We start from the raw sequence: 47416 nt of genomic DNA on the forward strand, positions 1-47416 counted from the left end.
CATACAATAAGACAGTCACATTAGCAGGTCTAACACCATCCTGATTATCATTATCAGTCCAAACTTTAACAACAGTAACATTAACCAACTCAACAATATGAGTGTTATTAATGGTCCAATTACCATTACCATCAGAAATGATAACAGCAGTATAATTACGCACCTCAGTCTCATTTACACGATAAACGATCTCAGTACCATTACTGAACTTAGGTAAACCTACAAAAGTATGAGTCCAATTATTAGCATCATTCAAAACAATTCTAAAAATGTTCACATCATCAGCAAACAATAAGACAGTCACATTAGCAGGTCTGACACCATCCTGGTTATCATTATCAGTCCAAACTTTAACAACAGTAACATTAACCAGCTCAATATCATGAGTGTTATTAATTAAAAAGTTATTGTTATCTCTGGTAATGATAGCAGTATAATTACGCACCTCATTCTCATTAACACGATATTCAACTAAACTACCATCAGCTCTAAACTTAATTAGATCTTCGAAAGTGTGTGTCCAATTATTAGTTTCATTCAAAATTATTTCACCAACTTGTGAATCGTCAGCGAACAACATTACAGTCACATTACGAGGTCTGATACCATCTTGGTCTTCATTGTCTGTCCAAACTTTGACAACAGTTATATTAACTAATTCTGTGTTAGTAATAGTCCAATTATAAAGAGTGCTATTAGTTACAACACTAATATAACCAGTTACATTAATTTCTCTAATAGTATATTTAATTCTTTCAGTACCATTGAAGACAGTCAAGTTAGTGAATGAATAAGTCCAATTATTAGCAACATTCAAAGTAGCGTTAGCAACGCTTACGCCATCACCAAACAACTCAACAGTAATATATTCAGGTCTAGTATTATCAGCATTATTACCATCATTCCAAATTTTAGTAACATTCACACTAGTAACGTAAGTATTGTCAATCACGAAGTCAGTAATGTTAACTATGTAATTTTCAACAGTAACTTCGCTAATAGTATAATTAATCCTGTCATTACCATTGAAGACAGTCAAGTTAGTGAATGAATAAGTCCAATTATTAGCAGCATTCAAAGTACCGTTTGCGACACTTACGCCATCACCAAACAACTCAACAGTAATATATTCAGGTCTAGTATTATCAGCATTATTACCATCATGCCAGATTTTGGTAACGTTAATATCAGTAACCAAAGTATTCACAATAGTAAATATGCCAGCAGGACTTTCAGTAATGTTAACAATATAATTATCAACAGTTAACTCACCAATTGTATAAACAACCTTTTCAGTATCATTAAAGATTGTCAAATTAGTGAAAGACCAAGTCCAATTATTAGCAGCATTCAAAACAGCAGTATCGATAGCAGTACCATTAGCTAACAACACAACAGTAATATTATCAGGCCTGGTATTATCAGCATTATTGCCATCATTCCAAATTTTAGTAACATTCACACTAGTTAAAGGAATATGAATATTAGTAATAGTTAAATTAACGGAATGATCACCAGTTATATTGGTTATTACAGTTGCATAACCATCAATTGGCACTTCTTCAATGGTATAATTAATTAAATTAATACCATCTTCATCATAGATTAATAAACCTTCGAAGGAATATGTCCAATTATTCTCGTCGGATAAAACTGTTTGATTTATTAAACCTGTGTCATTATACAAGAGAACGGTTACATTAGACGGCCTAATACCATCAAAGTTGTCATTATCATCCCAAACCTTAGTAACATTGATTGAGGATACATCAATAATCCTAATCCATGTTTGGTTTAAGATTTCTGTATAATAAGTAGTTCTGTAATAAACTGCTTGAATCAGGTATCTTCCAACAGGCAAATCATTGCGGATAAAAGATATACTACCAGAAATATCAGTTATATCAGATGGGTCCGGATAATCTCCTGCACCGATTTTGGTTATGGTATAATATATCGGTTGATTATCTTCTAAATCATCAAGATATATTTTTTCACCGTCATCACTGTTTTCAAATCCGATAACAGGAATTTCATCAGTATTGCTTGTTGTTTTGATGGTACGATTTCCATGATTATAGAACTCATAAGTTATGTTATTTATTGTAACATTACTTTGAGCGTCCTTATTATGGATAGCATTAGCAATATTGTCCCCACCTATATGCCAAATAGTTACCTCAATAGGTTCACCTACCATGTAAGTTGTACCCTTTTCAGGAAGTATTGGCAATGCGTAAGAGAGCGCTAAGTTGTCAAAGAAGTTTGAGTCATGGACTCTTAACTTAGAGTCTTGCACATAGATTGCAGATCCGTTTCCGTATTCTGCAGTGTTGTTATAGAAATTACCATCAACAGTTGCATCTGCGATATTTGATATGAAGAAAGCACCACCCATACCATAACCGTCATTGATGTCTCCCAATGCATGGTTACTATCGAATGTTGAGTTTGAAACCACTAGATCAGGAGCGTCATTGATATCTGCAAAACCACCTTTTAGAGCGGTGTTATTGAATGCATAGATATGGTCTAGATATAAATCTTCATCTACACTATATATTCCACCACCCATATATTCAGCATGATTTGATGAAATGTTGTTGTAGGCGAAATAACTGATTTCATCGCCAGTTTCTCCACTTACATATATTGCTCCACCTAAAGAGTCAGCATGATTATATGTAATATTATTGTTGTCAAATAATGAATCTGATCCAGATACGGCGATTCCTCCACCGAAAACACCATCATTGTAGGATATATTGTTTTCTGAGAATTCACAATCGTTTCCGGTAACATAGATTCCACCACCCATATTTGCAGTGTTGGATAAAATGTCATTATTGGCGATGTAACCATCATCACCTGAAATATAGATAGCTCCACCACCAAACTCGGCTTCATTATCGATAAATTCAGAATTTTTAATAACAAAATCGTTACCATGAACAGATGTTGAACCACCGTAATAATCGGCGGTGTTATTTCTGGATGTAACCTTGTCGAATGATGAGAAATTTCCATTGATGAATACCGCACCACCTTCGTCACCAGATATACAGTTTGAAAGGTTTAAATTAGTGAAATTACAATTGTTACCTTCGACATATAATCCTCCACCATATACAGTAGCAATATTATTGTCCAAGTTACAATTCTCAACAACGGTATTGTTACCTGCAATATAAGAGGAACCACCAAAATCAGCAGTGTTGTGAATGGAAGTAACATTGTTGAAAGTATTATTATCACCTATAACGTAAACAGCACCACCAAAAGCAGAAGCATTACAATTGGAAAGAGCTATATTTTCAAAGGTACCATTGTGACCTGAAACGGCTAATCCACCACCATTTTCAGTAGCAAAGTTATTGTCCAAGTTACAATTCCTAACAGTTGTTTCGTTACCCTCAATATATGAGGAACCTCCTTCTTGAGCAGTGTTGTGAATGGAAGTAACATTATCGAATAATGCTTTATTACCATTAACGTAAACAGCACCACCTTTAGTGCCTGCTCTGTTGTTGGATGCACTTACATTGATTATTTGAGAGCCTTCACCCCCACCAATGTCTAAAGCTCCACCTCTTAATTCTGCGGAGTTGTTGTCCAGGTTGGAATTTTGAACGGTTACATTACTACCACGGATGAATGCGGCACCTCCAAGATAAGCAGTGTTATTATTAGAGATAACATCGTCGAAAAGGATATTGTTACCTACAATATCGAATGCACCACCTAAACCGGACTCATCAGGCCTACTTGCGTTGAAGATAGCCTTATTGTTGTTCAACTCTCCGCCTCTAACGGTGACACTAGTACCGTTAATGAATGCGGCACCACCACGTTCAGCAGCGTTATTATCAGCAGTAATATTAGTCAATGTAGTACCTTTGGAATTAACGTAAATACCACCACCCATAAGACCTGCCCTATTGTTGGACACGCTTACATTTTCGATATTACAGTCATCACCTGCAATGTTAATACCACCACCACGTAAGGTAGCAGAGTTATTATCAAGGTTACAGTTCATAACTGTTACATTATCACCACGGATAAATGAAGAACCTCCACGATAAGCGGAGTTGTTGTTAGTGTGAACACCATCTACAAGGATTTTGTCACCTACAATGTCGAATGCACCACCTAAACCAGAAGCATCAGGATTGCTTTCGTTGAAGATAGCTATATTATTGTTCAATTCACCGCCTCTAACGATAATGTTGGTACCGTTAATGAATGCGGCACCACCACGTTCAGCAGTGTTATTGTCCGCAATAATATTGGTCAATGTAGTACCATTTGAATTAACATAAATAGCACCACCCATAAGGCCCGCTTTATTGTTGGATACCTCAACATTTTCTATTTTACAATTGTCTCCTGCAACATTTATACCTCCACCACGGAGGGTAGCGGTGTTGTTGTCCAAGATACAATCTTGTACGAGGGTATTGTTACCACGTACAAATGTTGATCCTCCACGATATGCGGTGTTGTTTAGGGAAGTGACGTTGATGAATTTACAGTCATTACCGAATACATCGATTGCACCACCGATACCGGAATTGTCAGGGTCGCTTTCATTGAAAATAGCTTTGTTATTACTGAATGTTGAATTTGAAACAGTAATGTTATCTCCTTCAATGAATACTGATCCTCCACGGGCAGCGGTGTTGTTGACTGAGTCAATTTCGTAAATGTTTAAATCACTTGATTTGATGTATATTGCTCCACCTTCTCTGTCTGCATGGTTATTGGAAACTTCAAGGTCATATACTTTACATTCTTTTCCTGCGATGTCGATTCCACCACCTCTACCGGAACCTGCAGTTCCGTTATAGAGTGCTTGGTTGTTATCTAAAGTACAGTTGTGAACTTCAGCATTGTCCCCTATAATAAAGGTAGAACCTCCTCTGGAAGCGGTGTTGTTAATGGATGTTACATTTCTAAATGTTGCATCATTACCTCTAACGTATACAGCACCTCCTTCGGCACCTGCATAGTTATCGGATACTTCAACATTATAAACAGTACAATTTTCACCTAAAATGTTTAGACCTCCACCACGCAAAGTAGCGTTGTTTCCGTCAAAAGTACAATCGTGAACAACAATGTTGTCACCTTCAATAAAGGTTGATCCACCAAGATTTGCAGAGTTGTCAATAGAGATAATATCAAAAATATCTAAATCATCGGATTTGATATAAATTGCTCCACCTTCATTATCCGCATAGTTGTTGGATACATCAATATCATAAACATGACAATTAGTACCAGCAAGGTCTAATCCACCACCTCTACCGGAACCATCGGTTCCATTGGAAAGCGCTTTATTACCATCTAAAGTACAGTTGGTTACATAAATATTGTCACCTTTGATAAATGTGGAACCTCCTCTTCTAGCAGTGTTGTTAATGGATGTTACGCCAGTAAATGTAGCATCATTACCTACAACATATACAGCACCACCATCGGTACCTGCAAAGTTATCAGACACTTCTACATTGTCAACAGTACACTCGTCACCGTAAACATCCAATCCACCACCGCGTAAGGTAGCGGAGTTATCGTCAAAAGTGGAATTTCTGATAGTTGTACGGTAACCACGGATAAATCCGGCACCACCACAATTAGCAGTGTTGTTGTTACAGGTTACTGTTAAAAGAGTACAATAGTCACCAACAACATCTATAGCACCACCTAAACCTACATTAGGATCTGCAGTGTTATTAGTGAATTCTGAATTGGCAATGTAGGTATTTTCACCTATGACATAAATACCTGCACCATTGATTGCATCGTTGTTGGTAAAGGTTGAATTGATAACTCTTGTATTTGAACCTTCGATGTATACTGTACCATTGATTGCAGAGTTACTATCCAAGGTTGAATTTTCAAAATGAGTGCCCCAACCATGAATGAAAACAGCACCACCATCATTTGAAGCAGAATTGTCCTCAAAGACAGTATTGAAAATTTTGGTATTATTACCATACACATAAACTGCACCTGCATTACCTGTAGGACTAATCAAGCCAACATCGGTTTGAGAACTACTTTGACCATTAGTTCTTGCACGATTATTTTTAAAGGTACAATTATCAATAGTCATATTGTTCCCTTCAATATTGTAACCCAGGAATGCATCATGCAAATATCTGATTCCACCAACCATAATAGCGGCACCTTCCCCACCAGTGTTATTAATGAATTCACTGTTTCTTATAATAACATTGTTGTGGCTTATTCCAAGTGCACCACCATATTCGGCTGATGATGAACAATTAATAAACTTACAGTTATCAAGCACTTGAGGTTCTGTAATATGGCTATCCCCTTCGTATTGACTTCCTGTGTAATTTCCATGTATATAAACTGCAAACCATCGAGAAGTAACATTGATAAAATTACAATTAGTTAAACTACTTGCAACGCGTTCGCCACCACCGGTGTATTCGTCTGAAATACAGAAAGCACCACCGTGATTAGCAGAACTTGTACCAATAAAGTTACAATCAACCAGTTTAGCACCGAAGAGTACACCTAACTGACCATGACCGTCGTCCATATTATGGTCACCTGAACCAGTATAAGTCTGACGACAGTTAGTGAAATTAACATTAGTAAATGGTACTGGTGTACGACTTACATAACATCCATATACGAAGAAAAGGTGCTCATATGACTCCAGATTATTAAAAACAACATTTGTCAAAGATCCACTGTTGAAACGAAACATTCTTCCTGCTGACCTTATATTTTCAAAAACAACGTTTTGTAAAGCAATACCAGAACTATTAGTAAATCCGCTATGGCCATCAATAGGATCAGTAGCTCGGGAACCAGAGAAAGTAAGTGCAATACCAGTATCACTAAATGTAGCCATTTGATTTGGATTCTGCTCAGTTCCTCCAACAATCCTAATATTCGAAATAGTTCTAATTTGACCCGCAGGAGCAGTCAGAGTAGCCCCACCAGAATAGGTTCTACCATCAAGATAGATTACATCTCCAGAGCGAGCACTAGTGATTGCATTCATTACATCCTGCACAGTATTACCAGCCACGTGTATCGCATCACCCAGCACAGGCTCATCATTACTAGCAGCAAGAATGGTTAAATCATTTCCAGCACCAAGTATTTCTAAACCATTTTCATCATTACTGGCACCAAGAATATCTAAGGTATTCGCAGCGCCTAGTTTTTCTACACTTTTTTCGTTTTCTACATCATTACTAGAACGCAATAAATGACTTTCATTATTAACTAAATCATTATTTTCGTTTCCACTTGTCTGAACTAACAAATCATCATTAGCTTCGTCAATAAAATCTACATTCTCATTTACAGCATCGATTGGATTTAGATCTGACAGCGAACTAAGTTCACCAGCATTTTCATATGTTAGATTTTCATTTGCGCACACAAACGAAATCGAAAATATCGTTAAAAATAGCATTAAAGTTAAAAACATATATCGCTTAAAACGCATAACATTCTCCTTTTAAACAACTTAATGCTGTTTAACTTCAATTTAATGAAATGTATTTGCTTTAATAATATAAATATTGTTTAACTTTAAATAATGAAAACTTTTTGCCCTTAATAATACAAATATAGAAAAAAACTTGAAATTTTGATACAATAAAGCACTCAAATAAGAACTTTATGTACCAATTGATATTATGATTTTTTGCATATATAAATGTTTATATTACATCCTGAAAATGAGATTTGAATATATTGTAAATAGTTAAAAAAAAAAGTAAATAACTAAAATCAGCCATATGAAAACCAAAGCAGGTTGATTTAAAATAACTGATTTGACTGAAAGCCAATACTATTCGGATATATAGTAATTAGTTATTTATGATTACTTATCATAGGATAAGGCCTATAATTCTCCCTATTTGAATCCAATTAAATAGGAAGTATGTTGATCTTTTTTTAATAGGTATATGTCCTATAACTGAACCATAATTGCTCATGGTTAAGACATGTGTCGAAAGCCTTTCGATAGGTTCCTAAATCAATAGAAAACTATCTAATTTCTGTTTTTTCAAATATTTAATACTATTTTTAAACAAATTTTTCATTAACATACATGTCCTAATCATATCTTCTATAATCCAAACACATATGCATATTAATTTATGATATATTGTATAATATAAAGGTTACTATTTTTATTTTGTTTTTATATATTGAAACAAATTTTTATATGAATAAAAAAATAAAAATTAACTTTATAAATTAAACAATTAGATATATATTTAAAATTTTTTAATAATATCATGTAATTATTATATTACTTTTTTTGTTCAAAAAATTTGTAAAAAATATGTTACATATTAAACAATATGTAATATTTATATTACATATTCACTTGATGTAAATAATATATTACATCTAATGACATACTTTTATACCCAGGATATAATTTCAAAAAGAATTGTTATTTAATATAAAATATATAATTATTAACATGACCACATTGGAAAAGATGAAAATCTTAACAGATTCTGCACAGTATGACCTTTGCGATTATGTCAGTCATAACAAAAGTTCGCAGATTAATTTGCCTGGAATTTACGAAGCAACAGGCCATGATGGATGTAAGATTCCTCTTTTTAAGACTCTTTTAACAAACAAATGTAAAAATGACTGCAAATATTGCATAAACCAATCCAAAAGAAATTTCACACGATTGGAACTGTCACCCGAAGAGCTTGCAAAGGCATTTCTCGGATACTATAACAGGGGAATTGTCAACGGTCTGTTTTTAAGCTCAGGAATCACAGGCGATGTGGACTCAACAATGGAAAAGGAAATAGAAACCATCAGACTTTTGAGAAAAAAATATGGTTATGACGATTATATACACTTAAAAGTGGTTCCAGGCGCCAGCCGGGACTCAATCAAAAGGGCAATGGCCCTTGCAAATAGGGTTAGTATAAACATCGAAGCTGCAACACCATCAGGCCTTGCAGAACTATCCTCAACTAAGGACTACAACAAGGACATACTTAAAAGGTTATCATGGATCAACAGATACCAGCATAAAAGCACGACTTATCCCAATTCCACACATACAACCCAACTTATTGTCGGTGCGAATGATGAAAGTGACAGGGAAATACTCAGTAGAATGGAAAAAATCTACAAAAATTCGGAATTGAAACGAACTTATTTTTCAGCATTTACTCCAATTGAAGAAACAGAATTTGCAAATAAAGAGGCATGCTCAACTGACAGAACCTCAAAGTTATACAATGCCGACAGTCTGCTTAACGATTACCACTATAATGTCAAAGAGCTGGTATTTGACGATAATGACAATCTATTGTTGAATCAGGATCCTAAAATACTGGCCGCAAAAAATATGAATATATTTCCGGTAGAAATAAATTCAGCACCACTGATAGAATTGATACGGGTTCCAGGCATCGGTGTAAAATCTGCAAAGCAGATAATTTCTATTCGAAAAAAAACACCATTCTCAAATAAAGAACAGCTTAGGAAATTGGGTGTTGTAGTTGACAGAGCGGAACCATATATCAAAATAAGCGGTGAATATCAGACTACTTTTGATTTTTAAATTTTTTATAAGAGTAAATTATAATATAATGGATTATTGTTAAAATAAATATTCATGAAATCAATTAAAATAATAGAAAAAAATAGCATATCAAATATATATTGTAAAATATATTAAGTATAATTTCAAGTGAAAAATAGATTCTTGAGAACAATTTCAAGTGCAAAATAATATATTAAAAAAAGTGAATTATATTTGATAATATACTAGTCATCATCAAATAATGCCCAAATTTCAGGGTATTTTTTAGAAACGGCCTCATCAATCAAAATAGAAGCCTCTTTTGAAATACTGAATTCGGGTTCGGTTTTTCTTAAATATCTCAATACAGCTGAAGATCTTGAAGACCATAAAGTGATTCTTGGATTTTTGTCAACAATCTTTTTAACATCATCTATGTGTTCCTTCTGGATTTGGATTTCTGATGATGTTTGTACACTTTCTTCGCCACTTTCAACGCCAGATAACTCTTCGGATGAGTCATCAGTTTCCTCATTTTCCATGCCTTCTTCAACATCTGTATCATCACTTTCAGTTTCTTCTTCTGGAGTTAATTCATCTTCAACTTCAGTTTCCTCTTTAGAAGTTACATCATCAACAACGTCTTCAACAGTAGTCTCCTCTTCTTTTAACATATCCTCAAGGGACTGAGGGGAATTACTGTCAAAATCCTCATTATAAAAATCAGGCGGAATTAAAGAGTCTAACCCTTTTCCAAGACCTTTTCTAGGCATTATCTACCCCTCCCAGTCTTATTGGAATTTCTATTTAATTCAGCTTTAGCTTTAATATTTGTCTTGGCATCGCTCAAATTAACATTTTCATCCCTTTGGATAATTTCCTTTGCCAATTTAAGATAAGCTTTTGTTCCAGTACTTTCAGGATCATAAACAAGACAAGGCTTTCCATAACTAGGAGCCTCAGCCAATCTGATATTTCTTGGAATAACAGTTTTAAATAATAAGTTTGATTCGCCAAAGTAGCTTTTAAGCTCTTTGTAAACGTCTTTGCTAAGCCTAGTTCTCTTATCATATAGAGTGAGGAGAATTCCTTTAATTGGAGTGGGACTTCTAAGCCTTTGTTCGACTAACTTTATAGTATTAATCAAATCAGCTACGCCTTCTAGTGCATAATACTCAGCTTGGATAGGTATTAAAACGCTATCGGAAGCTACTAATGCATTGACTGTTATGACACCTAATGAAGGAGGTAAATCAATGAAAATGTAATCAAATAACGGTACGACATCCTTAAGAGTTTCCTTCAAGATAATATGGTAATTTTCTCTACTGGAAAGCTCCATACCGGCACCACTGAGGGATATATTACTTGGGATAATAAACAAATTTTTAATAAACGTAGGAATTGTTGCTTTTTTTACATTTATATCCCCAATGATGGCATCGTATATTGTATTTTCTATTTTAGTTTTATCAATGCCAAAGCTTGTAGTAGCATTGGCCTGAGGATCCATATCGACCACTAAAACAGACTTGCCCATTACCGCTAGAGATGTTGCAGTATTCACAACAGTTGTTGTTTTACCACAGCCCCCTTTTTGATTCATCACTGCAATTACTTCACTCATTAAAGAATTCTCCTATATCTGATAAGTTTTAAGTTACCAGTTATGAATTATAACTTAAAATTTCAAAGCTCTAAAGAATAACAATTAAGTTATCCAGTATAAGTTAAAAGGATTAAGTTATTCCTTTTAAATTAAAACTTAAAGGAAATAACTTATCAGTTCCAACTTCTAAGGGATAGGAAATAAGGTTTAAGTTAGAACTTCTAAATTATAAAAAATAAGTTTTAAGAAATAACTTATCATAACTAACTTTTAACAAATAAGTTATATTTTATAACTTCTTCCTTATAAAGTATTTGTTTTCACAAATAACTTATTAGTTATTTATTAACACTTATAACTTATAACTAATAATAAAAACATGATAAGTTATAACTTATAACTAAAAAAATTTAAAAAAAATAAGAAAGGATTATTTAGCATTTTGCATGGTTCCGTCAAAATAGCTAGCATATCCTTTTAAATCCAACATTCCATGACCAGAGAAGTTCAAGACAATAGTTTTCTCTTCGCCAGTCTGTTTACATTTCAATGCCTCATCTATTGCAGCCCTAATTGCATGAGTGGTCTCAGGAGCTGGAACAATACCCTGATTCCTAGCAAATGTGATACCAGCATCGAAACAGTCCTTCTGATGAACTGATCTAGGTTCAATATAACCTTCTTTGGTTAAAAGTGAAACAATAGGTGACATACCGTGGTATCTTAAGCCTCCTGCATGAACTGAAGGGGCAACAAAGTCATGTCCCAAGGTGAACATCTTAAGCATTGGAGTAAATCCGTTGGAATCTCCAAAATCATAATCGTAAGTTCCTTCTGTTAAGGTAGGACAAGCGCTAGGTTCAACTGCAATAAATTGGGTGTCTGAATTGCCGTCAATCTTGTCCTTGATGAATGGGAACAGTGATCCAGCAAAGTTACTTCCTCCACCTGCACAGGCAATCATTACATCCGGAGTCTCTTCAGCAATCTCAAGCTGTGTCTTCAATTCCTGACCGATGACGGTTTGGTGAAGCATAACATGATTCAGTACACTGCCTAAGGAATATTTCACTTCGTCATTTTGTAAAGCCTCTTCCATAGCTTCGGAAATTGCAACTCCCAATGAACCTGGATGGTCAGGATTGTCAGCAAGGACCTGGCGTCCGACTTCAGTATTTTCACTAGGGGAGGCAAATACATTAGAACCGTAAATGTCCATGATGTTTTTCCTGTCCGGCTTTTGGTTGAATGACACCTTAACCATATATACAGTACATTCGATGTCAAGCAAATTACATGCTAGGGACAATGCAGTACCCCATTGGCCTGCGCCGGTTTCGGTAGTCAATCTTTCAACACCTTCCTTTTTAGCAAAATAAGCTTGAGGAATAGCTGAATTCAACTTGTGTGAGCCGGTTGGTGAAGAGTCTTCCCTTTTGAAATAGATTTTTGCAGGAGTATTAAGATATTCCTCCAATTTATTGGCTCTGACCAATGGAGAAGGTCTTCCCATTTCCATATATAATTCTCTAACTTCTTTTGGTATAGTGACATAACGATCTGTTGCAAATTCCTGTTCAAGGCCAGCTTTGGTGAAAGCTAATTGTAAAGCTGAAATTTGGTCTTTTCCTTCACTGTTTTTAGGAGCAGGAAGTGGAACAGGCAAATCAGCAAGCATATTATACCATTGCTTTGGCACTTCATCTGATGATAATTCAATTTTGTAAGTCATAATAATACTTACATTAATGTACTATATAAAGCTTTGTTGTACAAAAATGTACACTTTAATTATTAATATCATAAAAAACAATTTAAAATCATGAGAATTTTAGCAATTGATGTCGGAACCGGAACACAGGACATAATGATATATGATACCGAAAAGGAACTGGAAAACTCAATCAAACTAGTTCTGCCCTCTCCACACCTATACATATCCCAACAGATAAGGGAAATCGAAAACGACCTTTACTTTACTGGAGAGATAATGGGCGGAGGAAAAATAAAGAAAAGCCTATTGGAACATATGGAAAAGGGATACAAGGTAGTGATGGAACCGACATGCGCAAAGACAATTCGAGACAATATCGAACAGGTCAAGTCCCTGGGTATAGAAATTGCAGATGAAAACAAAGACTACAAGGACTATACAAAAATAAAAATGGGCGACATCAATATAAAAAAGCTATCTGAATTTTTATTGGGTTATGACCTTGATTTTGATTTCGATGAAATAGCTATAGCGGTGCAGGATCACGGCTATAATGAAAACATGGGCGACAGGGACTTCAGATTTGAAAAGATAAGGGAAAAGGTGTCACACCCAATTTCTCCATTGGAATTCGGATTCAAGGAGGAGATGCCTGACTACTTTACAAGAATGCAGGCTGTCAGAAGGCAGATTAAGGATGAAGGCATAGAGAAGTTGCCGTTGGTAATGGATACCAAGTTCGCATCAATTGCAGGAATGTGCTATGACGAAGTGGCAAGCAAACTTAATAGCTTTATAGTAATTGATATCGGAAACGGCCACACAACAGCCGCATCAATAGAAAACGGAAAGATACAGGGAGTATTTGAACATCACACCTCAAGCCTCACCGGCGAATCACTTGAAAGATACATCAAAAGGTTGGCCTCCGGTGAGATTACCCATGAGGAAGTTCATGAAGACTTTGGACACGGAGCACATGTTCTAAACCCTATATCTGAAATAGAAAAGGTAATAGTCAGCGGCCCAAAAAGGGAACTGATTGAAAAGACCAATCTTGACTGGCATCATGCGGCTCCTGGAGGAGATGTGATGATGACAGGAACCATAGGATTAATCAAAACTATACAAGGATAGATAATATGCTTAAGATGGACTCCCACATTCACAGCGAATATTCCCCTGACTCACATTCAAAAATTGACGATATTTTAACAACAGCACAAAAAAGGGATATTGACATAATAGCCATAAGCGACCACAATACCGTAGACGGAACAACTGAAGTTTTAGCTAAAACAAGAAATACAGATATATTGGCAATACCATCTATAGAAATTTCATCAACACTTGGCCATATTCTTGGTTTTGGGTGTGAGGAAAATATACCTCGTGACCTTTCACCTCAAGATACTATCGACAGAATTCATGATTTAGGGGGTCTTGCAATTATACCTCACCCATTCTGTTTTTACCGCCACGGGCTCCTATGCAAAATTGATCCAAAGGAACTTAAAATCGATGCAATAGAGACAAAGAATGCAAGATTCATTATAGGATACTGTAACAATAAGGCAAAAAATTTAGCAAAAACTGAAAATATTCCCACATTAGGTGCAAGCGATGCACACTATTGGAAATTTGTTGGCGACTGCTTTAGTCTGATCGATTGTGAAAAGGATATTGACAGTATCCTAAAAGCAATACGCAAAGGAAAAGTAGAAGCAAAAGGAAAAGGAACATCAAATATATTGCTTTCCAAATACCTTTTTGATAAAAATGTTTTAAAGAAATTTGATTAAAAAGAGCTATTCACTCTTTTCAATTAAAATTTCTATAATAGAAACGTTTGTTTTTTCATTGTTGAAATTTTCAATTTCTTCAGTAGAAATTTGAATGTCAGTAACATCCGCTTCTGGAACAAACCTATTTCTTACAATTTCAGCAGCATCAACAGCACGACTGATAGCTTTTCCTCTAGCTCTTAAAAGAACGCTATCTGATCCCTCGTTAAATTGTGTAACAACTGCTAAAACATAATTCATAACAGGTTTGCTACCTACAAAAATTGTATTATTCTCCATGATAATTTCACCATATTAAACTTTAGATATTAATGTATATAAAATTTTACATAAAATTTGCATAATAAATATAAACAGTAAAATAAAAAAAATGGAATATATAAAAAATAAAAAAAGAAATAAATATAAAATATTGAACAATTAATATGCAAATAAAAAATAAATAAAAAAATAAATAATAAATAGAAAATCTACTAAACTTTTTCATAATATTTCAATTAATCTATAATAATAAAATAATAATTTGTAAAATAAAAATTACAAATAAACTAAAAAAATAAACAAAAAAGAAAATATTAAAAAAAATTTAATAATTTGTTCGATAAATTACCAACAATTTATTGATTGAATCCAAAACAGCCAATATACTTGCCATGACTATGTCCTGATTGATGGACCTTCCGGTAGATTTATTGCCATCAGGATCAGAACAAATCACAAATACGTCAGCCAGTGCATCGGTACCGCCGTTAATAGCCTCAAGATTATATTCTTCAAGCTCTATATGAAGAGTATCCTCAATCAAAGCACTAATAGCATTTAATGCAGCATCAACCGGCCCGACACCTGTACTTGCAGTTTCCTTTTCCACACCATCGATTGCAAGCTTAACTGTAGCGGTTGGAGAAACATTAGCACCCATTGAAATACTCATACCCCTAATTTCAATTGGGGTTTCACGAGCTGAAGCGAGTTCGGTAATGGCAATAGCCACCAAATCATCATCAGTGACACATTTACCACTGTCACCTAAAGATTTTATTTCATTGAAAACCTTATAGAATTGTTCATCAGTTAAATCAATGTGATATTCCTTTAATTTAGACTTTAAAGCGTTAGCGCCTGTATGTTTGCCCAACACGATACGTCTGGAATGGCCAACCATTTCAGGTGAAATCGGTTCATAAGTAGATGAGTTGTTCAGTATGCCATGAACATGAATTCCGGATTCATGAGCAAAAGCGTTATCCCCAACAATCGGCTTGTTGACAGGCATCTTTACACCAGTCAAACGGCCCACCAAATTGGACAGGCTATATAATCGGGTGGTATCCAAGCCCAAATCAACATTATAAGCTGACTTCAAAGTCATAACAAGCTCTTCAAGAGAACAGTTACCGGTCCTCTCACCCAAACCGTTGACTGTAACGTGTGCCTGATTGGCCCCGCATTCGATAGCTGTCAGAGTGTTTGCGGTAGCAAGTCCGAAATCATTATGGAAATGTACACTAATAGGAATTGAGAAGCTTTCCTTTATATCGGTTATTAATTCACGTGTCATGATTGGAGTCAAAATGCCGACAGTATCAGGAACGTCTAAAAAATCAGCCCCGGCATCAATTACCTGGCTGAAGACATCATATAGAAAACCCTTTTCGGTTCTGGTAGCGTCCTCAGCGGAAAACTCAACTGTCAATCCATGGTCTTTAGCATATTCCACAGTTTCAACTGCCTTTGTGATGATTTCTGATTTGGACATTTTCAGCTTATAATCACGATGCAAAGGAGAGGTTCCGATAAATGTATGTATATAGTCCAAATCCGCATCCAAAACAGCATCTACATCCACTGTCAAAGATCTTGAAAGTCCTACCAAAGTCGAATCCAAATCCAAAGCCTTGATTTTTCGGGCAGACTCTATTTCGCCTTTTGATGAAGCCGGAAAGCCGACTTCAATCTTGTCAACCCCTAAATTGTTGAGCTTTTGAGCAATCTGGATTTTTTCATCAACTGTCAGTGCTACACCGGGAGTCTGTTCACCATCCCTTAGAGTAGTGTCGAAAATATATATTTTTTCCGCTAGATTCATGTTTTCATTTCTTAAAGTTTCGATATTCTGCATCGCATCCCCCATTTAAGATTTAAAAAATAAGGTTAATAAGGTTAATTATTTGCGACCCTTAACCTTAAATACAACAACAATAGCTACAATCATAAGAACAATTAAAACTCCTAATGAATAATACAGTTGCATAGAGCCTGGAACTTCATATTTTTCAATATTCAATGAATATAGACTGCCTGAATCATCCCCGAACATCAGGGTGTTACCGTTTATAACCGGTGAGGATTTAATTGGGGAATTAAATAAAATAGTACCAGGATTGTATGTAAACTCTTCGGCACCGGTATACTTATTCAAAACATAGAGGTTACCGTTATTGGAGCCGAATGCAAGCAAATTGTCTTTTAGAGCAGCTGTTGTTTGAATCTTGTCACCTACCTGATGGGACCATTTTACGATACCGTCACGGATATCAAGACATGTTAAGTTTCCCTCATCACTGCCTATATAGACGCTGTTGTCATGCTCGTCAACAGTCGGGGAGGATATTACCTTATTGCTCAGGTCCTTTTTCCAGACCAGTCCTCCATCGGATTCTTTTAAGCAATAGATGTTGCCGTCGCTTGAACCGAAGATAACTGTTTCATTCACATAGCTTGGAGAGGATAATATTTCATCGCCGGTGGTGAACTCCCAGTTTGTAGACTTGTCGGTGTCTATGCTGTATAATTTGGAATTTGTTGAACCGATAAATATTGTATCGTTTACGACAATAGGAGATGATTTAAGCTCCCCATCAAGTTTTTTGTTGAATTCAACCTTTCCATCACTGTTAAGTCCATATAAATGTCCGTCGTCACTTCCAAAGTAAATAACATCATCATGATAAAATGGGGTTGATGCCACATTGTTGCAGTCATAATCCCAAATGATTTCGTGAGAGTTGATGTTTACCGCTTTCAGGCCGTCTTCACAGCCTATGTACAATCTGTTCTTATGTACAATAGGTGAGGAATTTGTAGGAGATCCCAAATCCAAATCCCATTCCTCTTCTCCTGTTTGCATATCAACGGCTTTTAGGATGCCGTCGGTTGATACGATATATACATAATCACCGTAGATTGCAGGGGATGAATGGATTGGAGATCCCATACTGTATGTCCACAGATTAGTTACGAAATCAGAATTTTCTTCCCTATAAGCATTATGGTCAACGTCTCCAGCAAATGAATCCCAATTTGCAGCGGCTATTGGAGACAGACACAAAAGCGCTATAATAAGCCCCATTAATAATTTTTTATACATTTCAAAACCTCCTATACATCCCTGTTAAATCGTTTTACTCCAATGATAAAGAATAAAACTGTAAATCCTAAAAGCACGACTAAATCGAGCCATACATCACCTAAAGTTTGGCCTTTAAGCATTATTCCCCTCATTGCATCATTCAAATATGTCAATGGGAAAATGTAAGCCAACTTCTGTAAAATCCAAGGCATTGTCTCAATCGGATAGAACACACCTGAAACAAACATCATAGGCATTGAGAACGGCAGGGATATCTGTGCATAATCCTCCTGGGTCTGTGTCCTTGCGGAAAGCATGATTCCAAATCCGACAAAACACAATGCCCCAATGACTAAAACGATGAATGTCTGAAGGAATCCTCCCTTGATGCTCACATTAAATAACAATACCGCCATGAATATCAGTATCAGCGCCCGTACAAGCTCAATCAATAGTTTTGCTGCAATCTTTCCTCCGATAACTGTGGAAACGGATGTCGGTGTCATGAACAGTCTTGCAAGCTCACCGGTTTCACGCTCACCTGCAATGGTTGCACCCATTCCCATCATACAGCTCATCATGATTGTCATTCCCAAAATTGCAGGAACCAAAAAGTCGATGTACTTGATATTTCCATAAATACGATTGATGTGAAGGCTTATGTCATCCTTGAAGTTGTCGAGGGAATGTGAAATGCTTGGCTCGATATTCGCATCCTGAGTGGAAACGCTAGTCTGTGAAGCAACCATATTTGAAATCCTGTAGAATATTCCCTGAGTTGATGATTCAATAATCTGTGAAGCCATCTGGTCTGACGAATCAATGTAAAGCGTTACTCCCTTCTGCTGAGTCGTATCCTTATCATAATCAGAAGGCAATATTATTGCTGCCTTAACTTCGCCCGATTCAACACGCTGCTTTCCCTCATCCAAACTGTCAATGACCTCAACGACATGATATGTTTCGGTTGACTTTATGGTGTCCAAAGTCAAATCGGTCAAGTCGCCGTCTGACTGTGACACTACAACAATAGGCAGGTCAGTCATTTCCCCACCCATTCCATAACCAAAGAGCAGAATCATGATTATCGGAAAGGCAAGGATAGAAACCAATCTTGCAGGGTGCCTTTTAAGTGAAATCAGTTCCTTTTTAATCATCCACCAGAATTTCTTAGGCTCGATCATCTTCATTCACCTCTGATGTTGATTTTATAAACACATCCTCCAATGACGGCTCTTCAGTGTAAATAGAAGTGATTATTCCGCCTGAGGAAATGATATCATTCAATACATTCTGAACGGCCATATCATCAAAGCTGTCAATTCTCAAATTAATACGGCCGTTGTGAGCCACTTCAACGCTTTTTACATTATCAGACTGGGAAATTGTCTCAATAATTTCCTCGTCCTGATTTTTCAAAAGCACTGACATCTTCTTTAAGCTGAGATTTTCCAAATCCTCTTTTTGTGAATCGGAATCCTCACTTTCATCGGAAATTTTGCTTAAGGCATCGGTGAGATCCTGCTTGTTGCTTTCCAGAAGAGCATCCTTAAGCCCTTGAGGAGTGTCGTAAGCGACTAAATTACCAGTATTGATGATTCCCACATTGTCACAAAGCATATCCACCTCATGCATGTCGTGGGAGCATAAAATTATTGTGTGACCGTTGTCGTTTAATTCTCTTATCAAATCCCAAAGGGTTCGTTTGGTGGTAGGGTCTAGCCCGATTGTTGGCTCATCCAGAAACAGGATGTCCGGCCTGTGAACGAGACTTGCCACAAGGGAAGCCTTTTGCTTTTGGCCTCCTGAAAGCTGACCGACACGCTTGTCCTTTGCATATTTGATGTCAACAAGCTCCATCAAATCTTCAATTCGTGAATCACGCTCGTCCTGAGGCACACCATAATAGTCTGCACACAACTGTGAGTTTTCCATTACTGTCAAATCCTTATACAGGCTAACCTGTTGAGGAACCATTCCCAGAAGGTTTCGCACCTCATCGGGATTTTCCTGAACGTCATATCCTCCAACAGTAGCTTTGCCGGAAGTGGGCTGAATCAAGCAAGTGAGCATCTTGATTGTGGTTGTCTTGCCTGCCCCATTCGGACCCAACATGCCAAAAATACTTCCTTTTGGAATTTCCAAGTTAAGAGAATTAACCGCAGTAAAGTTATTGTTGTAGACTTTTGTCAGATTTCTAGTTTCAATTGCGTTCATTGTTAATCTCCATTCCTGTCATGTCTTTGAAAAAATTCATCCAGGAGGGATTATCCAAGATAACATTCATATGAGCCTGCATTTCATTCAGGAACTGCTGCCCATCTTCGGTTATTGAATAATATTTTACCCTTTTGTTGTTTTCGTTGACTTTCCATTCCCCAATAATTAATCCTTGATCCTCCATTTTGGACAATATCGGATATATTTTGCTTGAATTGATTTTCATGTCACATTTGGAATTTTCAAAGCTGAAAAATTCATCCAGCTTTTTCATGATTCCATAGCCATGAATATTCTCCTTTGAAATAATCCACAAAATCAGCTTATGGATTATTCCATTGGTAAAATGCTTGAGGAACTTTTCATGAGTTTTTTCAAAATCTTTTTCGTCTGTCATATTTCACCATATGTCAATTTTTGATATATGTTAACATTTATTATATTTGCATTACCAATATTTAAATATGAAATTAGGTTTTACAACACTGGCTTTATTCATGGAACCTAACAATGACATCATCGATTTAGCTAAAAGACATGGATTTGAAATAATAGAAATTCTCGCAGAAGGCCCATTTTATGAAAAGGACAATGGTGAATTCAAGGATTGCGGCCTGGACATGAGAATGCATGCAGCAACAGTAGACATCAACATCGCAAGCCTGAACAGAGGAATAAGAGCTGAAAGCGTAAAACAGATGATCCATTGCGGACAGTATGCGGAAAGCATTAACGCAAATACGATTACAGTGCATCCTGGAATAATAGGTAGAAACGAACCGCATCTAAGGAAATGGGCATTGGAAATAGCTATTGAAAGCATAGGAGAAATCATAGACAACACAAATGTGGAAATTTCAGTAGAAAACATGCCTGTCCGTGGCAAATTTTTAGGAAACACCGTTGAGGAAATAGAGATGATACAGGAGGCAACCGGCTGCAGCCTGACAATCGACACCGGCCACGGAAATACATGCGGAAACCTTGAGGAGATGCTCAGCCTAAAAAACATCAGCTACTGTCACCTGAATGACAATGATGGGGTAAAAGACCAGCACATTACATTGGGTGAAGGTACAATGGACCTGAATCTGCTTAAAAAGATTGATACTGCAATCATCGAGTTGAACAACTTCGATAACATCCTCAAAAGCAAAGAGGTCATTGATAACTTATAAGTTATTATTATTTTTTTAGCTGTTATTAGTTATAAGTTATAACTTATAAGTTATGAGTTATAAAAAAAATTAACTAAAAATCAATCATCGTGACCTCGAAAATATCCTCAATAATGTAATCGGTCTTGTCCATCATCTTAGGGGACACCTCCTCCTGCTGTTCAATGGTAAGGACACTAACGTCAGCCTTTTTAAAGGCCAATATATCATTGAGTCCGTCACCAACCATCATGACCTTATAGCCGCTGTCCTTGAGGATAGACACCACCTCACATTTGCCACGGGTTGAAACTGTGCCGAAGGCATTGTCTTCGGGAACGTCCAACATGTTGGCCAGTCTGTTGATGGCTCCCTTCCTGTCTCCTGAAGCAATGTATATCTCAATTCCACGGGACTTTAACGTTTCGACGGTTTCAAATACCTTTGGGAAAAACTTGCCCGCTGAAGTTATTGTATAAGCAACAACGCCCAAGTCCATGTCAACAATGAGAGCGGACCCGTTGCAGAGCTCCATATGGGAAATCTTTTCGCGCAAAATGTCAAAACCGTCTGTTATGTCTGATATTGTTGTTGACTTTTCGTTGTCTAGAATTTCCTTGACCTCGGCTTTGGAAACCTGATTAGTTGAAAAGCTGACATCAAAGTCAATGTTATATTCTTTTATAACATCTGAAATCAAAGTGTCAGGGTCTAATTTCAGAAGTTTATTTGTATTGAACTGAAGAACTACCAGCGCCAGGGCATCAGCCTGGTCGATCAAATCAAGTGAATTGATATCGGTGAAAATGTTACCATTTATAACATCCTTAATGACCCTAAACCTTTCAATCAGTGTTCCGGAGTTATCAAATACTACTGCCCTTTTCATGATTAATAATAGAAATGAAAAAATATTTAAAACTTGTGAAACTAGTCATCATTCAATTTATCAATGAATTTCCTTTCACTGTCGTATATGTCCAAAACGCTTTCGCCGTTGATTTTTTGATGCTTGAGAAATTTGCAGTCATTGATTTGCAAGTCACAATTACATGAAATGATGTTCTCAGATTTTTCATTGAATGTAACATTGTCAAGTTTCAACTCCACATCATCTTTCGAATTGGATGTGTCTCTTAAAAGGACTTCAAAGTCATTTCCTTCAAAAGTTACATCATCTAAGCTAAGATGAATTGAAGAACAGTCAAAAAGATAATTTGAAACATTATTTTCAAAGGAACAATTTTTAACATTCCAATATTTATCTTTAACATAGATTTTAAATAGGCTTGATTCAAAAAGTGGGAGATGATTAAGAACTTTAGAACCGTTATTTATGAAATGACAATTTTCCAGTCTGACAATTGAATTAATGACAGTGCTGTATGTATTATCAATAAGATAGGAACTGTTGTTTTCAAACAGACAATCTGTTATATTAATCCTGGAGCTGTGAATGCTGATTATGTCTTTGCAACGTCTGAAAGTGCAGTTTTCAATGTCCAGATCTTCACTTGTTCTAATTACCCTGCCTTCACTATCTTCAAAAAGACAATTTTTAATAATGCCTTTCTTGCTAACATTGACATTCCATTTGTTGGATGAATCTTCGAAAAAAATGCCAAAACTTAAAAAGCCTTTATTCTTTATAGTTCCTCCATCTAAACGTGCCGAATTTCTTTTAAAAAAGCAATTATCAGCCATTAAATATTTATCGCTGAAAATTGCACCCCCATTATTTTCAGAATGATTATTAATGAAATTTGAATTAAAAATCATTGAAATGAATTTGTTTAAAATTGCTCCTCCGTCGCCAAGATGATAAGTGGTAGAATTGTTTTCAAAATTGCATTTGTCAACAACTAAAAATCCTTCATTATATATGGCGCCGCCGTTTAAAGCCTTGCAGTCAGAAAAGGTGCAGTTTTCAATTCTTAGTGAACCTGTGTTATGAATAACTCCTCCCTGATGACCCCGTCCATTTTTAAAGTTGAAATTTTTCAAAATTACCATATCTGAAGAGACCAGGAATGCTTCGGTTTGGAAATTGAGATCAACGTCATGCCCGTCACCATTTATGATTAAATACTCGGTATTAATGGAAATCCCCTCTGAATTATCCATACCTCTCTCATAATAAATGTCATCATCAACCATGATTTCTTTATATGTTTCCCCTTCGAAATCAGCTTCATTATATGTTTGCTCCTCAAGGGCATATTCAATATGTTTTTTAAGATAGCTAAAAGGCTTCATTTAACTCACCTCCTTTTTCAATGCTTTATAAAATATTTCTGATTCCATATCTAAATTTTCAGCCACACTTTCATTAGATAATGCAAGGTCCAATAAAATAAGCTGATCATTTATTTTATCGGCGGCATTCCTGACAAAATTGGGAGATTTAACTGACAGTATTTCAAGTAAAACTTCCTTATCTGAAATTCCTTCAATGGCATCATCGCTAAAATCATCATATGAATCGTTTAATAATATATCCACTAAAACTTCCTGATTTGTAATTCTTTTGAACGCTTCACGACGAACATCATTTTCTTGATTGTCTAATGCAATTTCAACTAAAACTTCCTGATTTGTAATTCTTTTGACCGCTTCACGACGAATCCAGTGAAAATCATTTGATGCGATTTCAACTAAAACTTCCTGATTTGCAATTTTTTTGACCGCTTCTTTACGAACAATATCATCTGAATCGTTTAATGCAAGTTCAACTAAAACTTCCTGATTTGCAATTTTTTTGACCGCTTCTTTACGAACAATATCATCTGAATGGTTTAATGCAAGTTCAACTAAAACTTTCTGATTTGTAATTTTTATGACCGCTTCACGGCGAATAGCCCATCGTGAATCGTTCAATACAATTTCTGCTAAAATTTTCTCACCGGCAATAGCATGCGAAGCAATTTTTTCGATGATTGCGGAATAGATTTCATGATATTGAGTTATTCCAATTTTTGACAGTTCCATGAACAGATTATACAATGCCTCTTCATCATCAATATTTTGTACTGCCCTTTTGGCTACATTAATGCTCCTATCGTTTTTTACAATATAACATAATAGGGCAGGGTCTGTTATTTTAGATACTGCAATCTCTCGAACTTTCTCTGAATAATCATCAAGAGCATATCTTTTTAGTTTTTTCTCGCTTGTAGTATCCCTAACCGAATTTAATCTATCATTTAAATTATAACCATCCATATTCACACCCCCAGTTTCGATTTAACTATGCCCGGAGTGGTGCAGTGAGTTGTCTTTTTTATAATTTCATTCAAAATTTCTCTGTCTGTTATCCTTTCAATAGCCAATTTGCGAACGTTGATGTTGGTGTCGGATAATGCAATGTCTTTTAAAATGTTTTCATCAAATATTTTTAAAACTGCAGTATGCCTTACATGCCAATTGGAATCATTGAATGCAAAATCAATTACTGAAGGCTTGTCATTGATTTGCTTAAGTGCATAATCACGGACATGCCAGTCCTTTAAATCCTTTACAATTTTTACCAAATTTGCTTCATCAATTGAATCGATTGCTGAGGTTTTGACAATCCTTGAAGGATCCCTCAGTGCAATATTCATTAAAACATCCTGTCTTTTGATTGATTGGGTCGCTTTATTTCTAACTTCAACATCCCTTGATGATAATGCAATTCTTGATAATCTTTCTTCATCCGAAATCATGTTTAAGGCAAGGTGTCTGATTCTTGCATCATCTGATTTTAAAAGAATCTCTTCAAGGACTTCTTCAGCGGAAATAATTATTTTTGAATCGCCTAGCATCTCATATCGAGCTCCAGAGTACATGGACGGACCATATTGATTCCACGATAGGGCTGATTTACGCACGATATGTGAAGGGTCATTTAAAGCAAGATATTTTATCAGATTCTTGTCTTTAATGTTCTTGATTGCCTGATTTCTAACATATGCATCAGAATGATTCAGAACAATTTCTTCAAGCATGTCCTGATTATCAATAGCATCGACTGCAATGGTTTTGACGCTCAACTCGAAATGACCGCTGTTAACGATTTGAAATAAATAATTTTCATCGCTGATAAATTTGACGGCCTCATTAAGCATGTCCGGATATTCTCCATCGTAATCTGTTATGAAATAGAAAAACTTTTCTTCATCAATATTATTCTTATCAAAATAATTTGAATTGACAGCAGAATAAAACATTGCAGGATTAACCGAATTTAGAGCCATGTCCATCAAATATGAAGGATTTTTAATATGATTTATTGATTCCTTTACAATTGATTCGAAAAAATTTGAATTATTATCCTTGTTATTCATTAAATATTTATAAAAGACATCTTCATCTATAAAACGAAATGTCGGATTAAAACGATATTTTCCTTTTGATTGTCTATATTGACTATTATATTCCAGCAAGGCCATACTTTGCACGTCAAATGATTCATCATTCAAAGCTATGTATTTTAATGTTTCTTCACTTTCTATGAAAGTAACTGCCTTTTTTCTATGAGATTCCAGATTGTGATTCAATGCGACAGGAGTCAATATGTCCTCATTATCTTCAAATCTTTCAATGCTTTTAATGTCAAAAAGACCAATATAACCAGATTTAAACAAATCCAATAAAATTTCAGGACTTTCGATGGAGTTTATGATTACTTTTTGAACCTGGCGATTTTTCTCGTTTTTTAGGATTTCAACCAGTTTCCCATCATCATTAACTTTCTTTACCGCCATCTTCCTTGCAAACCAGCATGTATCATTAAATGCGATTTCCGCCAATGAATCCTTATCATCAGTTTTGGCTATTGCAAGTGATCTTACTTTCCAATTATCGTGATTCAATCCAAAGTCACTGATAAATTCCTGATTTTTAATGCCGGACAATGCAGTTATAATTAAGCAAACATTCGGGGATTTTTCACAAATGTCAATCAGATAATTTTCCTTTTCGATATTTGAAACAGCTTTAAACCTTAAGAATTCATCCAAATTCAAATCATTGCAAATTTTAAATAAATTTTCCTGATTTAAATTGCAAACTGCCTTCAGCTTTGTTTCATCGTCATAATCCCCATATATTACATCAAGCAATATTTCCTGATTTTTGATATATTCAACGGTTATGTCGGAAAACTGATTGGCCAAATCATTCAAAAAGATTTTCTCATAATACAATTCCTTTCTCTTAAATTTATTTAATATCAGCTTCTTTAATTTTAAATCCTTTTCTAAATTAAATGCTTTTAAGAGAATATCCTCATCACTTCCATCGAATCTGGAGATCAACAGCTCTTTAAAAAATGAAAGATTCTCCATGACATATAAATCAAATATGTATTCCTGATTTGAGAGACCTTCAATTATTGCTTCCTTTAACATGTATGAATCGGCAATCGAATAAAAGTCAAAGAGGATTTTTTCATCATCGATTTTTTTAATGATTTTTACTTTATCATATCTGTATGATTCTGATTGGATCAGTTTTTTGAAAAACTCGTCATCTTTTAACTTATCGCATGCCTTCATTCTAACGTCAAATGAAGAATCGTTTAAAGCAAGATTTTCTAACAAATCTATATCCTTGATGTATTTTATTGAGCCCTTTCTCACTTCGACTGACGGGTCGGTTAATGCAAGGTGCTTTAAAGCTGCCTTATTGAAACTGTTCAAAAAGTATTCCCGAATTCGGGGACTTTTATCATTGTATGCGATTTTAAAGACAACATCTCGATTTTTAATATGTTTTAGGGCCAATCTTCGAATCTGCCATGAGCGATCATTTAAAGCAATATCGATTAATTGTTCCTGGCTAAGGACATGCAACTTCCGTTTCATATAATCGTATTTGGATTTGAAGTTGATTTCACCATTGACCAAAATCTTTTTGCCTTTGAATTTTTTAATCGAATTTAATGTGATAAAGGAATTGTCCTTGTTTCTAGGCTCCATACTATCACCCGTTATACTAAATAAATTTATATAAAAACCATTTAAAAAAGTTTTTTAAATATTAATATCAAATTTCTTCTAAATATCGATGATGAAAAGAAAAACCATTCCTTATCGAATTTTTACAGGCAATTGATTGGCTAAGAAACCCTAAAAGTAATTTCCCAACATTGCCTAAGGTTTGGCAGCATTAACTTTCCTCATCACGATATATCCAATAGTTTTCATTGTCATCACATCTTCTGTTAATTAATCAAAATTTTATCAAAGGCAGTATATAAATGACATAAAGTTAATGCTTTGTTTGAAACTGCAAAATGCCATATGAGATTTTACATGGTGAAAAAACCAATCTATATAAACATTGAAAAATAAAATAATAATATTATAATTTACGATTATTAGGTGTTTTAATGAACGTTATTGAAAAATTGAACTCCATTAAAAATGGAGAAATGACAGCTAAAGAAAATGTAGAAGGCTTCATTAAAGTTATCGATGAAAATAACGAAGAAATTAATGCATTCATTGAATTAAACTATGAAAATGCGTTAAAACAGGCAGAAGCTATTGATGAAAAAATCGCCAACGGCGAAGATGTCGGCGCTTTAGCTGGTTTGGTATTCGGTATAAAAGCAAACATTAATGTTGAAGATCTGATTATTTCCGCAGCTTCCAAAACCTTGGAAGACTACTACGGAAGCTACAATGCAACTGTTGTTGACGAAATCCTTAATGAAGATGGAATAATCATCGGTATTTTAAATATGGATGAATTTGCAGCCGGAAGTTCAACCGAAACTTCATACTACGGTCCAACCCAGAACCCTGCTGCCATGGGAAGAATCCCTGGAGGTTCTTCCGGAGGATGTGCAGCGGCAATTGCAGCTGAAATGTGTGACATTTCAATCGGTTCCGATACAGGAGGATCCATCAGAAACCCTGCATCACACTGTGGAGTAGTCGGATTCAAACCTACTTACGGTGCCGTTTCAAGACAAGGTCTTTTAGATTTATCCATGAGTCTGGACCAAATCGGACCGCTAGCCAACGATGTGAGCGGAATAGCATTAGCTCTAAATACTATTGCAAAATATGACGAAACCGAATGTACCACACTTGACTGGGAAAAACCTGACTTTACCGAAGTGCTTGAAGAAACCTCTTTAGAAAGCATGAAAATAGCAGTCTGTCAGGAGTTCATTGACGTGACTGATGATGAAATCAACAAGACCGTCAACAAAGCTATTCAAAAATTGGTTGATGCAGGCGCAGAGCTTGTGGAAGTTAGCTTCGACTACATTGACTTATGTCTGCCAACATACTATTTAATCAACTATGTTGAATTCTTCTCAGCAACCAGAAAATACGACGGAAGAGATTACGGTTCCAGAATCGAAGAAGTGTGCGGAGATGAGGTTTTAAGAAGAATCAAAATCGGTTCACATATTGCAGAAGCTGAATTCAGCGGCAAATACTACAAGCAAGCATTAAAAGCAAGATCAGTTATCAGAGCTGAAATCACCTCAATGCTTGAAAATGTCGATTTGATTGTAGGACCGACCGTTCCTAAGCTCCCTCATGAAATCGGCGCTGAATTGGAGCCAATGGAAATGTATGCCTACGACGTATTGACAGTAATTGCCAACCTGGCTGGTATTCCTGCAGCAAGCATTCCAGCAGGGGAAGTTGACGGCATTCCTGTAGGATTGCAGATTCAGGCAAAACCATTGGATGACGAAAAAATTATCAAAGCTATGAGTGTTTTCGAAAACACTCAATAAACTCTTTTTTTTTACAAACTTTTTTACACTTGAAATGCACCTCTAAAATTTTATTAAAATAAAGATACAATAGATTATCAAGAGGTATTTTTATGACAAAAATTGGACTTGCTTATATCAATGGAGCGGTTCCGGGATTTGAGGATTTTGGAAACTTGCCAACCGACATCGTTAAGGAAAACGGACTTGTAAACGGTAATAAGGCTTCAGATGAACTTGATGCATTAATCATTCCCGGCGGAACACTGATAGAATCAAATGACATTAACATGGGACTGAACACGGAAATTAAAAAGATGGCAAAAGCCGGAAAACCTATCATCGGAATATGTGCGGGCTTTCAGCTACTGTCCAATCAGATAGACATCGGAAGAAAATCCCCAGTACCAATCGTTAAGGACGGCCTTGGAATAATCGACGTCAATTTCTCACCATTGATTACAAGCGACCGTGTAAAGGCAAAAGTCTTTGACAACTCCTTTATAGTGAAGGGACAGACTGAAGACGTTGACGGCTTTCACACCCATACCTACGGTAAGGTTGAAGGGGATGCAAAACCGCTGTTCTATTCAAAAGTCCAAAGGATGAATTACGGCGACACCAATGAAAAGGGCTACTATAACATCTTTTCAGGCGCATGCAACGATGACGGCAATGTTATCGGAACCATGATTCACGGCATTCTGGATGAAAATCCCATTATTGTAGATAATCTATTAGAACAAATAGACGCTACAGATACCGATGAGATTTACAATAGAAATAGCGAAGTCAAAAAATTCCTTCAAAGCGAAGTAGGAATCAACACCGGAATAAGAATACCTGATATTACACCAAACAAAAGACCTAAATACCTCATGATTGGAAGCAATGGCTCTGACAGCGGAAAGACTTTCATTGTAACTGGCCTTGCCGGTGCCCTAAGAAAAAGGGGATATAAAGTGGCCCTATTAAAGGTAGGTCCTGATGTGCGTGACATAATTCCTGGACTTTACCTGACAAAAGGTAAAATGGAAGAGTTCGCATCAATAAAAATAGGACATTTAGGCTGGAGCGACATCGAATCTACTGTCGCGAAACTCAACTCATCAGACTATGATATCGTGCTTATCGAGGGAGTGATGAGCGTGTTTACAGGACTACTTAACGAAAAGGTTCCGTTTTCAGCAGCAGAAATTGCCATGTCATCAAACATACCGATGATACTTGCTTCAGGTGTGAACAAGGGTGGAATAGAATCAGCTGCCGTTGATTTGGTTTCACATGCAAACATGCTTGAAAAATTAGGAGTTTCAGTAGAAGCGATTCTTTTAAACAAAGTCTACAATGACGATATATTCGACCAGGTGGTGCCATACATCAAAAACAACACAAAGGTCGAAAACGTGCTGAAGCTTCCGAAACTAAAATCAGCAGACATGCGAGGATTCATTCCGGAAGTCGAAATAAGATATGAGCTTTTCACCTCACATGCGATGGACCTGATTGAAAGCAACCTGGACATTGACCTGATAATCAGCATAGCCCGTGAAGTCGAGTTTGAAAAAATCCACACATTCGATGAAATCAAAAGCAAGGTGGTTTGATGGCACTTAACCTGAGTCCTGAAACCGGGGTCAAACTGACCAAGAAAGACCGTGCACACGTTTTAAAGAAAATGAAACAGGGCTGGAAGGCAACATGCCTGATACCCGATTATGTCTTTGATGAAGACGGCAACATTCAGATTGCAAGCGACAAGAATCGCAGAATCGTGAGAATCATCAGGTTCAAGGATGACGGGATTCACATTGAAAATGCCCTGAAAAATAAAACTCTCAGAATTCCATGGAAAAAAATAGCTGCAATAAACAAATCAAAAGAAGTGAAAAATGGTTTGGAAATTAAAATGAGAGACGGAAGATACGTCTCATTCAGCATTTATAATTCCTACAAATATCAGCAAATAATGGAATTCATTGCCAATTATATAGTTAAAAAGTGCAGCGAAGCACCTTAACTATTCTTTTAAGTATTCGTTGATAATGTCTTCGCCTTTAAGCAAGACCAATCCGTTTTCTTCTGCGTATTTGCGAGCATCAGCAACTGATGTGGCCTGGCCTGTTTCGCCATCCATCATTTCACACACTACACAGACAGGAGTGACGCCTGCAAGCTCACATAATGCAAGACCGATTTCAGTGTGTCCTTGCCTGTTTTTGACAAGTCCTTCTGCTCCTCTTAAAAGACATACGTGACCAGGTGACCTGAATGTTGCACCGAACTCATCAAATCTTTCTTCTTTCATCATGATTGCCATTTCAGATATTGTCATTGCTCTGTCATGGTCAGTTACTCCTGTGAAAGATTTTCTGTGGTTTGCCCAAACTGAAAAGGATGATCTTTCATCGTATGGAATGTCTGTTGGTGCAAGTTTTGCAAGTTCAGGATATTTTTCTGTAGCCGCTTTCATGATGTCCACCATAAATGGCAAATGAATAGCTTCGCAGAAATCATCGTGTAAGCAGTTGCAGATTAAACCGCCTGCGTCATTTCTCATGGTTGCAATTGATTTAGGGGTTACAAATTCGGAAGCGATAATCATATCGACTTCTCCTTCCCTGTCATCATCATCAAAAACAAGTACAAATTGACCGTTTCTTATAGCTTCTAAAGCTTTATCTAAATTTGTTTCTTGATTCATAGTAATATCTCCTTATATACTAGAACCAGGGCTAAAAATAACTAAATAACTATTATCTTCTCTTCCATCCGGACTGTCACCGTCGGTTTTGGAATCTCACCAAATCAACACTTCCTTGTGCTCGTGGACTTATCTTATCAAAATCACCACCGGTGGGGAATTTCACCCCGCCCCGAGAACGTATTAAAAAATATATTCGTTATGTATAAAATACTTTATGGTATCAAAATTCAAAGGATACGATATCGCCGTCTTCAATGCCCAGCTCATCCCTTAATCCTATTTCGGCAATGAATTCGAGATAATTCACGTCATGAACAGTTTTTGCCGGAAAGACAATTGCTCCATTAACTTCATCATTTAAGACAGCTTCGATGTACTTTACAGCCCCGAATCCCTCATCCGGCTTGATTATGTTTTGACAGTTATCCTTGATTTCATTGATTTCATCTAGATACTCGTCGCTTACAACAACATTCAATGTTCCGGGGTATGGAACGAATCCCAGATTTTTCCTGAACTCGTTTGAGTAGAATTCCTGTGATATGAAAAATGAGCCTTTGCCCAAACCGGTCTTTACTTCACCATTAATTTTCATGAAATAACCTCTAATTAAATGATACCAAATTAAATAAGTGTCAAAATTTTAAACTATATTTTCAATTTAATCAAACAATGAAAGAAATGTTTTAAATTTAATTTAAGAAATATAGATTCAACACTATACATTTAATTTTTTTTGATTAATAAATATTTTTAACGATGAAAAATATAGTAATACTATAATAAAATTTTACAGGGTAATTGAAATGGAAATAAAAACTATCTCTACAGATGTGTTAATCATTGGATCTGGAGGAGCAGGTTCAAGAGCAGCTATCGAAGTTGATGATGCAGGTCTAAAGGCAATCATCGTGTCAAAAGGATTGTCATTCAGGTCAGGCTGTACCGGAATGGCAGAAGGAGGATACAATGCAGTATTCAAGACCGTTGACAAGGATGATTCCATAGACGCTCACTTTAATGACACCCTAAAAGGTGGAAGCTATCTCAACGACAAGAAACTGGTTGAAATACTCGTAAATGAGTCACCGAAAAGATTGATTGACCTTGAAAACTATGGTGCACTGTTCGACAGGCAGGAGTCTGGTGAAATAGACCAGAGACCATTCGGAGGTCAGAGCTTCAGAAGAACCTGTTACCAAGGTGACAGGACAGGTGCAGAGCTGTTGAATGCTCTTAAGGAGGAAATCATCAAAAGAGATATCGAATGCATCGAAGAGGTAATGATTACATCTTTCGTCACTGACGGCAATCATGTGATAGGCGCAACAGGCCTAAACCTGAAAGATTCAAGCCTCATATACTTCAAGGCAAAAGCCACAATCCTAGCAAGCGGAGGAGCCGGACAACTATACCCTGTAACATCCAATACCTTCCAAAAGAATGGAGACGGCTATGCAATTTCCTACCGTGCAGGAGCAAACCTGGTTGACATGGAACAGGTTCAGTTCCACCCGACAGGAATGGTGGCACCCGAATCCAAAAAGGGAGTCCTTGTAACTGAAGCCGTCAGGGCCGAAGGCGGAAAGCTCATAAACAGCGAAGGCGAAAGGTTCATGAGCAAATACGCACCAGAAAAGATGGAGCTTGCCACACGTGATGTAGTTGCAAGATCAATCTATCAGGAAATAATCGAAGGAAGAGGAACAGAAAACGGCGGAGTATATCTTGACATTTCACACCTGGATGACGATTATATCGATGAAAAGCTCGAAACTATGGTCCTGCAATTTGAAAATGTTGGAGTGGACATCAAGCACGGTCCGATAGAAGTGGCACCGACTGCCCACCACTTTATGGGAGGGCTTAAAATAAATACTGATGCATCAAGTTCCCTGGATAACCTGTTTGGAGCTGGAGAAGTCTGTGGAGGAGTCCATGGAGCAAACCGTTTGGGCGGTAATGCGCTGGCTGATACTCAGGTGTTCGGTAAGATCGCCGGTGTTAGCGCATCAAAGGCTGCAAAGGAAAGTGAACTCAAAACAAACGATGAAATGGTTCGGGAAGAGGCATCAAGAATTGAAGGCCTGATTAAAGAAGGCTCCATCAAACCTAAAGAATTCAAAAACAGAATCAAAAGCCTGATGTGGGAAAAGGTTGCAATAGTCCGTGAAGAAAAGACCCTCAACGAGGCATTGGGCGAGCTTCAGGAAATGCAGAAGGAACTCGTCAACCTTGATGTCAGCGACAAAAAACAATACAATACCGATTTGGTAACCGCACTTGAAGTAATAAACATGGTTGAAATCTGCATTTTAACCGTAAAATCAGCAATCATACGCAGAGAAAGCCGTGGAGCACACTTCAGAAGCGATTTCCCTGAAAGCAAGGACGAATGGAAAAAGAGTATAATAATAAATAAAAATAAAATAGAATTTGAAGCTAGATAGCTTCTTTTAATTCTTTTATAGCCTGTTTGGCTCTAGCATAAATTTCATCTTCATCCAAAACAGTTAATTTCTTATTTTCCATCAGCACTTTACCGTTGCAAATAGTGGTATCGACATTTGAACCGTTTGCTGAGTAAACTACATTTGAAGATAAAGATGAACTGTCCGGAACCATATTGGCACTGTTTGTGTCAATCAAAATAATATCTGCTTTTTTACCGACTTCAATGGAACCGATTTCATCACTCAAACCTAATGTTTCAGCTCCTTTTATGGTAGCCATTTCAATGGCTTCGTCGGAAGTTAAAACCTTAGGGTCTAAAGTTGAAACCTTCTGAAGCAAACTTGCGGTCTTAAGCTCTTCAATCAAATCCAGATTATTGTTTGAAGAAGCTCCATCAGTACCGATGGATACACAGATATCGTTTTCAATCAGTTTGGAAACCGGAGCAATACCTGAAGCCAATTTCATATTACTGCAAGGGTTGTGTGATACTTTAACATCATGCTTTTTGATTATCTCAATTTCCTCGTCACTTAACCATACACAATGTGCAGCAACAACATCAGGACCTAAAAATCCGATCTTTTCCAAATATTCAAATGGCCTTAGGCCTTTTTCATCCAAACTGTCATTGATTTCCTTTTGGGTTTCTGAAACATGTATGTGAATTCCGATATTATGTTCATCAGCCAATTCACGTACTTTAATCAGGAGTTCCTCGGAAGCTGTATATGGTGAGTGCGGACCGAAAAATACCTTAATCCTTCCGTCTGCCATTCCATTGCATGCTTCAAATAATGCCATGTTTTCCTTGATTTCAGCTTCTCTCCTTTCGGCATCGCCGAAGTCTATCATTCCATATGACAGGACCGCCCTGATTCCAGCATCCTCAACTGCACGGGCAACATCCTCCATGTAGAAGTACATGTCGGAAAATGTTGTTGTTCCTGACTTGATTAGCTCAACCGCTCCCAAAAGGGCACCGATATAACAATAGTCTCCATTGAGATTTGCTTCCATTGGCCAGATATGATCGTTCAGCCAGCTGTCAAGGCTCAAATCATCGGCAAGGCCTCTGAATAAGGTCATTGATAAATGAGTGTGAGTATTGATTAATCCAGGAAGTAGTATTTTGCCTTCCGCATCGATTATCTTGTCGACATTGCTGTCGTCGATTTCGTCGGAGATTTCAGCGATTAAATCATCTTTAATTAATAAGGATTGTTTTCTGTTTTCAAAATTATTTGGGTTTAAAATTAATGCGTTCTTAATTAAAATAGTATTATTCATGATAACACCTTAAAAAAAAAATAAAAAAAGTTAGCTAAAAACAATTTATAAGTTTTTGATAGCTAATTTAATATCATCTGCTTTAACAGTTTTACGTTTTGCGATTTTAGCAACATTGTTTGCTTCTTTAGCAACATCACGAGCTACTTCTTCTAAGTATTCAGCTAATGCAGCTTTTGCATCTTCGCTAACTCTTTCTGCACCAGATTCTTTAATGATCCTTGCGATAGGAGCTTTTGGTATTTCAGACATAATTTTCACCTCACATAAATTCTGTTAAAACTTATTATTATCAACAAATAATAAGTTAAATAAGATATGATATATCTTAATATTTAAATATTTCGCTAAATTACGCCATAATTAAAAAATGAATAATATAAATTACCAAATTTAAAAAAATAAAAGTATTAATATTCATGATTAATCAATAAAGATTATAAATAACAATATTTAAAATATATTATCAGATAAAAAAAATTTGAGAAGATATAATGAAAATAAAAATTGCGGTTCCATCAAAAGGAAGAATAAGTGAACCATCAATAAACATCCTAGAAAAAGCAGGACTTGGATTAATCGATAAAAGCAATCGTAAACTAATTTCAAAAACATTCAACGAAAATATTGAAGTGATGTTTGCAAGAGCATCCGATATTCCAGAATTCGTCAATGACGGTGTGGCAGATGTTGGAATAACCGGTGTGGACCTGATTAAAGAAAACGAAGCGGACGTTCATGAACTTCTTGACCTGAGATTTGGACAGACAAAACTGGTCCTTGCGGCTCCCGAAGAATCAAACATCAATTCAGTCAATGACATTACAGATGATATGAAGGTGGCTACCGAATTTCCTGTATTAACAAGAAAGTATTTGCAGGAAAAAGGTTTGGACTTGAAAATCGTTAAATTGAGCGGATCCACTGAAGCGGCACCTTTCATAGGAATTGCAGATTTGATAACCGACCTTACAAGTACCGGAACTACTCTTAAAATGAATCATTTGGAAATCATTGATGTTATATTGGAAAGTTCAATCAAGCTCATTGCAAATCATGACAGCCTAAAAGACAAAAAGGAATTGATTGAAGCCGTCAGCACAAGCATAAAAGGTGTGCTTGATGCCGACAGGAAAAAGCTGATCATGATGAACGTTGATGAAAGCGACTTGGATAAAGTAAAAGAAGTCATGCCTTCAATGGGTGGTCTGACAATATCTGAAGTATTATCCGAAAAGAAAACCGTTGCCGCACAAGCGGTGATTGATGAAAAAGAGGTTTTTGAACTTGTAAATGATTTAAGAAATGCAGGTGCCCGTGATATCCTGGTTGTACCAATCGAAAGAATAATTTAAAAAGGTGGTTAAAATTTTCAAACTAAAAAACATTATTTCAATTAAAGACTTTGAAAGGGAGGATATAGAATATCTTCTTGATGAGGCCTCAAAATTAGAAGATATTGCACAATCTAAGGCAGTATCAGAAGAATTAAAAGGAAAAATTCTAGGTTTAATGTTTTTTGAACCATCAACAAGAACAAGAATATCCTTTGAAACAGCAATGAAACGCTTTAATGGACAATGCATCGGATTTGCAAGCAGCGGATCCAGTTCCGTTTCAAAAGGTGAAAGCATTGCAGATACCGCAAAAATGTTTGAAGGATACAGCGATGCGCTTGTAATCAGACATGAGCTTGAAGGAGTGTCAAAATTCATATCCGATATAGTTGATGTTCCGGTTATCAACGCAGGTGACGGTGCTGGCCAGCATCCTACACAGACACTGCTTGACTTATATACCATAAGAAATGAAATCGGATCAATTGACGATTTAAATATCGCTTTGATTGGTGATTTGAAATTCGGTCGTACAGTACATTCATTGGCTCAGGCCTTAAGCTTATTCAATAACATAAAAATTTATTTGGTATCTCCTAAAGAGCTTAGAATGCCTCAAGAGATTTTACATGATTTAAATAAAACAAATGTTGATTATGTGGAAGTGGATAACATTGAGGACATCATAGATGATGTTGACGTATTATATGTAACCAGAATACAAAAAGAGCGTTTCGTTGACATTAACGACTATCTAAAAATAAAAGGGTCATATATCATCAATAAGAAAATGTTGGAAGGTAAGGATTTGATTGTAATGCATCCACTGCCTAGAATAGATGAAATCGCCGGTGATGTTGACGATACCAAATATAACAAATATTTCAAACAAGCAGCAAATGCAGTACCTGTGAGGATGGCGATTTTAAAAACTTTAATTAAAAACAACCCTAAATAGAGAAAAGAGCTGTTTCAAGTAAAGCTTCATCACATTGAAGTTTGATAATATTTGTTCTGCCTTTTCCACGACCACGTGAAACGGTGTTTGTAGAAATTATACCAAGCAATTCAAGCTCATTGATGAAATCAAATATTCTTCTGTATGTAACCGCATCCTTTTTGGAAATGTCAGTGTAAGATTCGTAAAGTTTTCCGGATGTAATTTCCTCTTTTTGCTTTGTTAATGTCAAGATAGCCAACAGAAGCCTTTGCTGTTGAAGCGGAAGGGTGGATAATATTTCACTGACTTTATTGTGTTCTATTCTTTCCTTAGCTCTTTTTACATGATCAGTGGTTACTTTTTCACAGGCATCATCAAAAGCCAACTCACCCGCATTCTTTAAAAGGTCTAATGCATATCTTGCATCGCCTTCCTCTTTAGCGGCCATTGCAGAACATAAAGGTATGACATCATCATTCAATACACCATCATTGAATGAAAGTTCAGCCCTTTCGGACAAAATGTCTGCCAACTGGTCAGCGCCATATGGTGGAAATACAATTTCCTTATCGTTCAGGCTGCTGGTAACCCTGGATTTGATTAAATTCTTAAAGTCAAGATAATTACTGATTGAGAGAACTGCAACATTGTCTGTTCTTGTTAATGTGTATAATATTCCATCACCATCCTTATCAAGCAGGATATCGATTTCGTCCAATATAACAATCAGCTGCAGTTTTTTACCGAATGCATTGGTTCTAAACAGGCTTCTGAACGCATTTACAACCTCAGCTTTTGTCCATCCACGGTTTGGAACATCACGTCCGAGCCTGTTACACAACTCGGCAATAACCTGATATTCAGTGGTGAAATCTGTACATCTTATATATTCAATCTTTACAAAGATGTTTTCGTTGTCCGCAGCTTCAATCAGCTGTTCACGTGCGAATTTGGATGCCGCTGTTTTTCCTGTTCCTGTTTTACCGTATAATGTAACGTTTGATGGAGTGACATTATCCAAAACATCGACCCAATTTCTTGCAATTTCTCTGATTTGCTCGTCCCTATGAACTAGTTTTTCTGGTAAAAATCTGTGATCCAGAGGTTTCTTGTTTTTAAATATCTGATTTTTCCTTCTGTTTGAAATAAGTTGTTCGTCCTCAAAAATATTCACCATCTTCCCCACCTAAAAAAATTAAGTAAATAACAAAAATGTCATGAGTATAATTTCCAGTGTTAATAATATAAAATAGCTATTTAATAAAGCTTTTTATTACAAGTTATAAAAAATGTAATAACAATTGAAAAATCTCACAAAATTAATCTGCTTAAAATAATTTAAATTTAAAAATAATAATTGAAAATGATTATAATTTAAAATAAATATATAAAATGTTTTAGAATATAAAAGTATTTGATTTAAATCATTTAATTTTTGAATGTGAAATAGTATTATTTCAAATATAAGATAATGATTTCAAGTGTAATTTTCTCAAAAAAATATGCTTTCAAAGTGAGCAAATCGGCAAATGGACATCAACTTTGAAAAAATTGTCATGATTCATCACAAAGACAGAGAGGTCCTTTTCAAGTGTAACATATTTTGGCAAAAAGCCCAAAATGAAGACATATATTTCAAGTGTAAAAAACAAGATTCAACGTTTGAATTTTAAAACAAACAAAAAACAGTATGGAAAATCAGGAAAATAAGCCAAATAAAAAAAGATAAATTTCAAGTGTTACAGTTGAAATAGACCCCTTCAGTCTTACAATATCAACGAAATCGTTTCACTTGAAATACACCCCTCCCTCTCTAAATGAACATGTCATTCTCATTTGAAGGTGTGATGTTGATCTGAAGTGTTCCGAAAGTCTTGTCGATTAACCAGATGCAATGCAGTTTAGCCTTAAAGATACGTTTAAGAGTTCTAAACAATTCATTTTTAGATAATCCATCTTCAAAGACTTGTTCTGTGACTACAAACTGCTGCAAAATATCATTTGCAACCTGAAGCTCAAAATCAACCAAGAAATTATTCAAACCGAAGTTCAAATCCATGATGAAATCCTTTTGAGTTTTTTTATCAGCCTGTCTCATCAAGTCCAGATGCTGTGGTGCAACCTGAGTAGCGCAGGCAATAATCAAACAGTCCTTACCGGTTGGCTTTACAACATCCATGATATTTTCTTTTGGAAACTCAATAATATAGTGAAAATCGGCATTTTCATCATACTTCACTTCCCTTAACAAATCTTCTTCAGATAACCATTGTCTAACATTTTCTTCGAGATTCATAATATCATCATTATTTATAAAATTTATAATAAATTATTTATTTTTTAATTATATAAATTAAACTATGATTGAATATAATAATTTGATTAATGATATAATAACAACCAAAATAAGCACTATTACATCATTAAAACTATTTTTATTTATTATATTTGCATTATTAATATCATTCATAATTGACATGATATTTGGTGAACTGCCCACCAGAATACATCCTGTTGTGATAATTGGATCAATTATTGACTTTTTTAAGAAGATGTTCATAAACATCAAAAACAGACTTTCAGGTTTGTTTCTTGTTTTGGGAGTGTATGCGGTATCTATTATAATATTATATGTTATTTATCTGATTTGCAGCTTCAATATTGCTTTGCTATTCATTGTTTTTGCAATACTTTTGTCATCAACATTTTCTGTGAATATGCTTTTGAAAACTGCAGTTGACGTTAAGGATGCACTCGATGAAAGCATTGACAAGGCAAGACAGTTGGTGTCATACCTTGTTAGCCGTGACACTGATGAGCTGACAGAATCTTTCATCGTTTCAGCCACCATTGAAAGCCTGACTGAAAACATAACCGATTCATATATTGCGCCTGTCCTTTATTATTTTATTTTTGGAGCAATGATTTTATACCATCCAATTGACAATCAGCTGTTTTATCTGCTGCTAGTCCCAATGGCATACAGAATCGCCAACACACTTGATGCAATGCTGGGATACAAGACTGATGAGTTGGTCAATATTGGTTTTTTCCCCGCTAAAATAGATGACATATTGAATTTTATCCCATCACGAATTGCAGGAATATTCATCGTCATTTCAACCTATCTGTTGAATCTCGACGGTAAAAATGCATATAAAATCATGATGAGAGATGCAAGAAAATGCCCATCACCAAACTCAGGATACACTATGGCAACAACCGCTGGTGCATTGAACATTCAGCTGATTAAAAAGGATACCTATATTTTAGGTGACGACAATAAAAATATAACAAAAGAGGATATTTCAAAAGCGGTAAGATTATCAAAATTAACTATTTACCTGTTTACATTAGTCGTTATATTACTGTTTACTTTGATATATGTGATATTATGAAAATAGCAATAATTTCAGTATCGAATAAAGGTCAAGAATTGGCATATGACTTAAAAGATTTATTAGATTTGGATTCTACAATAATAAGATGTGATCTATATCATAAAAATGTTAAAAAGTATTTTCCTATTTTATTTTATGAATATGATGCAATTATTGCTATTATGGCTTCAGGAATATTGGTCAGATCAATTGCACCACTTGTGGAATCAAAAGTCACAGACCCTGCAGTCATAAACATTGACGATAACGGACAGTTTGTAATATCAACATTATCCGGTCATTTGGGCGGTGCAAATGAGCTTGCAAATAAAGTTGCAGGATTGATTGATGCAACACCAGTCATAACAACTTCCACTGATGTAAATAAAAAATTGGGAATTGATGTTCTGGCAAATGACTTGTATTTATCAATTGACAATACAAAGGAGATCCTATTCTTCAATAAGGCCATTTTGGATGGTCGTGAAATTTCATTCACTGTCAATCCAAACAAGAATTTTGAGTATCTTTTTGAATATCTAAATAATGTTACACTTGAAATCAATGTTTCAATTTACTATTCGTCAAAGGTTAATGAAGATGAAATACACGTCAGCCTGGATGAACATGAAATGACATTGAAAGAGAGAAAGATAGTTGCCGGAATCGGATGCAGGCGCGGAAAGGAATGTAAATTTATTTATGGTGGCCTTAAAAAGTCATTGGATGATTTGAAAATCATGCCTTCAAGAGTTAACATGCTCACTTCAGCCGAAATAAAAAAGGATGAAAGGGGCATTTTGGAATTGTCTGAAAAATTAAATATACCCGTCAGTTTTGTTGAAATTGACAAATTGAAACTCTTTGAATCCAGTGATGTTGCAAAGTCTGAATTTGTTTATTCAAAGTTTGGAATTTATGGTGTTTGTGAGCCGTCAGCATTGATAATGGCAGGCTTCGATTCAAAATTGATATATAAAAAGACTTCATATGATGGCGTGACAATAGCAATCGCCGTTTCAAAATAATATAAAAAAATAGTAAAAAACTAAATTAGATAGCTTCTAATTTAGATAGAACTTCCCAAATTAAAGTTCTTGCGTGAACTGGAATATTAGGGTCATTGCTGATTTCATCTAATTTTCCAAGTACTGTACTTATTCTTACAGATTGATCTTGTTCATCATCCTTTAATAAATCACAAGATTGGCTAGCTGCTTCTCTGATATTACGAGGAACAGTGTTATTATCTGAAATATAGTCAAGAATTTCACATACTTCTTCAATCGCTTGATTACTCATTTATTCTCCCTCCAAAATAAAATAATTAAAATAAGTAAAAATAACTATTAAGATAATATTTGTCTGTAATAGATTTAAATAGTTTTTGGTAATGAGAACATATTATTTAGAAAAATATATATTTAATTAAAATGAATTATTATACATGTCAGATATAAGCAAAACCACAATAAACTTACCTGTAGATTTAAAAAAAGAATTAAAGAAAATGGCAATTGATGAAGATACTTCATTATCCGGATTAATCATTAATATGATTGAAGAAGGAATGAAAAACAGAAACAAAAACATAATTTCAGATGAAGATTAATCATTATCTTCAGCTGAATTTAACATCAATGTTATGAATTGAGTTTTAGCAGTCTCTTCAACAAAAACTGCAAGCAACATCGCTTCTTTTAAACTGTCGCTTACACAAATCACACCATGTTTTTTTAAAATCAATACATCTTCTTTTCCAAGCCCTTCACTGGCGCTTTTAGCAAGCTCATCACTACCAGGCTTTTCATAGTCAATTGATTGCAGATATGGTGTTACAATCGGTCCGAAACCTTCAAGTCTTTTAAGCTTTTTATTTGAAAATGCAAATCCTGTTGCATAAGGTGAATGAGTGTGTACGATAGCATTAACATCAGATCTTTTTTTATAGATTTCCAAGTGCATGTTAACTTCAGAAGAAGGCTTGCCCTTAGTCAGGACATTGCCATCCATATCAACAAGGACGATATCCTCTTCACACAAGTTGGATAAGGATTTCAATGTTGGTGTAATGGCAACCACACTTCCGAATCGTGCACTGATATTACCTGATTTTCCGGAAACCAAGCCCTTATCATATATTTCATTTGAAACGTCAATAATCTCAGCAATATTCTTTTTCATTAAAATAACCTCTATAAGAATTTAAAGTGTCTGTATTTTCCTTTATGAAGAATTGGTACTTCAGCAGGAGTAGGATTAATGTTATAAATTTTCTGGAACTCTGTTTGAGTCTGAAATGTACCTGAATTGATTAAATGAACTCCTTTATATTTTTTGTAGCTGTTAATGTGAATATGGCCAGTGTGGAAAACATCAGGAACCTCGTCAATCACAAGATAATCTTCAAGTTCTGATGCTAATGGAGTTCTTTCACCATAAATTGGAGCCAAATGTCTTTTTTGCAATAATTCAATCATTATTTCATCACTTTTTTCATATTCAAAGCTCTTGATAGCCATCACCAAATCGTCGAAACTGCGTCCGTGGTAAATTAATACGTTTATTCCGTCAAGGGATACGACACCAGGATTTGAAATGAATTCGACATTGTCAAGTTCGTACAGTGCCTTTGCATATTCTTCAGGAACGGCAGGCTGCGGTTCTGCGACTCTTGATGCATCGTGGTTTCCAGGAGCAATGATGATTTTGATATCGCTTCTAATATTGCCTAGGAATCTGGCTGCCTCATTATACTGTTCTGTAATGTCCTTAATGGCTAATTCCTTGTCCTGATTTGGATATACTCCGATACCATCCACGATGTCTCCTCCGATGATTAAGTATTTAACATCTTCAGCAACTCTTCTCTGCTCTTCATCTCCAGCTTCACAGTTAATCCAGTCAATGAATCTTTGAAAAGCGTCTTCAAGGAAGGTTAAACTTCCAATGTGAACATCAGAAAGGAATACAATACCAAAGTCCATTTCCTTTTCAGGTATGCTTAGGACACCCGGATTAATTATTTGTTGGCCAAATGCGAATCCTGCATCATCGCTTTTGTTTGCAATGACTCCAACAACCTCGTCTCTCACGAGCTTTTCCGCTTCAGCAAACAGTTCATCATTCTTATTTGAAAAGAGAATTGAAATGTTTCCTGTATCATCTTCAAATTCAACGATTTTATGACCGTTTTTACTGGATCTGATTTCACGAACCATCAGAATTAAGCTTAAGCTATCCCTTCCATCATCAATATCGGCTATTTTTGTATAGTTTCTAAGCTCAGGGCGTCTGGATAGGATATTTGCCAATTTGTCATATCTGCTTTTAAAATATGAAATAAGGTTTTCAAGCTCACCGCTGGTGTATGATTTTTTACTGGTGTCCTGAATGATTTTGAAGTCATATTCAACATTGGTCTTCTGCTCATTTCTTTTGAATTTGATTTTAGTGTCCTTAATGGTTTCAGAAGCTTTTTGAATTGTTTCGTTAACATAATGCTCAGGCTTGTCGCTTTCCTTCTTAAGGTCATCAATTGAATCAGGCTTTTTAATTTCAACTTTATTTTCATTGTCAACTGCTTTTGGCTTTTCATCTTCAACCTTTTTTTGAGGTTTCGCTTTTTCATGTGAAACTTCTTTAGGGGGCTGTGGTGTTTTGTCAACAGTCTTTTGAGTTTCTTCAGGTTTAATTAAGGTGTCCTGATCATCATTTTCAGGTGCTGTTTTAACTCCGGTAATTTCATCAATGGTTTCACCGCTAACGGAAACCAGGTCCTTTGATGTAAACTTATCGCTTTTCAATTTGACTATTAATGTAGATGCAAAATCTAGAGGGTTATCTGCCTTCATGACCTTGTCATAAGCTTCAGGTGATAGGTTTATTCCTTTTTTTGCAAATTTTAATAGAATTTTATTAGTCGACATACTGATAAAAAATTTATTTTTCTATGTTAATAAACTTTGAGAATTTTAAAAATCAATATTGATTTTTGCCTGTTAATTTGGGTTAGGTTTATTATATATTAAACATATAATTTAAAATATTATATAATCTATATTTATAAAGATTTATGATTGTGATAAAATGGCAAGTAAAATACTTAGAGTTATACTAATAATAGTGTTATTTATCGTATTTTTCGAATTGGGTCTGTTCAGTTCATATACCATTGTTACAGCTGAAGCTCCTAACTTCCATGGATTGGTGGACATGCAGATTTCGAAAATCCATGATTTTTTCAGTCCGCAGAAGGTTAATGAAGCTTTGATTAAAGATCCTACTCCAGTCAACATTTCAAATCAAAAGGATGTTGCGCTCAAGATGGAATCGCTGTCGCAGGTAGATGGGGTAAATGTCGATTCAATGAACATAACAACATTCGATGACACTGATAATAAAAATATTACTGTAAACATTGAGGCGTTAGGTTATGCTTCACCTAATCAGACATCAGGACAGATTGTTATCAGTCAGACTCCATCCTATAAGGTAATGGCAACCGGTCAAGCAAAATACGGTGAGAACGGTCTTAGGGTGGATGAAAATACAGTTGCAATAACTTCTATTTTAAAACTGTACTAGTGATAAAATGATTAATGTAATAGGAATTGGTCAAAATAGAGACAACATGACTTTAGGAGCTATTAAAGCTATTGAGGAGTCAGATGTCATTATTGGCTATAAGAAATATATTAACCAGATTGAAGATTTAATCGAAGGAAAGGAAATCGTCAAAAAAGGAATGGGCGATGAGATAGCCAGAGCTGAATTTGCCATTAAAAAAAGTCAGGAAGGCCAAACAGTTTCATTAATCAGTTCCGGAGACCCTGGCGTATTCGGAATGGCAAACGTGTTATATCAGATAGTAAGCAAATATGAAGATGTTGAAATAAAGGTTTATCCTGGAGTATCCGCCCTGAATTATGCTTCAAGCCATTTGGGAGCTCCTTTACACGACTTCGCTGCAATAAGTTTGAGCAATATCTTAACTCCATTATCAGAAATAGAAAAGAAGTTGAAACATGCTCTTGAAGCGAATTTTATCGTTGCAATATATAATCCCATAAGCAAAACACGTAAGGAACCTTTCAGAAGGTTTAAGCAATGTGTTTTGGATATCAAGGGTGAAGATGCATTGATAGGAATTGTCGACAGTACCTATGAGCCTCCAAAGGCAACAATCGTTGAAGCTAAGGATTTGACTGAAGACATCGTAAACATGTCCTGCACATTGATTGTCGGAAATGACATAACCTATGTCCAGGACGGTAAGATGATAACACCGAGAGGATATGTAATCAGGTCTAAGATTCATCCATTATCACAAAATCATTATGAAAAATTCTTGAATGGCGAAGTGGCTCATGGTCCAAATCGTGAGTGCGAATTCTATCCTTGCCACTGGGATGGCCAATACTGCGATTTCTGTTATTGTCCATTTTACCCATGCGGAGATTCCGCTACAGGAGGAGAATGGATAAAGGGCAAGGGAGTATGGAACTGTACAAACTGCCACTGGCTACATACAAAAGAAGCCACAGAATATTTAAGAGAGCCTTTAGAAAACATCCTTGAAGATGTTGAAGACTTGAAAACCAAAAAGAAAACTTTATTGAAACTTAGAAAAGCATGCTTATTGAAAACAGATCCAAATGATCTATAGGGGAATTTGAATTGACAATTAAAACTCTTTTAATAGAAATGAAAAACATGTCGGAGTTAATGGTGGATTTAGCTTATTCAGCAGTTTTATTCAACAGTAAAGCTGCAGCTGAAGAGGTCATTGCACTTGAAAATGAAGTTAACTCCATGAATTATGAAATTAAAAAGGAATCACTGGTAGCGGCCAGATCATATGAAGATGCAGAGAAATTAACAGCACTGATTGAAATTGCCGAAGCGGCTGAAAGTATGGCAAATGCTGCTAAGGATTTGGCTGATTTGGTGATAACCGGGTTCAAACCACACCCTGTATTTAAGATGGTTATGGAAGAGTCTGACAAAAGCATAGTCAGGGTTTCCATTGACGAGTCATCAGAACTTGCTAATAATACTTTAGGAGATTTATTATTGGTAAACCGTACTGGTATGCGTGTAATTGCAATAAGAAGAGGTTCATCATGGATTTATGGACCGGATAAACATACCACACTTT

Annotated in this window: 38 protein-coding genes, 1 pseudogene and 1 riboswitch; of the genes and pseudogenes, 16 read left to right on the forward strand and 23 right to left on the reverse strand. The window is 35.7% G+C overall.

Going from position 1 to position 47416, the window contains the following annotated elements; all coding sequences use genetic code 11:
- Positions 1 to 7501: Cna B-type domain-containing protein (locus ACJMML_RS04545; protein WP_405306197.1), on the reverse strand; the 7501-nt coding region annotated here is incomplete at its 3' end.
- A 993-nt stretch (positions 7502 to 8494) separates the two neighbouring features.
- Between ACJMML_RS04545 and ACJMML_RS04550 the strand changes: the two genes are divergently transcribed.
- The gene (locus ACJMML_RS04550) at positions 8495 to 9607 is read left to right on the forward strand and encodes a radical SAM protein (protein ID WP_405306198.1); all 1113 of its coding nucleotides are present in this window, start codon (positions 8495 to 8497) and stop codon (positions 9605 to 9607) included.
- 206 nt (positions 9608 to 9813) lie between these two features.
- Here the strand turns inward: ACJMML_RS04550 and ACJMML_RS04555 are convergent, their stop codons facing one another.
- The 3 genes and pseudogenes from ACJMML_RS04555 to ACJMML_RS04565 all read right to left on the reverse strand — a co-directional run bounded on the left by ACJMML_RS04555 (position 9814) and on the right by ACJMML_RS04565 (position 12909).
- The gene (locus ACJMML_RS04555) at positions 9814 to 10341 is read right to left on the reverse strand and encodes an AAA family ATPase (RefSeq protein ID WP_405306199.1); all 528 of its coding nucleotides are present in this window, start codon (positions 10339 to 10341) and stop codon (positions 9814 to 9816) included.
- An 89-nt stretch (positions 10342 to 10430) separates the two neighbouring features.
- Positions 10431 to 11195, reverse strand: a pseudogene (locus ACJMML_RS04560) (ParA family protein); the annotation flags it as partial.
- 412 nt (positions 11196 to 11607) lie between these two features.
- The gene (locus ACJMML_RS04565; protein WP_405306200.1) at positions 11608 to 12909 is read right to left on the reverse strand and encodes a TrpB-like pyridoxal phosphate-dependent enzyme; all 1302 of its coding nucleotides are present in this window, start codon (positions 12907 to 12909) and stop codon (positions 11608 to 11610) included.
- 90 nt (positions 12910 to 12999) lie between these two features.
- Between ACJMML_RS04565 and ACJMML_RS04570 the strand changes: the two genes are divergently transcribed.
- Both ACJMML_RS04570 and ACJMML_RS04575 read left to right on the forward strand, forming a co-directional pair.
- The gene (locus ACJMML_RS04570) at positions 13000 to 14028 is read left to right on the forward strand and encodes a DUF1786 domain-containing protein (protein ID WP_405306201.1); all 1029 of its coding nucleotides are present in this window, start codon (positions 13000 to 13002) and stop codon (positions 14026 to 14028) included.
- Positions 14029 to 14033: 5 nt separating this feature from the next.
- Positions 14034 to 14693, forward strand: a complete 660-nt coding sequence (locus ACJMML_RS04575; protein ID WP_405306202.1) for a PHP-associated domain-containing protein — start codon at positions 14034 to 14036, stop codon at positions 14691 to 14693.
- Between the two features lie 6 nt (positions 14694 to 14699).
- Here ACJMML_RS04575 and albA read toward each other — a convergent pair whose 3' ends face one another.
- The 6 genes from albA to ACJMML_RS04605 all read right to left on the reverse strand — a co-directional run bounded on the left by albA (position 14700) and on the right by ACJMML_RS04605 (position 20665).
- Positions 14700 to 14975 carry a DNA-binding protein Alba gene (albA, locus tag ACJMML_RS04580; protein ID WP_292600277.1) on the reverse strand — a complete coding sequence of 92 codons (276 nt, stop codon included), beginning with the start codon at positions 14973 to 14975 and terminating at the stop codon, positions 14700 to 14702.
- A gap of 307 nt (positions 14976 to 15282) precedes the next feature.
- A complete protein-coding gene (locus ACJMML_RS04585; protein WP_405306203.1) occupies positions 15283 to 16818 on the reverse strand; it encodes a 2-isopropylmalate synthase in 1536 nt (511 codons plus the stop codon).
- 45 nt (positions 16819 to 16863) lie between these two features.
- Positions 16864 to 18066, reverse strand: a complete 1203-nt coding sequence (locus ACJMML_RS04590) for a PQQ-binding-like beta-propeller repeat protein (protein WP_405306204.1) — start codon at positions 18064 to 18066, stop codon at positions 16864 to 16866.
- A gap of 11 nt (positions 18067 to 18077) precedes the next feature.
- On the reverse strand, positions 18078 to 19232 hold the full coding sequence (locus ACJMML_RS04595) for an ABC transporter permease (protein WP_405306205.1): 1155 nt from the start codon (positions 19230 to 19232) through the stop codon (positions 18078 to 18080).
- Positions 19219 to 20265: an ATP-binding cassette domain-containing protein gene (locus tag ACJMML_RS04600; RefSeq protein ID WP_405306206.1), complete on the reverse strand. Its 1047-nt coding sequence runs from the start codon at positions 20263 to 20265 to the stop codon at positions 19219 to 19221. The genes ACJMML_RS04595 and ACJMML_RS04600 overlap by 14 nt, the downstream gene beginning before the upstream one ends.
- Positions 20252 to 20665: a PadR family transcriptional regulator gene (locus ACJMML_RS04605; RefSeq protein ID WP_405306207.1), complete on the reverse strand. Its 414-nt coding sequence runs from the start codon at positions 20663 to 20665 to the stop codon at positions 20252 to 20254. The genes ACJMML_RS04600 and ACJMML_RS04605 overlap by 14 nt, the downstream gene beginning before the upstream one ends.
- A gap of 67 nt (positions 20666 to 20732) precedes the next feature.
- On the opposite strand from ACJMML_RS04605, the gene ACJMML_RS04610 reads away from it, so the two are divergent.
- Positions 20733 to 21446 carry a sugar phosphate isomerase/epimerase family protein gene (locus ACJMML_RS04610; protein ID WP_405306208.1) on the forward strand — a complete coding sequence of 238 codons (714 nt, stop codon included), beginning with the start codon at positions 20733 to 20735 and terminating at the stop codon, positions 21444 to 21446.
- 73 nt (positions 21447 to 21519) lie between these two features.
- Here the strand turns inward: ACJMML_RS04610 and ACJMML_RS04615 are convergent, their stop codons facing one another.
- From ACJMML_RS04615 to ACJMML_RS04630, 4 genes are read right to left on the reverse strand one after another with little or no spacing between them, the layout of a single operon-like run.
- On the reverse strand, positions 21520 to 22314 hold the full coding sequence (locus ACJMML_RS04615; RefSeq protein WP_405306209.1) for an HAD family hydrolase: 795 nt from the start codon (positions 22312 to 22314) through the stop codon (positions 21520 to 21522).
- Between the two features lie 41 nt (positions 22315 to 22355).
- Positions 22356 to 23681 carry a hypothetical protein gene (locus ACJMML_RS04620; protein ID WP_405306210.1) on the reverse strand — a complete coding sequence of 442 codons (1326 nt, stop codon included), beginning with the start codon at positions 23679 to 23681 and terminating at the stop codon, positions 22356 to 22358.
- Positions 23682 to 24647 carry a HEAT repeat domain-containing protein gene (locus tag ACJMML_RS04625; protein ID WP_405306211.1) on the reverse strand — a complete coding sequence of 322 codons (966 nt, stop codon included), beginning with the start codon at positions 24645 to 24647 and terminating at the stop codon, positions 23682 to 23684. It lies immediately after the preceding gene.
- A gap of 2 nt (positions 24648 to 24649) precedes the next feature.
- Positions 24650 to 27385 carry a HEAT repeat domain-containing protein gene (locus tag ACJMML_RS04630; protein ID WP_405306212.1) on the reverse strand — a complete coding sequence of 912 codons (2736 nt, stop codon included), beginning with the start codon at positions 27383 to 27385 and terminating at the stop codon, positions 24650 to 24652.
- Positions 27386 to 27798: 413 nt separating this feature from the next.
- Here ACJMML_RS04630 and gatA point away from each other — a divergent pair, with 413 nt between their 5' ends.
- The 3 genes from gatA to ACJMML_RS04645 all read left to right on the forward strand — a co-directional run bounded on the left by gatA (position 27799) and on the right by ACJMML_RS04645 (position 31168).
- Positions 27799 to 29169: an Asp-tRNA(Asn)/Glu-tRNA(Gln) amidotransferase subunit GatA gene (gatA, locus tag ACJMML_RS04635; protein ID WP_405306213.1), complete on the forward strand. Its 1371-nt coding sequence runs from the start codon at positions 27799 to 27801 to the stop codon at positions 29167 to 29169.
- Between the two features lie 92 nt (positions 29170 to 29261).
- A complete protein-coding gene (locus ACJMML_RS04640) occupies positions 29262 to 30755 on the forward strand; it encodes a DJ-1/PfpI family protein (RefSeq protein WP_405306214.1) in 1494 nt (497 codons plus the stop codon).
- On the forward strand, positions 30755 to 31168 hold the full coding sequence (locus tag ACJMML_RS04645) for a hypothetical protein (protein WP_405306215.1): 414 nt from the start codon (positions 30755 to 30757) through the stop codon (positions 31166 to 31168). Before ACJMML_RS04640 ends, ACJMML_RS04645 begins: the two co-directional genes overlap by 1 nt.
- On the opposite strand, the gene ribB is transcribed toward ACJMML_RS04645, so the two are convergent.
- Positions 31169 to 31852, reverse strand: coding sequence for a 3,4-dihydroxy-2-butanone-4-phosphate synthase (ribB, locus tag ACJMML_RS04650; protein WP_405306216.1), 684 nt, complete (start codon positions 31850 to 31852; stop codon positions 31169 to 31171).
- Positions 31853 to 31904: 52 nt separating this feature from the next.
- Positions 31905 to 32036: riboswitch (FMN riboswitch) on the reverse strand.
- 39 nt (positions 32037 to 32075) lie between these two features.
- Positions 32076 to 32450 carry a DUF120 domain-containing protein gene (locus tag ACJMML_RS04655; protein WP_405306217.1) on the reverse strand — a complete coding sequence of 125 codons (375 nt, stop codon included), beginning with the start codon at positions 32448 to 32450 and terminating at the stop codon, positions 32076 to 32078.
- A 211-nt stretch (positions 32451 to 32661) separates the two neighbouring features.
- Here ACJMML_RS04655 and tfrA point away from each other — a divergent pair, with 211 nt between their 5' ends.
- Positions 32662 to 34305 (forward strand): fumarate reductase (CoM/CoB) subunit TfrA, encoded by a 1644-nt coding sequence (gene tfrA / locus ACJMML_RS04660; protein WP_405306218.1) that lies wholly within the window; start codon positions 32662 to 32664, stop codon positions 34303 to 34305.
- Here the strand turns inward: tfrA and ACJMML_RS04665 are convergent.
- Both ACJMML_RS04665 and ACJMML_RS04670 read right to left on the reverse strand, forming a co-directional pair.
- Positions 34298 to 35602: an amidohydrolase family protein gene (locus ACJMML_RS04665; protein ID WP_405306231.1), complete on the reverse strand. Its 1305-nt coding sequence runs from the start codon at positions 35600 to 35602 to the stop codon at positions 34298 to 34300. The two genes, tfrA and ACJMML_RS04665, sit on opposite strands and share 8 nt — an antisense overlap.
- A gap of 42 nt (positions 35603 to 35644) precedes the next feature.
- Positions 35645 to 35851 (reverse strand): histone family protein, encoded by a 207-nt coding sequence (locus tag ACJMML_RS04670; RefSeq protein ID WP_296782471.1) that lies wholly within the window; start codon positions 35849 to 35851, stop codon positions 35645 to 35647.
- Positions 35852 to 36093: 242 nt separating this feature from the next.
- On the opposite strand from ACJMML_RS04670, the gene hisG reads away from it, so the two are divergent.
- Both hisG and pyrB read left to right on the forward strand, forming a co-directional pair.
- Positions 36094 to 36954, forward strand: coding sequence for an ATP phosphoribosyltransferase (gene hisG / locus ACJMML_RS04675; RefSeq protein WP_405306219.1), 861 nt, complete (start codon positions 36094 to 36096; stop codon positions 36952 to 36954).
- A 4-nt stretch (positions 36955 to 36958) separates the two neighbouring features.
- The gene (gene pyrB, locus ACJMML_RS04680) at positions 36959 to 37894 is read left to right on the forward strand and encodes an aspartate carbamoyltransferase (RefSeq protein ID WP_405306220.1); all 936 of its coding nucleotides are present in this window, start codon (positions 36959 to 36961) and stop codon (positions 37892 to 37894) included.
- Here pyrB and ACJMML_RS04685 read toward each other — a convergent pair.
- Together ACJMML_RS04685 and ACJMML_RS04690 are read right to left on the reverse strand one after the other, a co-directional pair.
- Positions 37887 to 39053, reverse strand: a complete 1167-nt coding sequence (locus tag ACJMML_RS04685; protein ID WP_405306221.1) for an orc1/cdc6 family replication initiation protein — start codon at positions 39051 to 39053, stop codon at positions 37887 to 37889. The two genes, pyrB and ACJMML_RS04685, sit on opposite strands and share 8 nt — an antisense overlap.
- Positions 39054 to 39689: 636 nt before the next feature.
- Positions 39690 to 40172: a DUF2299 domain-containing protein gene (locus ACJMML_RS04690; protein ID WP_405306222.1), complete on the reverse strand. Its 483-nt coding sequence runs from the start codon at positions 40170 to 40172 to the stop codon at positions 39690 to 39692.
- A gap of 64 nt (positions 40173 to 40236) precedes the next feature.
- Between ACJMML_RS04690 and ACJMML_RS04695 the strand changes: the two genes are divergently transcribed.
- Positions 40237 to 41274, forward strand: coding sequence for a cobalamin biosynthesis protein (locus ACJMML_RS04695; protein ID WP_405306223.1), 1038 nt, complete (start codon positions 40237 to 40239; stop codon positions 41272 to 41274).
- Positions 41271 to 42284, forward strand: a complete 1014-nt coding sequence (locus ACJMML_RS04700) for a cobalt-precorrin 5A hydrolase (RefSeq protein WP_405306224.1) — start codon at positions 41271 to 41273, stop codon at positions 42282 to 42284. The genes ACJMML_RS04695 and ACJMML_RS04700 overlap by 4 nt, the downstream gene beginning before the upstream one ends.
- A gap of 25 nt (positions 42285 to 42309) precedes the next feature.
- On the opposite strand, the gene ACJMML_RS04705 is transcribed toward ACJMML_RS04700, so the two are convergent.
- The gene (locus ACJMML_RS04705; RefSeq protein ID WP_296782455.1) at positions 42310 to 42558 is read right to left on the reverse strand and encodes a UPF0147 family protein; all 249 of its coding nucleotides are present in this window, start codon (positions 42556 to 42558) and stop codon (positions 42310 to 42312) included.
- 145 nt (positions 42559 to 42703) lie between these two features.
- Between ACJMML_RS04705 and ACJMML_RS04710 the strand changes: the two genes are divergently transcribed.
- On the forward strand, positions 42704 to 42868 hold the full coding sequence (locus ACJMML_RS04710) for a Met repressor (protein WP_405306225.1): 165 nt from the start codon (positions 42704 to 42706) through the stop codon (positions 42866 to 42868).
- Here ACJMML_RS04710 and ACJMML_RS04715 read toward each other — a convergent pair.
- Together ACJMML_RS04715 and ACJMML_RS04720 are read right to left on the reverse strand one after the other, a co-directional pair.
- Positions 42865 to 43440, reverse strand: a complete 576-nt coding sequence (locus tag ACJMML_RS04715; protein WP_405306226.1) for a class II aldolase/adducin family protein — start codon at positions 43438 to 43440, stop codon at positions 42865 to 42867. The two genes, ACJMML_RS04710 and ACJMML_RS04715, sit on opposite strands and share 4 nt — an antisense overlap.
- Before the next feature lie 11 nt (positions 43441 to 43451).
- Positions 43452 to 45185: a DNA-directed DNA polymerase II small subunit gene (locus ACJMML_RS04720; RefSeq protein ID WP_405306227.1), complete on the reverse strand. Its 1734-nt coding sequence runs from the start codon at positions 45183 to 45185 to the stop codon at positions 43452 to 43454.
- A 160-nt stretch (positions 45186 to 45345) separates the two neighbouring features.
- Here ACJMML_RS04720 and ACJMML_RS04725 point away from each other — a divergent pair, with 160 nt between their 5' ends.
- The 3 genes from ACJMML_RS04725 to ACJMML_RS04735 all read left to right on the forward strand — a co-directional run.
- On the forward strand, positions 45346 to 45843 hold the full coding sequence (locus ACJMML_RS04725; RefSeq protein WP_405306228.1) for a hypothetical protein: 498 nt from the start codon (positions 45346 to 45348) through the stop codon (positions 45841 to 45843).
- A gap of 7 nt (positions 45844 to 45850) precedes the next feature.
- The gene (gene cobJ / locus ACJMML_RS04730; RefSeq protein WP_405306229.1) at positions 45851 to 46924 is read left to right on the forward strand and encodes a precorrin-3B C(17)-methyltransferase; all 1074 of its coding nucleotides are present in this window, start codon (positions 45851 to 45853) and stop codon (positions 46922 to 46924) included.
- Positions 46925 to 46935: 11 nt separating this feature from the next.
- Positions 46936 to 47416, forward strand: a 481-nt coding sequence (locus tag ACJMML_RS04735) for a potassium channel family protein (RefSeq protein WP_405306230.1), incomplete at its 3' end; no start/stop codon positions are given.

Source organism: Methanobrevibacter sp., from assembly GCF_045130115.1.
In the GTDB taxonomy this organism is placed as follows: Archaea; Methanobacteriota; Methanobacteria; order Methanobacteriales; family Methanobacteriaceae; genus Methanocatella.

Bases quoted from the DNA above. Each gene is read 5' to 3' on its own strand.
- ACJMML_RS04550 (WP_405306198.1), top strand. From the start codon at position 8,495: ATGACCACATTGGAAAAGATGAAAATCTTAACAGATTCTGCACAGTAT.
- ACJMML_RS04555 (WP_405306199.1), bottom strand. From the start codon at position 10,341: ATGCCTAGAAAAGGTCTTGGAAAAGGGTTAGACTCTTTAATTCCGCCT.
- ACJMML_RS04565 (WP_405306200.1), bottom strand. From the start codon at position 12,909: ATGACTTACAAAATTGAATTATCATCAGATGAAGTGCCAAAGCAATGG.
- ACJMML_RS04570 (WP_405306201.1), top strand. From the start codon at position 13,000: ATGAGAATTTTAGCAATTGATGTCGGAACCGGAACACAGGACATAATG.
- ACJMML_RS04575 (WP_405306202.1), top strand. From the start codon at position 14,034: ATGCTTAAGATGGACTCCCACATTCACAGCGAATATTCCCCTGACTCA.
- albA (WP_292600277.1), bottom strand. From the start codon at position 14,975: ATGGAGAATAATACAATTTTTGTAGGTAGCAAACCTGTTATGAATTAT.
- ACJMML_RS04585 (WP_405306203.1), bottom strand. From the start codon at position 16,818: ATGCAGAATATCGAAACTTTAAGAAATGAAAACATGAATCTAGCGGAA.
- ACJMML_RS04590 (WP_405306204.1), bottom strand. From the start codon at position 18,066: ATGTATAAAAAATTATTAATGGGGCTTATTATAGCGCTTTTGTGTCTG.
- ACJMML_RS04595 (WP_405306205.1), bottom strand. From the start codon at position 19,232: ATGATCGAGCCTAAGAAATTCTGGTGGATGATTAAAAAGGAACTGATT.
- ACJMML_RS04600 (WP_405306206.1), bottom strand. From the start codon at position 20,265: ATGAACGCAATTGAAACTAGAAATCTGACAAAAGTCTACAACAATAAC.
- ACJMML_RS04605 (WP_405306207.1), bottom strand. From the start codon at position 20,665: ATGACAGACGAAAAAGATTTTGAAAAAACTCATGAAAAGTTCCTCAAG.
- ACJMML_RS04610 (WP_405306208.1), top strand. From the start codon at position 20,733: ATGAAATTAGGTTTTACAACACTGGCTTTATTCATGGAACCTAACAAT.
- ACJMML_RS04615 (WP_405306209.1), bottom strand. From the start codon at position 22,314: ATGAAAAGGGCAGTAGTATTTGATAACTCCGGAACACTGATTGAAAGG.
- ACJMML_RS04620 (WP_405306210.1), bottom strand. From the start codon at position 23,681: ATGAAGCCTTTTAGCTATCTTAAAAAACATATTGAATATGCCCTTGAG.
- ACJMML_RS04625 (WP_405306211.1), bottom strand. From the start codon at position 24,647: ATGGATGGTTATAATTTAAATGATAGATTAAATTCGGTTAGGGATACT.
- ACJMML_RS04630 (WP_405306212.1), bottom strand. From the start codon at position 27,385: ATGGAGCCTAGAAACAAGGACAATTCCTTTATCACATTAAATTCGATT.
- gatA (WP_405306213.1), top strand. From the start codon at position 27,799: ATGAACGTTATTGAAAAATTGAACTCCATTAAAAATGGAGAAATGACA.
- ACJMML_RS04640 (WP_405306214.1), top strand. From the start codon at position 29,262: ATGACAAAAATTGGACTTGCTTATATCAATGGAGCGGTTCCGGGATTT.
- ACJMML_RS04645 (WP_405306215.1), top strand. From the start codon at position 30,755: ATGGCACTTAACCTGAGTCCTGAAACCGGGGTCAAACTGACCAAGAAA.
- ribB (WP_405306216.1), bottom strand. From the start codon at position 31,852: ATGAATCAAGAAACAAATTTAGATAAAGCTTTAGAAGCTATAAGAAAC.
- ACJMML_RS04655 (WP_405306217.1), bottom strand. From the start codon at position 32,450: ATGAAAATTAATGGTGAAGTAAAGACCGGTTTGGGCAAAGGCTCATTT.
- tfrA (WP_405306218.1), top strand. From the start codon at position 32,662: ATGGAAATAAAAACTATCTCTACAGATGTGTTAATCATTGGATCTGGA.
- ACJMML_RS04670 (WP_296782471.1), bottom strand. From the start codon at position 35,851: ATGTCTGAAATACCAAAAGCTCCTATCGCAAGGATCATTAAAGAATCT.
- hisG (WP_405306219.1), top strand. From the start codon at position 36,094: ATGAAAATAAAAATTGCGGTTCCATCAAAAGGAAGAATAAGTGAACCA.
- ACJMML_RS04685 (WP_405306221.1), bottom strand. From the start codon at position 39,053: ATGGTGAATATTTTTGAGGACGAACAACTTATTTCAAACAGAAGGAAA.
- ACJMML_RS04690 (WP_405306222.1), bottom strand. From the start codon at position 40,172: ATGAATCTCGAAGAAAATGTTAGACAATGGTTATCTGAAGAAGATTTG.
- ACJMML_RS04695 (WP_405306223.1), top strand. From the start codon at position 40,237: ATGATTGAATATAATAATTTGATTAATGATATAATAACAACCAAAATA.
- ACJMML_RS04700 (WP_405306224.1), top strand. From the start codon at position 41,271: ATGAAAATAGCAATAATTTCAGTATCGAATAAAGGTCAAGAATTGGCA.
- ACJMML_RS04705 (WP_296782455.1), bottom strand. From the start codon at position 42,558: ATGAGTAATCAAGCGATTGAAGAAGTATGTGAAATTCTTGACTATATT.
- ACJMML_RS04710 (WP_405306225.1), top strand. From the start codon at position 42,704: ATGTCAGATATAAGCAAAACCACAATAAACTTACCTGTAGATTTAAAA.
- ACJMML_RS04715 (WP_405306226.1), bottom strand. From the start codon at position 43,440: ATGAAAAAGAATATTGCTGAGATTATTGACGTTTCAAATGAAATATAT.
- ACJMML_RS04720 (WP_405306227.1), bottom strand. From the start codon at position 45,185: ATGTCGACTAATAAAATTCTATTAAAATTTGCAAAAAAAGGAATAAAC.
- ACJMML_RS04725 (WP_405306228.1), top strand. From the start codon at position 45,346: ATGGCAAGTAAAATACTTAGAGTTATACTAATAATAGTGTTATTTATC.
- cobJ (WP_405306229.1), top strand. From the start codon at position 45,851: ATGATTAATGTAATAGGAATTGGTCAAAATAGAGACAACATGACTTTA.